This window comes from Streptomyces sp. DF42 (assembly GCF_058267695.1).
In genome coordinates this window covers 2447059-2502622 of record NZ_CM177859.1, presented here as the reverse complement: position 1 = coordinate 2502622, position 55564 = coordinate 2447059, and the positions used below count along the sequence as shown (strand labels likewise).

The 55564-nt window shown below is 71.4% G+C and carries 52 protein-coding genes and 3 pseudogenes (2 of these 55 running past the window's edge); 35 read left to right on the top strand and 20 right to left on the bottom strand.

Features of this window, described 5'->3' with window-relative positions; genetic code table 11:
- The 6 genes from hisH to ACYUED_RS11435 form a co-directional block, all read left to right on the top strand.
- Positions 1–348, top strand: partial view of an imidazole glycerol phosphate synthase subunit HisH gene (gene hisH, locus ACYUED_RS11460; RefSeq protein WP_491292175.1) — the 3' portion only. It extends 300 nt beyond the left edge of the window; only the last 348 of its 648 coding nucleotides appear in the window; the start codon falls outside the window, past its left edge; the stop codon is at positions 346–348.
- A 3-nt stretch (positions 349–351) separates the two neighbouring features.
- Complete coding sequence (priA, locus tag ACYUED_RS11455; protein ID WP_266679150.1) at positions 352–1077, top strand: bifunctional 1-(5-phosphoribosyl)-5-((5-phosphoribosylamino)methylideneamino)imidazole-4-carboxamide isomerase/phosphoribosylanthranilate isomerase PriA; 726 nt, start codon at positions 352–354, stop codon at positions 1075–1077.
- Positions 1074–1469 (top strand): RidA family protein, encoded by a 396-nt coding sequence (locus tag ACYUED_RS11450; RefSeq protein ID WP_491292174.1) that lies wholly within the window; start codon positions 1074–1076, stop codon positions 1467–1469. The genes priA and ACYUED_RS11450 overlap by 4 nt, the downstream gene beginning before the upstream one ends.
- Positions 1466–2221, top strand: a complete 756-nt coding sequence (gene hisF, locus ACYUED_RS11445) for an imidazole glycerol phosphate synthase subunit HisF (protein ID WP_491292173.1) — start codon at positions 1466–1468, stop codon at positions 2219–2221. The genes ACYUED_RS11450 and hisF overlap by 4 nt, the downstream gene beginning before the upstream one ends.
- 122 nt (positions 2222–2343) lie before the next feature.
- A complete protein-coding gene (locus ACYUED_RS11440; protein ID WP_491292172.1) occupies positions 2344–2934 on the top strand; it encodes an ArsR/SmtB family transcription factor in 591 nt (196 codons plus the stop codon).
- A gap of 70 nt (positions 2935–3004) precedes the next feature.
- Entirely contained in the window at positions 3005–4255 is a 1251-nt protein-coding gene (locus ACYUED_RS11435; RefSeq protein WP_491292171.1) for an MFS transporter, read from the top strand.
- 356 nt (positions 4256–4611) lie between these two features.
- Here the strand turns inward: ACYUED_RS11435 and ACYUED_RS11430 are convergent, their stop codons facing one another.
- Positions 4612–5247 carry a TIGR03085 family metal-binding protein gene (locus ACYUED_RS11430; protein ID WP_491292170.1) on the bottom strand — a complete coding sequence of 212 codons (636 nt, stop codon included), beginning with the start codon at positions 5245–5247 and terminating at the stop codon, positions 4612–4614.
- Between the two features lie 84 nt (positions 5248–5331).
- Between ACYUED_RS11430 and hisI the strand changes: the two genes are divergently transcribed.
- The 11 genes from hisI to lgt all read left to right on the top strand — a co-directional run bounded on the left by hisI (position 5332) and on the right by lgt (position 14125).
- Positions 5332–5724: a phosphoribosyl-AMP cyclohydrolase gene (gene hisI / locus ACYUED_RS11425; RefSeq protein ID WP_266512605.1), complete on the top strand. Its 393-nt coding sequence runs from the start codon at positions 5332–5334 to the stop codon at positions 5722–5724.
- 11 nt (positions 5725–5735) lie between these two features.
- Positions 5736–7223: an anthranilate synthase component I gene (locus tag ACYUED_RS11420; protein ID WP_491292169.1), complete on the top strand. Its 1488-nt coding sequence runs from the start codon at positions 5736–5738 to the stop codon at positions 7221–7223.
- An 83-nt stretch (positions 7224–7306) separates the two neighbouring features.
- Positions 7307–7948 (top strand): TIGR02234 family membrane protein, encoded by a 642-nt coding sequence (locus tag ACYUED_RS11415; RefSeq protein ID WP_491292168.1) that lies wholly within the window; start codon positions 7307–7309, stop codon positions 7946–7948.
- A gap of 122 nt (positions 7949–8070) precedes the next feature.
- Positions 8071–8325, top strand: coding sequence for an HGxxPAAW family protein (locus ACYUED_RS11410; protein ID WP_491292167.1), 255 nt, complete (start codon positions 8071–8073; stop codon positions 8323–8325).
- A gap of 75 nt (positions 8326–8400) precedes the next feature.
- Positions 8401–8850 (top strand): DUF2752 domain-containing protein, encoded by a 450-nt coding sequence (locus ACYUED_RS11405; protein WP_491292166.1) that lies wholly within the window; start codon positions 8401–8403, stop codon positions 8848–8850.
- 145 nt (positions 8851–8995) lie between these two features.
- Positions 8996–9805, top strand: coding sequence for an indole-3-glycerol phosphate synthase TrpC (gene trpC / locus ACYUED_RS11400; protein WP_491292165.1), 810 nt, complete (start codon positions 8996–8998; stop codon positions 9803–9805).
- Positions 9806–9826: 21 nt separating this feature from the next.
- Positions 9827–9994 carry a tryptophan biosynthesis modulator TrpM gene (gene trpM / locus ACYUED_RS11395; protein ID WP_189947481.1) on the top strand — a complete coding sequence of 56 codons (168 nt, stop codon included), beginning with the start codon at positions 9827–9829 and terminating at the stop codon, positions 9992–9994.
- 105 nt (positions 9995–10099) lie between these two features.
- Positions 10100–11383 carry a tryptophan synthase subunit beta gene (gene trpB, locus ACYUED_RS11390; RefSeq protein WP_491292163.1) on the top strand — a complete coding sequence of 428 codons (1284 nt, stop codon included), beginning with the start codon at positions 10100–10102 and terminating at the stop codon, positions 11381–11383.
- Positions 11380–12198: a tryptophan synthase subunit alpha gene (gene trpA, locus ACYUED_RS11385; protein ID WP_491292162.1), complete on the top strand. Its 819-nt coding sequence runs from the start codon at positions 11380–11382 to the stop codon at positions 12196–12198. Before trpB ends, trpA begins: the two co-directional genes overlap by 4 nt.
- Before the next feature lie 88 nt (positions 12199–12286).
- Positions 12287–13057 (top strand): DsbA family protein, encoded by a 771-nt coding sequence (locus tag ACYUED_RS11380; RefSeq protein WP_491292161.1) that lies wholly within the window; start codon positions 12287–12289, stop codon positions 13055–13057.
- Between the two features lie 84 nt (positions 13058–13141).
- A complete protein-coding gene (lgt, locus tag ACYUED_RS11375; RefSeq protein WP_491292160.1) occupies positions 13142–14125 on the top strand; it encodes a prolipoprotein diacylglyceryl transferase in 984 nt (327 codons plus the stop codon).
- A gap of 58 nt (positions 14126–14183) precedes the next feature.
- On the opposite strand, the gene ACYUED_RS11370 is transcribed toward lgt, so the two are convergent.
- From ACYUED_RS11370 to ACYUED_RS11340, 7 genes are read right to left on the bottom strand one after another with little or no spacing between them, the layout of a single operon-like run.
- The gene (locus tag ACYUED_RS11370; RefSeq protein WP_491292159.1) at positions 14184–15020 is read right to left on the bottom strand and encodes an HpcH/HpaI aldolase/citrate lyase family protein; all 837 of its coding nucleotides are present in this window, start codon (positions 15018–15020) and stop codon (positions 14184–14186) included.
- Positions 15017–16207, bottom strand: a complete 1191-nt coding sequence (locus ACYUED_RS11365) for a CaiB/BaiF CoA transferase family protein (RefSeq protein ID WP_491292157.1) — start codon at positions 16205–16207, stop codon at positions 15017–15019. Before ACYUED_RS11365 ends, ACYUED_RS11370 begins: the two co-directional genes overlap by 4 nt.
- On the bottom strand, positions 16204–17097 hold the full coding sequence (gene rbsK / locus ACYUED_RS11360; protein ID WP_491292156.1) for a ribokinase: 894 nt from the start codon (positions 17095–17097) through the stop codon (positions 16204–16206). The genes ACYUED_RS11365 and rbsK overlap by 4 nt, the downstream gene beginning before the upstream one ends.
- Positions 17094–18461 carry an ADP-ribosylglycohydrolase family protein gene (locus tag ACYUED_RS11355; protein ID WP_491292155.1) on the bottom strand — a complete coding sequence of 456 codons (1368 nt, stop codon included), beginning with the start codon at positions 18459–18461 and terminating at the stop codon, positions 17094–17096. The genes rbsK and ACYUED_RS11355 overlap by 4 nt, the downstream gene beginning before the upstream one ends.
- Positions 18449–19615, bottom strand: a complete 1167-nt coding sequence (locus tag ACYUED_RS11350) for an ADP-ribosylglycohydrolase family protein (protein ID WP_491292154.1) — start codon at positions 19613–19615, stop codon at positions 18449–18451. The genes ACYUED_RS11355 and ACYUED_RS11350 overlap by 13 nt, the downstream gene beginning before the upstream one ends.
- A 7-nt stretch (positions 19616–19622) precedes the next feature.
- The gene (locus ACYUED_RS11345; RefSeq protein ID WP_491292153.1) at positions 19623–21071 is read right to left on the bottom strand and encodes an ADP-ribosylglycohydrolase family protein; all 1449 of its coding nucleotides are present in this window, start codon (positions 21069–21071) and stop codon (positions 19623–19625) included.
- A complete protein-coding gene (locus ACYUED_RS11340; protein ID WP_491292152.1) occupies positions 21068–22159 on the bottom strand; it encodes an ADP-ribosylglycohydrolase family protein in 1092 nt (363 codons plus the stop codon). The genes ACYUED_RS11345 and ACYUED_RS11340 overlap by 4 nt, the downstream gene beginning before the upstream one ends.
- 294 nt (positions 22160–22453) lie before the next feature.
- Here ACYUED_RS11340 and ACYUED_RS11335 point away from each other — a divergent pair, with 294 nt between their 5' ends.
- From ACYUED_RS11335 to ACYUED_RS11325, 3 genes are all read left to right on the top strand, one after another.
- Entirely contained in the window at positions 22454–23185 is a 732-nt protein-coding gene (locus ACYUED_RS11335; RefSeq protein WP_491292151.1) for a VIT1/CCC1 transporter family protein, read from the top strand.
- Positions 23186–23555: 370 nt separating this feature from the next.
- The gene (gltB, locus tag ACYUED_RS11330; RefSeq protein ID WP_491292150.1) at positions 23556–28157 is read left to right on the top strand and encodes a glutamate synthase large subunit; all 4602 of its coding nucleotides are present in this window, start codon (positions 23556–23558) and stop codon (positions 28155–28157) included.
- On the top strand, positions 28150–29610 hold the full coding sequence (locus tag ACYUED_RS11325; RefSeq protein ID WP_491292149.1) for a glutamate synthase subunit beta: 1461 nt from the start codon (positions 28150–28152) through the stop codon (positions 29608–29610). The genes gltB and ACYUED_RS11325 overlap by 8 nt, the downstream gene beginning before the upstream one ends.
- A gap of 158 nt (positions 29611–29768) precedes the next feature.
- On the opposite strand, the gene ACYUED_RS11320 is transcribed toward ACYUED_RS11325, so the two are convergent.
- Positions 29769–30701, bottom strand: a complete 933-nt coding sequence (locus ACYUED_RS11320; protein WP_491292148.1) for a chitosanase — start codon at positions 30699–30701, stop codon at positions 29769–29771.
- Between the two features lie 36 nt (positions 30702–30737).
- The gene (locus tag ACYUED_RS11315) at positions 30738–31649 is read right to left on the bottom strand and encodes a rhomboid family intramembrane serine protease (RefSeq protein ID WP_491292147.1); all 912 of its coding nucleotides are present in this window, start codon (positions 31647–31649) and stop codon (positions 30738–30740) included.
- Between the two features lie 130 nt (positions 31650–31779).
- On the opposite strand from ACYUED_RS11315, the gene ACYUED_RS11310 reads away from it, so the two are divergent.
- Complete coding sequence (locus tag ACYUED_RS11310) at positions 31780–32328, top strand: HutD/Ves family protein (protein ID WP_491292146.1); 549 nt, start codon at positions 31780–31782, stop codon at positions 32326–32328.
- A 94-nt stretch (positions 32329–32422) separates the two neighbouring features.
- Positions 32423–34072, top strand: coding sequence for a cytochrome bc1 complex cytochrome b subunit (gene qcrB / locus ACYUED_RS11305; RefSeq protein WP_491292145.1), 1650 nt, complete (start codon positions 32423–32425; stop codon positions 34070–34072).
- Here qcrB and ACYUED_RS11300 read toward each other — a convergent pair.
- On the bottom strand, positions 34047–35054 hold the full coding sequence (locus ACYUED_RS11300) for an acyl-CoA dehydrogenase family protein (RefSeq protein ID WP_491292144.1): 1008 nt from the start codon (positions 35052–35054) through the stop codon (positions 34047–34049). The genes qcrB and ACYUED_RS11300 overlap by 26 nt on opposite strands.
- Positions 35054–36193, bottom strand: a complete 1140-nt coding sequence (locus ACYUED_RS11295; protein ID WP_491292143.1) for an acyl-CoA dehydrogenase family protein — start codon at positions 36191–36193, stop codon at positions 35054–35056. The genes ACYUED_RS11300 and ACYUED_RS11295 overlap by 1 nt, the downstream gene beginning before the upstream one ends.
- Before the next feature lie 48 nt (positions 36194–36241).
- On the opposite strand from ACYUED_RS11295, the gene ACYUED_RS11290 reads away from it, so the two are divergent.
- Genes ACYUED_RS11290 through ACYUED_RS11280 form a run of 3 tightly spaced genes read left to right on the top strand, consistent with a single transcriptional unit; the run spans position 36242 to position 38872 of the window.
- Positions 36242–37033 (top strand): SDR family oxidoreductase, encoded by a 792-nt coding sequence (locus ACYUED_RS11290; RefSeq protein ID WP_491292142.1) that lies wholly within the window; start codon positions 36242–36244, stop codon positions 37031–37033.
- Positions 37034–37059: 26 nt separating this feature from the next.
- Positions 37060–37671: a TetR/AcrR family transcriptional regulator gene (locus tag ACYUED_RS11285; RefSeq protein WP_491292141.1), complete on the top strand. Its 612-nt coding sequence runs from the start codon at positions 37060–37062 to the stop codon at positions 37669–37671.
- 43 nt (positions 37672–37714) lie between these two features.
- Positions 37715–38872: an acetyl-CoA C-acetyltransferase gene (locus ACYUED_RS11280; RefSeq protein ID WP_491292140.1), complete on the top strand. Its 1158-nt coding sequence runs from the start codon at positions 37715–37717 to the stop codon at positions 38870–38872.
- 203 nt (positions 38873–39075) lie between these two features.
- Here ACYUED_RS11280 and ACYUED_RS11275 read toward each other — a convergent pair whose 3' ends face one another.
- From ACYUED_RS11275 to ACYUED_RS11260, 4 genes are read right to left on the bottom strand one after another with little or no spacing between them, the layout of a single operon-like run.
- Positions 39076–40131 carry an NAD(P)H-dependent flavin oxidoreductase gene (locus ACYUED_RS11275; RefSeq protein ID WP_491294211.1) on the bottom strand — a complete coding sequence of 352 codons (1056 nt, stop codon included), beginning with the start codon at positions 40129–40131 and terminating at the stop codon, positions 39076–39078.
- Entirely contained in the window at positions 40131–40904 is a 774-nt protein-coding gene (locus ACYUED_RS11270; RefSeq protein WP_491292139.1) for a CoA-transferase subunit beta, read from the bottom strand. Before ACYUED_RS11270 ends, ACYUED_RS11275 begins: the two co-directional genes overlap by 1 nt.
- A complete protein-coding gene (locus ACYUED_RS11265; protein ID WP_491292138.1) occupies positions 40901–41737 on the bottom strand; it encodes a CoA transferase subunit A in 837 nt (278 codons plus the stop codon). The genes ACYUED_RS11270 and ACYUED_RS11265 overlap by 4 nt, the downstream gene beginning before the upstream one ends.
- Complete coding sequence (locus tag ACYUED_RS11260) at positions 41738–42496, bottom strand: enoyl-CoA hydratase family protein (protein ID WP_491292136.1); 759 nt, start codon at positions 42494–42496, stop codon at positions 41738–41740.
- A 100-nt stretch (positions 42497–42596) separates the two neighbouring features.
- Here ACYUED_RS11260 and ACYUED_RS11255 point away from each other — a divergent pair, with 100 nt between their 5' ends.
- Together ACYUED_RS11255 and ACYUED_RS11250 are read left to right on the top strand one after the other, a co-directional pair.
- Positions 42597–43355, top strand: a complete 759-nt coding sequence (locus ACYUED_RS11255; protein WP_491292135.1) for an SDR family oxidoreductase — start codon at positions 42597–42599, stop codon at positions 43353–43355.
- 1 nt (position 43356) lies between these two features.
- Complete coding sequence (locus ACYUED_RS11250; RefSeq protein WP_491292134.1) at positions 43357–44262, top strand: SDR family oxidoreductase; 906 nt, start codon at positions 43357–43359, stop codon at positions 44260–44262.
- An 86-nt stretch (positions 44263–44348) separates the two neighbouring features.
- Here ACYUED_RS11250 and ACYUED_RS11245 read toward each other — a convergent pair whose 3' ends face one another.
- Positions 44349–45248 carry a hypothetical protein gene (locus ACYUED_RS11245; protein ID WP_491292133.1) on the bottom strand — a complete coding sequence of 300 codons (900 nt, stop codon included), beginning with the start codon at positions 45246–45248 and terminating at the stop codon, positions 44349–44351.
- Between the two features lie 160 nt (positions 45249–45408).
- Between ACYUED_RS11245 and ACYUED_RS11240 the strand changes: the two are divergent.
- The 7 genes and pseudogenes from ACYUED_RS11240 to ACYUED_RS11210 all read left to right on the top strand — a co-directional run.
- Positions 45409–45717, top strand: a pseudogene (locus tag ACYUED_RS11240) (helix-turn-helix domain-containing protein); the annotation flags it as partial.
- A 102-nt stretch (positions 45718–45819) separates the two neighbouring features.
- Positions 45820–46170 carry a chorismate mutase gene (locus ACYUED_RS11235; RefSeq protein WP_491294210.1) on the top strand — a complete coding sequence of 117 codons (351 nt, stop codon included), beginning with the start codon at positions 45820–45822 and terminating at the stop codon, positions 46168–46170.
- Positions 46171–46309: 139 nt separating this feature from the next.
- Positions 46310–46861 (top strand): response regulator, encoded by a 552-nt coding sequence (locus ACYUED_RS11230; RefSeq protein ID WP_491292132.1) that lies wholly within the window; start codon positions 46310–46312, stop codon positions 46859–46861.
- Positions 46862–46942: 81 nt separating this feature from the next.
- Positions 46943–49474, top strand: a complete 2532-nt coding sequence (gene pepN, locus ACYUED_RS11225) for an aminopeptidase N (RefSeq protein ID WP_491292131.1) — start codon at positions 46943–46945, stop codon at positions 49472–49474.
- Positions 49475–49770: 296 nt separating this feature from the next.
- Positions 49771–51259 (top strand): annotated as a pseudogene (locus tag ACYUED_RS11220) (pyridoxal phosphate-dependent decarboxylase family protein).
- Positions 51256–52722 (top strand): lysine N(6)-hydroxylase/L-ornithine N(5)-oxygenase family protein, encoded by a 1467-nt coding sequence (locus ACYUED_RS11215; protein WP_491292130.1) that lies wholly within the window; start codon positions 51256–51258, stop codon positions 52720–52722. The pseudogene ACYUED_RS11220 and the gene ACYUED_RS11215 overlap by 4 nt, the downstream one beginning before the upstream one ends.
- Before the next feature lie 50 nt (positions 52723–52772).
- Positions 52773–52970, top strand: a complete 198-nt coding sequence (locus tag ACYUED_RS11210; protein ID WP_491292129.1) for a hypothetical protein — start codon at positions 52773–52775, stop codon at positions 52968–52970.
- On the opposite strand, the pseudogene ACYUED_RS11205 reads toward ACYUED_RS11210, so the two are convergent.
- A pseudogene (locus tag ACYUED_RS11205) lies at positions 52950–53297 on the bottom strand (IS200/IS605 family accessory protein TnpB-related protein); the annotation flags it as partial. The gene ACYUED_RS11210 and the pseudogene ACYUED_RS11205 overlap by 21 nt on opposite strands.
- Complete coding sequence (locus tag ACYUED_RS11200; protein ID WP_491292128.1) at positions 53275–53871, bottom strand: IS607 family transposase; 597 nt, start codon at positions 53869–53871, stop codon at positions 53275–53277. The pseudogene ACYUED_RS11205 and the gene ACYUED_RS11200, both read right to left, overlap by 23 nt.
- Positions 53872–53896: 25 nt before the next feature.
- Here ACYUED_RS11200 and ACYUED_RS11195 point away from each other — a divergent pair, with 25 nt between their 5' ends.
- Positions 53897–54919 carry a GDSL-type esterase/lipase family protein gene (locus ACYUED_RS11195; RefSeq protein ID WP_491292127.1) on the top strand — a complete coding sequence of 341 codons (1023 nt, stop codon included), beginning with the start codon at positions 53897–53899 and terminating at the stop codon, positions 54917–54919.
- A gap of 52 nt (positions 54920–54971) precedes the next feature.
- On the opposite strand, the gene ACYUED_RS11190 is transcribed toward ACYUED_RS11195, so the two are convergent.
- Positions 54972–55564: the 3' end of a bifunctional metallophosphatase/5'-nucleotidase gene (locus ACYUED_RS11190; RefSeq protein WP_491292126.1), read on the bottom strand. 1204 nt of this gene lie beyond the right edge of the window; only the last 593 of its 1797 coding nucleotides appear in the window; its start codon lies off the right edge, out of view; it ends in the stop codon at positions 54972–54974.

Sequence of the window (55564 nt, the reverse complement as noted above, 5' to 3'; positions counted from 1 at the left end):
GTGGAGACCGAGGGCCTCGACGAGTGGCCCGGCTCGGTCGAGCCGCTGCAGGCCGAGATCGTGCCCCACATGGGCTGGAACACCGTCGAGGCACCGGCCGACTCCGAGCTGTTCGCCGGCCTGGACGCGGACGCGCGCTTCTACTTCGTGCACTCCTACGCCGTTCACGACTGGTCCCTCGAAGTGCTCAACCCGGCGATGCGCGCCCCCAGGGTGACCTGGGCGACGCACGGCAAGCCGTTCGTGGCCGCCGTCGAGAACGGCGCCCTGTGGGCCACCCAGTTCCACCCCGAGAAGTCCGGCGACGCCGGAGCGCAGCTGCTCACCAACTGGATCGGAACCCTGTAGACCATGGCCAAGCTCGAACTCCTCCCCGCCGTCGACGTCCGCGACGGCCAGGCCGTCCGCCTCGTGCACGGCGAGTCCGGCACGGAGACCTCGTACGGCTCCCCCCTGGAGGCGGCCCTCGCCTGGCAGCGGTCGGGCGCCGAGTGGCTGCACCTGGTCGACCTGGACGCCGCGTTCGGCACGGGTGACAACCGTGCGCTGATCGCCGAGGTCGCGAAGGCGATGGACATCAAGGTGGAGCTGTCCGGCGGCATCCGCGACGACGACACCCTCGCCGCGGCCCTCGCCACCGGCTGCACCCGGGTGAACCTCGGCACCGCCGCCCTGGAGACCCCGGACTGGGTCGCCAAGGTCATCGCCGAGCACGGCGACAAGATCGCCGTCGGTCTCGACGTACGGGGCACCACGCTCCGTGGCCGCGGCTGGACCCGCGACGGCGGCGACCTCTTCGAGACGCTGGAGCGCCTCAACAAGGAGGGCTGCGCGCGGTACGTCGTCACGGACATCGCCAAGGACGGCACCCTCCAGGGCCCCAACCTGGAGCTGCTGAAGAGCGTCTGCGCGGCGACCGACCGCCCGGTCGTGGCGTCCGGCGGCGTGTCGTCCCTCGACGACCTCCGCGCGATCGCCGAGCTGGTACCCCTCGGTGTCGAGGGCTCCATCGTCGGGAAGGCCCTGTACGCGAAGGCGTTCACCCTGGAAGAGGCCTTGGAGGCGGTGGCCCAGTGAGTGATGTACGACGGGTGAGGACGGGCGCTCCCTGGGAGGACGCCTTCGGCTACTCCCGCGCGGTCGAGCTGCCGAACGGCCTGGTGCTGGTCTCCGGCTGCACGTCCATAGTGGATGGCGAGATCGCCGGAGGCGGCCCGTACGAGCAGGCGGTCAACGCCTTCAACGTCGCGCTGACGGCGCTCGGGCAGGTGGGCCTCGGCCGTGACGACGTGGTGCGCACGCGCATGTACATCACGCACGCCCGGGACGTGGAGGAGGTCGGGCGTGCTCACAAGGAGCTGTTCGACACCGTCCGGCCCGCCGCATCGATGATCATCGTCTCCGGTTTCGTGGATCCCAGCCTGGTCGTCGAGGTCGAGGTGGAGGCGTTCCGAGGGGGTTCCGCATGACCCTGGCGGTGCGAGTCATCCCCTGCCTGGACGTGGACAACGGCCGGGTCGTCAAGGGCGTCAACTTCCAGAACCTGCGCGACGCGGGCGACCCCGTCGAGATGGCCAAGGTGTACGACACCGAGGGCGCCGACGAGCTGACGTTCCTGGACATCACCGCCTCGTCGGGCAACCGCGAGACGACGTACGACGTGGTGCGCCGCACCGCCGAGCAGGTGTTCATCCCGCTGACCGTCGGCGGCGGTGTGCGCACGGCCGAGGACGTCGACAGGCTGCTGCGGGCGGGCGCCGACAAGGTCGGCGTCAACACCGCCGCGATCGCCCGTCCGGACCTGATCCGCGAGATCGCGGAGCGCTTCGGGCGGCAGGTGCTGGTCCTGTCGGTGGACGCGCGCAGGACCGAGAGCGGGTCCTTCGAGGTCACCACCCACGGCGGCCGCAAGGGCACCGGCATCGACGCCGTCGAGTGGGCCCACCGGGCCGCGGAGTTGGGCGCGGGAGAGATCCTGCTCAACTCCATGGACGCGGACGGTACGAAGGACGGCTACGACCTGGAGATGATCGCGGCGGTCCGCAGGCACGTGACCGTCCCGGTGATCGCCTCGGGAGGTGCCGGCAAGCTCGCGCACTTCCCGCCGGCCGTCGCGGCGGGCGCGGACGCGGTGCTGGCGGCGTCGGTGTTCCACTTCGGTGATCTGCGGATCGGGGAAGTGAAGCAGGAGCTGAAGGACGCGGGGCACCCCGTCCGCTGACACCGGCCTCGGAGACCGCCTTCGAAAGACAGCACCTTCCGAGATGGCACTCCGGCAGAAACGAAAGAGAAGTTGCGCAAAATAGATTGCGCAACTTTTCTTTCGTTTCTAGCGTGGACGGCATGCCTGAGAGGGAGAGAGACCGCCGGATCACGGACGTGGGCACGCTCAAGGCCCTCGCGCACCCCCTGCGGGCGCAGCTGTACCGACTGCTGATCATCGCGCGGGCGGCGACCGCCTCACAGCTCGCCGAGCAGGTCGACGAGGCCGTATCGCTCGTCAGCTACCACCTGCGCAAGCTGGCCGTGCACGGGCTCATCGAGGAGGCCGACGCGCGCGGCGGCGACGGGCGGGAGCGATGGTGGCAGCCCGCCTCGGACGGCGTGAGCGTCCACGACGAGGACTTCCGGGACGCCCCCGAGAAGGCCGCCGCGCACACCGCGGCCAGCCGCCTCTTCTTCGAGCAGCGCGCCGACATGTACCGACGCCACCTCGACGAGCGTGCCCACTGGGGCGACGCGTGGACGACGGCGTCCGACTCCTCCGAGTGGCTGCTGCGGCTCACCCCGGACGAACTGGCCGAGCTGGCCAAGGAGATGAACGACCTGGTCCGCCGCTACGAGGAGCACGGCCGCGCCGCCGTGGCCGCGGGCGACACCGAGGACCGCGAGAACGTCGCGGTGCACACGTACGGCTTCCCCTTCCGCGTCTGAGTCCGCTCCGCTCCGCGTCCGCTCTGAGTCCGCTCCGCGTCCGCTCCGCGTCTGAAAGGACCGGTTCGCTGTGACCAACACGCTCGTGCTCCGGGCCGGCCTGGACGACCGGCCGGCCCACCGCGACCCGAACGTCCTGCGCTGGCTGGGCGCCTACGCGTCGTCGATGGCCGGCGACGGCGTCTACTACGTCGCCCTGTCCTGGGCCGCCGTGCAGTCCGGTTCCGCCGCACAGGCCGGCCTGGTGATGTCGGTCGGCGCGCTGCCGCGCGCGGTGCTGATGCTGGGCGGGGGAGTGGTCGCCGACCGGTTCGGGCCGCGCCGGGTCGTCATCGGGAGTGACGCGGTGCGCTGCGCGGCCGTGCTCGCGGTGGCGGGGCTGCTCTTCCTCACCAGCCCGAGCCTGTGGGTGCTGGGGGTGCTCGCTCTGGTCTTCGGCACGGTGGACGCCGTGTTCGTACCCGCGGTGGGTGCGTTGCCCGCGCGCATCACCGAGCCGGGCCAGCTCGCCCGGGTCCAGGGCATGCGGGGCCTGGCGTACCGGTGCGCCGTCATCGTCGGCGCCCCGCTCGGCGGTCTCGGCGTGGCGCTGGGCGGCGCGGCGGCCGCGTTCGGGCTCGCCGGGCTGATGATCGCGGTGTCCGTGCCGCTGCTGGTCTGCCTACGGATGCGGGAGCTGCCGGCGGACGACACGGTGGCCGGGCGGGACCGGACCGCCTGGGCCGACCTGCTGGCCGGGCTGCGGTACATCCGCCGCCACCGCGTCCTGGCCCCGTTGGTGCTGACGATCGCCCTGGGGGACTTCGGGTTCGTCGGGCCGCTCAACGTGGGCTTGACCCTGCTCGCCGACGAGCGCGGCTGGGGGGCGTCCGGGATGGGGTGGGTCCTGGCCGGGTTCGGCGTGGGCGCGGGGCTCGTCTCGCTGCTGCTGGCCGTGCGGGGCCGGCTGCCGCATGCCGGGCAGGTGGCCGGGTACGCGATCCTGGCCGGGGCGGTCGCCATCGCCGCGCTGGCCTTCGTACCGGCTCTCCTCGCGGCCGTGGCCGTCGCGCTGGCCGTCGGACTGCTCGCCGGGCTCAGCGGCGCGATGTGCGGGGCCCTCCTGCAGACCCAGGCCGACCCCGCCTTCCTCGGCCGCGTCACCGCCGTCTCCAGCCTGGTCAGCCTCGGACTCGCCCCCCTCAGCATGCCGCTGTCCGCAGCCGCGATCGGCGCCTGGGGCGCCGGCCCGGTGTTCGTCGTGAGCGCCGTGGTGTGTGGGCTGGCCGGCGTGGTCGCGCTGGGGGTACGGGACCTGCGGCGCGCTGAGTTGCCGGGCTGATCTCGGCTGTTCGGTGGTGGCGGGTGCCCGGGGTGCCGATCAGATGGGTGCCTGGGATGCCGGTCCGGGCAGCGTGGTCCGTGTGGGATGGGTGCTGTGGTCGCGTGGGTTGTTCGGGAGGTGCGGAGCGCTGAGTTGCCGGGCTGATCTCGGGCGTTCGGTGGTGCGGGCGGCCTTGATCGCGGCGGCTCACGGGTGGGCGGGGCCGTCGTGGCGGGTGCCTGGGGTGCCGGTCCCGTCGGCGTGGGCAGCGTGGTCCGTGCGGGTCGCGTCGGATGTCCGGGACGTGTGGCGCGCCGAAGAGCGTGGCCGGCCTTCAGCTCTCGGCGCGCGTCACGTCGATCGATCGCGAGCCGTCAGATGCCCAGCTGCCTGGCCTCGTGCAGCTTCGCGACCGCGTCCTTGTCGCCGTCCAGTTCCACCGTGGCGGCGCTCTGCCGGCCGTAGGAGAACAGGAGCAGTTCGGACGGCTCGCCGGTCACCGTCACCACCGGTGTCCCGCGGTGGGCGACCGCCGTCTGCCCGTCCGGGCGGCGCAGCACCAGGCCCGTCGGGGCGCTGCGGCCCATCAGGCGGGCCGAGCGCTCCAGGCGGGACCACAGGGCGTCCTGGAAGACCTGGTCCAGCTCGCGCGGCGTCCAGTCCGGCTGCGCACGGCGGACGTCCTCCGTGTGGACGTAGAACTCCACCGTGTTCGACAGTTCGTCGAGCTGCTTGAGCTGGAAGGGCGAGAAGCGCGGCGGGCCCGTACGGATCAGCTGGATCAGCTCCTCGTAGGGCTTCGCGGTGAACTCGGCCATCACCCGCTCCAGGCGCGGCGCGAGCGGTTTGATCAGGATGCCGCCGGCGGCATCGGGGCGGCGCTCGCGCACCACCACGTGCGCGGCGAGATCACGGGTCTGCCAGTCCGTGCAGAGGGTCGGGGCGTCCGGGCCCTCGGCCTCCAACAGGTCGGCCAGGAGAAGTCGTTCACGCTTGGCGAAAGTCGACATGCCAGCCAGCCTACGACCCCCCGGGGGGTCCGCCCAGTGGACACCCCTCCGTCACTGTCAGTGGTGCGCGGCACAATGGCACCCATGAGCAGCACGCCCCGGCCCAGCAGCCTCGCCCCGGACCTCGCCGCGCGCCTCAAGCGCAGCGCCGACGGGCTAGTCCCAGCGATCGCCCAGCAGTACGACACCGGAGAGGTGCTCATGCTCGGCTGGATGGACGACGAGGCGCTGCACCGCACCCTCACCACCGGCCGCTGCACCTACTGGTCGCGCAGCCGCGGGGAGTACTGGGTCAAGGGCGACACCTCCGGCCACTTCCAGTGGGTCAAGTCCGTCGCGCTGGACTGCGACGCGGACACCGTGCTGGTCAAGGTCGACCAGGTGGGCGCCGCCTGCCACACCGGCGCGCGTACCTGCTTCGACGTCGACGTGCTCCTCAAGGACGCCGATTCCGGCGTACCGGCGCAGGATCAGTAAGGTCAGCCGCCATGGATCTCGAGATGTTCCGCAAGCTGGCCACCGACCGTCGTGTCATCCCGGTCACCCGCAAGCTCCTCGCCGACGGCGACACCCCGGTCGCGCTCTACCGCAAGCTCGCCGCCGAGCGCCCCGGCACCTTCCTGCTGGAGTCCGCGGAGAACGGCCGGACAGCGTTTCAGTGGTCCCGCTACTCCTTCGTGGGCGTGCGCTCCGCGGCCACCCTGACCGCGCAGGACGGCCAGGCCCACTGGGTCGGCACCCCGCCGGTCGGCGTTCCGCAGGACGGCGACCCGCTCGCCGCGCTGCGCGCCACCATCGAGGCCCTGCACACCCCGCACCAGGAGGGACTGCCGCCCTTCACCGGCGGCATGGTCGGCTACCTCGGCTACGACATCGTGCGCCGCCTGGAGAAGATCGGCCCGGGGGAGCGGGACGACCTCCGGCTGCCCGAGCTGACCATGCTGCTCACCAGCGACCTCGCCGTCATGGACCACTGGGAGGGCTCGGTCCTGCTGATCGCCAACGCGATCAACCACAACGACCTCGACACGGGCGTCGACGACGCGCACGCGGACGCGGTGGCCCGCCTGGACGCCATGGAGGCCGACCTCTCGCGTCCGGTCGCCCAGCCCCCGGCCGTCCTCCCGCCCTCGGAACTCCCCGAGTACACCGCACTCTGGGGCGGCCCCGACTTCCAGGCGGCCGTCGAGGACGTCAAGGAGCGCATCCGCGCCGGGGAGGCCTTCCAGGTGGTCCCCTCCCAGCGCTTCGAAACACCGTGCACGGCAAGTGCGTTGGACGTCTACCGGGTCCTCAGGGCGACGAACCCCTCGCCGTACATGTACCTGTTCCGCTTCGACGGCTTCGACGTCGTGGGCTCGTCCCCCGAGGCCCTGGTGAAGGTCGAGGACGGACAGGCGATGGTCCACCCCATCGCCGGCACGCGGCATCGCGGGGCCACCCCGCAGGAGGACCAGGCCCTCGCCGACGAACTGCTCGCCGACCCGAAGGAGCGCGCCGAGCACCTCATGCTGGTCGACCTCGGCCGCAACGACCTCGGACGGGTCTGCGAACCCGGTTCGGTGGAGGTCGTCGACTTCATGTCCGTCGAGCGGTACTCGCACGTGATGCACATCGTCTCGACGGTCACCGGAAAGGTCGCCGACGGCCGCACGGCCTTCGACGTCCTGACGGCCTGCTTCCCGGCCGGCACCCTCTCCGGCGCCCCCAAGCCGCGCGCGATGCAGATCATCGACGAACTCGAGCCGTCCCGGCGCGGGTTGTACGGCGGCTGCGTCGGCTACCTCGACTTCGCCGGCGACTCCGACACCGCCATCGCCATCCGCACGGCCCTGCTCCGGGACGGCACGGCATACGTCCAGGCGGGCGCCGGTATCGTCGCCGACTCCGACCCGGTCGCCGAGGACCAGGAGTGCCGCAACAAGGCGGCGGCGGTCCTGCGCGCCGTCCACACGGCGAACAGACTGGGCGAATAGGGCGCATTCAGGGCACATTCCCGCGCGGTGGGGTGCTTCTCACGTGAACCCCGGGTGACGGTTCACCCGGGGTTCGGGCGATAGTGGAGTACGTGACTGCTGCTCCCCACCCCCGTTCCGAAGCCGACGGCCCCTCCCGGGCCGGGCGCCGGAGTCTCGCCCTTGCCCTGCTGTGCGGTGCGCTCGGCGCGGCCGTGGCGTTGCTGGCCACCCGTCAGCGCTGGTCCGAGGGGACAGCGACGGTGGCCGGCGCCCCCTTCTCCCTGGTCGCCAAGGGCAGTGACGTCACCGGCGTCCCCGCGGCGCTCGCCATAGTGGGCCTGGCCGCGCTCGTCGCCGTCTTCGCCGTCCGCAGGGCCGGACGGCTGCTGGTCTCGGCCCTGCTCGCGCTCTCCGGCGCCGGTACCGTCGCCGCCGCCCTGCTGGGCGTCTCCGACAGCTCCGCGCTGGACGAGAAGGCCGCGCAGGCCGCCGGCGACACCTCGGCCACCGTGCACGCCCTGAGCCACACCGCCTGGCCGTACGTCGCGGCCGCGGGCGGCGCCCTGCTCCTCGTCGCCGGCCTGCTCGCTCTGCGCTACGGCCGGCAGTGGCCCGCGATGTCCGGCCGCTACGAACGCGGTGGCGCCCCCAGAGCACGCCGCAGGGCCGCGGCCGTCGACCCCGACCGCCCCGAGGACATCTGGAAGGCACTCGACCGCGGCGAGGACCCCACCAGCGCGTAGGCACCACCTCTCGGGGCACCGACGCGCAAGGAGCGACCCCCGAGCAGCGCACGCGTGCGCGTGCGGGACAATGTCCGTTGAGCGTCCGGCTCACACACGTACACAGCAACGAGGAGCAAGTCATGGCGGGCAGCAGCCACGGTCACACCCCGGCCGCCTGGACCGGTGTCACGATCGCCTTCATCGGTTTCTGCGTCTCGGGTGCCTTCATGGTGATGGCCGAGCCCGTGGGCTTCTGGGCCGGCATGGTGATCGTGGTCGTCGGCGGCATCGTCGGCTGGATCATGAGCGCGATGGGCCTCGGCCAGGCGAAGGACGCACACGAGACGTTCCAGGACGCGCTGGCGCAGAGCCAGGCGGCGCACGCCAAGAGCTGAGCGCGTACGACTGATGAGGGGCGATCCGGTGCCGGATCGCCCCTCACGCGTGCGTGGCGTGCGATCGGGGGGACAATGCGAGGTGTGAACGCCGAGAGCCAGCCTGTGACGCCGTCCGGCGCTCCGCCGACGGTGGCGGCGAGACTGGCCGTCCCCGCCGGGGTGCTCGCGGCCGTCGCCGGGGCCTTCGCCTACGTGGGCACCGTGGACCCGAACCAGCCCGGCCACTACCCCGTCTGCCCGCTCTACCGGTTCACCGGCATCTACTGCCCCGGCTGCGGCGGCCTGCGCAGCGCCTACTCGTTCGTCCACGGGGACTTCCCGGCCGCACTCCAGGACAACGCCCTGGCCGTGATCGGCTATCTGGGCGTCGCCGCGCTGTGGACCGTATGGGTGGTGCGCTCGGCGCGCGGACGACCCATGCGCATCGACCTCGGGCGGGTGCACCTGTGGACGCTCGGGACGTTGCTGCTGGTCTTCACGGTTGTCCGGAACTCACCGTTCGGTGGCTGGCTGCATCCTTGATCAATGGGTGAAAGACCAGGTAGAGGGACCGGCGTCAACCGGATGTGAGGCCTAAGCCTTCCTCCGGATACCATCGCAGTGACCATCGGTTTTAACCGAAGGTCAACCGCTTGAACAGTCAACCGTCTGGAAGGGGGCCGCTCGCGTGAGTGTGCTCGACGAGATCATCGACGGAGTCCGTGCCGACCTCGCGGAGCGGCAGGCGCGCGTCAGCCTCGACGAGCTCAAGGAGCGCGCGGCGAAGGCTCCCGCTGCCAAGGACGGGCTGGCCGCACTGCGCGGTGACGGCGTCAAGGTCATCTGCGAGGTCAAGCGTTCCAGCCCCTCCAAGGGCGCGCTGGCCGCGATCGCCGACCCGGCCGGACTCGCCGCGGACTACGAGGCGGGCGGCGCGGCCGTCATCTCCGTCCTCACCGAGGAGCGCCGCTTCGGCGGCTCGCTGGCCGACCTGGAGGCGGTGCGCGCGCGGGTCGACATCCCGGTCCTGCGCAAGGACTTCATCGTCACCTCGTACCAGCTGTGGGAGGCCCGTGCGTACGGCGCCGACCTCGTGCTGCTCATCGTCGCCGCCCTCGACCAGCCGGCCCTGGAGTCGCTGATCGAGCGTGCCGTCTCCATCGGCCTCACTCCGCTCGTCGAGGTCCACGACGAGGACGAGGTCGAGCGCGCGGTCGACGCGGGTGCGAAGGTGATCGGCATCAACGCACGCAACCTCAAGACCCTGGAGGTCGACCGGGGCACCTTCGAGCGCGTCGCCCCCGAGATCCCCGCGCACATCGTCAAGATCGCCGAGTCCGGCGTCCGCGGCCCGCACGACCTCATCGCCTACGCCAACGCCGGCGCGGACGCCGTCCTGGTCGGCGAGTCCCTGGTCACCGGCCGCGACCCCAAGTCGGCGGTGTCGGACCTGGTGGCAGCGGGCGAGCACCCCGCACTCCGGCACGGCCGCAGCTGATCACCCGCTAGGCTTACCCCGATGACTCTCACCGTGACGACCGTGGACCGGTACGCCCGCCTCGCGCGCGGCTGCCGCCCCCGTGGCTGCCGCGCCCCGGCACGCCGCGTGCACGGTCGTAGGGTCAGGTACGTCATCGGAGACGAACCGGGGCAGGTAAACGGCCGCCGATGGCAGCGCGCCCTTTAGGGGCGCGGGGAACTGCGTGACAAGCCACAGACGGCCTTTCGCCGTCTGACGAGCCCCGCCCCCACGGCGATCAGGTATGTCCCAAACTCACCGTGAGGTTCAGTCATGCCCAGCGAGTTCTTCATCCCCGACCCCGAGGGTCAAGTCCCCAGTCCCGAAGGCTACTTCGGGGCATACGGCGGCAAGTTCATCCCGGAGGCCCTCGTCGCCGCCGTGGACGAGGTGGCCGTCGAGTACGACAAGGCCAAGCACGACCCCGAGTTCGCCCGCGAACTCGACGACCTGCTGGTGCACTACACCGGCCGCCCCAGCTCCCTGACCGAGGTGCCGAGGTTCGCCGAGCACGCCGGCGGTGCCCGGATCTTCCTGAAGCGGGAAGACCTCAACCACACCGGCTCCCACAAGATCAACAACGTGCTCGGCCAGGCGCTGCTCACCAGGCGCATGGGCAAGACCCGCGTGATCGCCGAGACCGGCGCCGGCCAGCACGGCGTCGCCACGGCGACCGCCTGTGCCCTCTTCGGCCTTGAGTGCACGATCTACATGGGCGAGATCGACACCCGGCGCCAGGCCCTGAACGTGGCCCGCATGCGCATGCTCGGCGCCGAGGTCATCGCCGTGAAGTCCGGCAGCCGTACGCTCAAGGACGCCATCAACGAGGCCTTCCGCGACTGGGTCGCCAACGTCGACCGCACCCACTACCTCTTCGGTACGGTCGCCGGCCCGCACCCCTTCCCGGCCATGGTCCGCGACTTCCACCGCGTCATCGGCGTGGAGGCCAGGCGTCAGATCCTGGAGCGCGCCGGCCGCCTCCCGGACGCGGCCGTCGCGTGCGTCGGCGGCGGTTCGAACGCCATCGGGCTCTTCCACGCCTTCATCCCGGACGCCGCCGTACGCCTCATCGGCTGCGAGCCCGCCGGTCACGGCGTCGAGACCGGCGAGCACGCGGCCACGCTGACCGCGGGCGAGCCCGGCATCCTGCACGGCTCCCGCTCCTACGTCCTGCAGGACGACGAGGGCCAGATCACCGAGCCGTACTCGATCTCGGCCGGTCTGGACTACCCGGGCATCGGCCCGGAGCACTCCTACCTCAAGGACAGCGGCCGCGGCGAGTACCGCGCGGTCACCGACGACGCGGCCATGCAGGCCCTGCGCCTGCTCTCGCGCACCGAGGGCATCATCCCGGCGATCGAGAGCGCACACGCCCTGGCGGGTGCGCTGGAGGTCGGCAGGGAGCTGGGCAAGGACGGCCTGATCGTCGTCAACCTGTCCGGCCGCGGCGACAAGGACATGGACACGGCCGCCCGTTACTTCGGCCTGTACGACACCGACGCCGAGGTCGCGGCCGACGCCGCCGACCTCGCCGAGATCGAGGGGGACGCCAAGTGAGCGGGAACATCCAGCTGCTGACGGACACCCTCGCGGGTGCCAAGGCCGAGGGACGCTCCGCCCTCATCGCCTACCTCCCGGCCGGGTTCCCGACCGTGGACGGCGGCATCGAGGCGATCAAGGCCGTCCTCGACGGCGGGGCGGACGTCGTGGAGGTCGGTCTGCCGCACAGCGACCCCGTCCTCGACGGCCCGGTCATCCAGACCGCCGACGACATCGCCCTGCGCGGCGGCGTCAAGATCGCGGACGTCATGCGCACGGTCAAGGAGGCCCACGAGGCCACCGGCAAGCCGATCCTCGTCATGACGTACTGGAACCCCATCGACCGCTACGGCGTCGAGCGCTTCACCGCCGAGCTCGCCGAGGCGGGCGGCGCGGGCTGCATCCTGCCCGACCTGCCGGTGCAGGAGTCGGCGCTGTGGAGGGAGCACGCCGTCAAGCACGGCCTCGCCACGGTCTTCGTGGTCGCGCCCAGCAGCCAGGACGCGCGACTCGCCCAGATCACCGCGGCGGGCAGCGGCTTCGTGTACGCCGCCTCGCTGATGGGCGTCACCGGTACCCGCGAGTCGGTGGGCGCGCAGGCCCAGGACCTGGTGGAGCGCACCCGGGCCGCCGGCGGGGACCTGCCCGTGTGCGTCGGCCTCGGCGTCTCCGACGCCAGGCAGGCCGCCGAGGTCGCGGGCTTCGCCGACGGCGTGATCGTCGGCTCGGCCTTCGTGAAGCGGATGCTGGACGCGCCGGACGACGCGGCCGGCGTCGAGGCCGTCCGCTCGCTCGCCGGTGAGCTGGCCAAGGGCGTGCGCGGGCAGGCGTAGCCGAGCAGTTGATGTCACGCGGGTCCTCCGAACGGGTGGATCCGGGACCGGGGAGGCGCAATGCGCCTCCCCGGTTCGTTCTGGGGGTGTGAGCGAGAAGAACCGTGAGGGAAAGCGCGCCGCCCGGGATCGGCTGGCGGTCGAGCGTGAGAAGCAGAAGACCTCGGACAAGCGACGGCGGACGCTGATCATCGGTGCGAGCGTCGCCTGCGTGCTGGGACTGGCCGCGGTGATCGGCGTGCTCGCCGCGAACGCGGGCAAGGACGACAAGGCCTCGGGCCCGGCCGTGGCGCCCTCCGGGGCGCAGGGCAAGGACAGTCTCGCGATTCCGGTGGGCAAGGACGGCGCCAAGTCGACGCTCACGGTCTGGGAGGACTTCCGCTGCCCGGCCTGCCAGGCCTTCGAGGCGGCGTATCGGCCCACGATCCACGAGCTGACCGACTCCGGCCTGCTCAGAGTCGAGTACCACCTGGTCAGGCTGATCGACGGCAACCTCGGCGGCACCGGCTCCCTCCGCGCGGGCAATGCCGCCGCCTGCGCGCAGGACGCCGGAAAGTTCTCCGCCTACCACGACGTGCTCTACGACAACCAGCCCAAGGAGACCGTCGACACCTTCGGCAACAACGGCAGGCTGATCGACCTGGCGGGCAAGGCCAAGGGCCTCGACACGGCGGCCTTCCGCCAGTGCGTCAACGACGGCAGGCACGACAGCTGGATCGACAAGTCGAACGCCGCCTTCAAGTCCGGTGGATTCTCCGGGACGCCGACCGTGCTGCTCGGGGGCAAGGACATCTACCAGGACCGGACGATGACACCGGCCAAGCTGAAGCAGATGGTGCAGGAGGCGAAGAAGGGGTAAGGCGGGTTCACACCCGCCCGTTATGGAGCCGTAGCCGGGCCGCCTGCCGTAGGCCCGGTCCGGCACGGTAGCGTCGACCCTGCCATGGAAGAACTTGCCTACATTCCGAGCCCGTCGCACGGGGTGCTGTATCTCGGCCCCATTCCGCTGCGTGGCTACGCGTTCTGCATCATCATCGGCGTCTTCGTCGCGGTCTGGCTCGGCAACAAGCGCTGGATCGCCCGCGGCGGGCGGGCCGGCACGGTGGCCGACATCGCTGTCTGGGCGGTGCCGTTCGGCCTCGTCGGCGGCCGGCTCTACCACGTGATCACGGACTACGAGCTGTACTTCAGCGAGGGCCGTGACTGGGTGGACGCCTTCAAGGTGTGGCAGGGCGGTCTCGGCATCTGGGGCGCGATCGCGCTCGGTGCGGTGGGCGCCTGGATCGGCTGCCGTCGTCGCGGCATCCCTCTGCCCGCCTACGCGGACGCCATCGCGCCCGGCATCGCCCTCGCCCAGGCCATCGGCCGCTGGGGCAACTGGTTCAACCAGGAGCTGTACGGCAAGGCGACGAACGTCCCCTGGGCGCTGCACATCACGTCCTCGGAGGACGGCCGAGTGCCCGGGTACTACCACCCGACGTTCCTCTACGAGTCCCTGTGGTGCATCGGTGTCGCCCTGCTGGTCATCTGGGCCGACCGCCGCTTCAAGCTGGGACACGGGCGGGTCTTCGCGCTGTACGTCGCCGCGTACTGCGTGGGCCGGGCGTGGATCGAGTACATGCGTGTCGACGACGCCCACCACATCCTGGGTCTGCGGCTGAACGACTGGACCGCGCTGATCGTGTTCCTGCTCGCGGTGGTGTACATCGTGGTGTCGTCCAAGAAGCGGCCGGGCCGGGAGACCGAGGTCGAGCCGGCCGCCGCGGAGGACGAGGCCGGCGGCGAGGCCGTCGAGAAGGACGGGGCGGATTCCTCGGAGCCGAAGACGGACGTGAAGAACCCCGCCGACGACGCCGACGACGTCGAAGAACCCGATGACGCCGAGGAAGAGACGAAGGACGGCGCCGAGTCGGCCAAGAAGAGCTGACCGGTCGTCCGTTGGTCGATCGTCACGGCTGAGGGCGCCCGCGAAACCGCGGGCGCCCTCAGCCGTGGTTACGGCGGGCCAGGGACAGCGTGCGTTGCGCTGCCGCCACCACCGCCGCGTCGATGAACCGTCCGTCCGGAAGGGCCTGGGCGCCCTGTTGCGCCGTGGCCGCCTTGACGATCGTCTCGGCCTCCTCGACCTCTCTCGCCGTGGGCAGATAGGCCCGTTCGATGATGGGGAGCTGGCGCGGGTGGATGGCCGCGCGGCCGAGGAAGCCGAGGGCGCGGCCGCGGGCGCAGGAGGCCGCCAGGCCCTCCAGGTCGCGGATGTCCGGGTGGACCGACTGGGGGGACGGGGGCAGGCCCGCCGCCCGTGCGGCGCCCACGACGCGGGAGCGGGACCAGTCGAGACCCGCGTCCTCGCGTACGCCCAGGTCGGCCCGTAGGTCCGATTCGCCGAGGGCGATGCCGCGGAGGCAGGGGTGGGCGGACGCGATGGCGTAGGCGTGCTCGACGGCCAGTGCGGATTCCAGGAGCGCGTACAGGGCGGGAGCGCCTCCGGCGGCCGGAGCGGACCGTTCCGCGGTGCGGATGATCTGCTCCGGAGCCGTCACCTTCGGCAGCCGCAGACCCGCGAGCCCGGGAAGCGCCGCCACCGCCTCCAGGTCCCGCGGAGCCAGCGGGCCGTCCAGGGAGTTCACACGGACGTGGACCGGGATCGGCTGCGGATGGGAGAGGAGTTCGGCGGTGGCCGCGCGGGCGTACGCCTTGCGGTCCGGGGCGACCGCGTCCTCCAGGTCGATCACGACGACGTCGGCGCCGGCCGCCAGCGCCTTGGCGACGACATACGGGCGGTCGCCGGGGGCGTAGAGCCAGGTGAGCGGGGGCGTGGTCATACGGCCCCCTCCTCGCGCAGGGACGTCAGCTCGGCCGGGGTCAGGCCGAGCGCGGTCAGGATCCGGTCCGTGTCCGCACCGTGCGGGCGGCCCGCCCAGCGGATCGCGCCGGGGGTGGCGGAGAGCCGGAAGAGGACGTTCTGCATGCGCAGGGGACCCAGGTCGGGGTCGTCGACGGTCGTGATCGTGTCCAGGGCCGCGTACTGGGGGTCCGTCATCACATCCCGTACATCCTGGATCGGGGCCACCGCCGCCTCCGCCTTCTCGAAGGCGGCCAGGACTTCGGTGCGGGTGCGCTCGGCGATCCAGGAGCCGACCGCCTCGTCCAGGACGTCGGCGTGCCGGGCGCGGTCGGCGCCCGTCGCGAACCACGGTTCGTCGATCAGCTCCGGGCGGCCCACCAGGTGCATCACGCGTTCCGCGATCGACTGCGCGGAGGTCGAGACGGCGACCCAGGCGCCGTCGGCGGTGAGGTAGGTGCCGCGCGGGGCGTTGTTCTGGGAGCGGTTGCCCGTGCGCGGCTGGACGTGGCCGAGCTGGTCGTACCAGATCGGCTGGGGGCCGAGGGCGGTCAGGATCGGCTCGATGATCGCCATGTCGACGACCTGGCCCTCTCCGGTGCGGTCCCGGGCGGCGAGCGCGGTCATGACGGCGTACGCCGTGGCCAGGCCCGCGATGGAGTCGGCGAGGCCGAAGGGCGGGAGCGTCGGAGGTGCGTCCGGTTCGCCGGTGATCGCCGCGAAGCCGCTCATCGCCTCGGCCAGGGTGCCGAAGCCGGGGCGGTGCGCGTAGGGGCCGAACTGGCCGAAGGCTGTGACCCGGGCGAGGACCAGGCGAGGGTTGGCCGCGGACAGCTCCGCCCAGCTCAGGTCCCACTTCTCCAGCGTGCCGGGGCGGAAGTTCTCGATGACGACGTCCGCGGTGCCCGCGAGGCGCAGGAGGGTGGCACGGCCGCCCGGCTTGGAGAGGTCGAGGGTGATGGTCTGCTTGTTGCGGCCGAGGAGCTTCCACCACAGGCCGACGCCGTCCTTCGACGGGCCGTGGCCGCGGGAGGGGTCCGGCTTGGCCGGGTGTTCCACCTTGATGACCTCGGCGCCGAAGTCGCCGAGCATCGTGGCGGCGAGCGGCCCGGCGAAGAGGGTGGCGAGGTCGAGGACGCGCAGGCCGGTGAGCGGGGCCTGGTTCATGACGTGAACCGCGTCTCGATCTCGGGGCGGTACGGCATCGACGCCGACGCGCCGGGGCGCTGCACGGAGAGCGCCGCGGCCGCTCCCGCCCAGGCCAGTGCCTCAGCCATCGGCCGCCCCTCGCCGAGGGCCACGGCGAGCGCCCCGACGAACGTGTCGCCCGCACCTGTCGAGTCCACGGCCGTGACCCGGGGCGCCGGGACGGTGAGCGGGTCGCTGCCTCGGGCCGCGTACAGGCTGCCCGCCGAGCCGAGGGTGACGACCACCTCCGGCACCTGGTCGAGCAGGGACGCGGCCGCGCTGCGCGGGTCGGTGAGGCCGGTCAGCGTCGCTGCCTCGTGCTCGTTGGGCACCAACAGGTCGGTGGCGGCCATGAGTTCGGGCGGCAGTGGCCGGGCGGGGGCCGGGGTGAGGATCGTACGGACGCCGTGGGCGCGGGCGGTGCGCGCGCCCGCCACCACCGCGGCCAGGGGGATCTCCAGCTGGAGGAGCAGGGCTTCGGCGGAGGCGATGAGGTCTTCGTCGCCGGGGAGGAGGTGGTCGACGGTGCCGTTGGCGCCGGGGATCACGACGATGGCGTTGCCGCCTTCGCCGTCCACGACGATGTGGGCGGTGCCGGAGGGGGCCTCGACGGTGCGGAGGTGGTCCGTGTTGACGCCCGAGTGGTCGAGCGTGGAGCGCAGTCGGGTGCCGAAGGCGTCGTTTCCTACCGCGCCGATCATCGAGACGGTGGCGCCCGCGCGGGCTGCGGCGATCGCCTGGTTGGCGCCCTTGCCACCGGGGATCGTACGGAACGCCCGTCCCGTGACGGTCTCGCCGAGCTGCGGGGCCTTCTCGACGTAGGCGACTAGGTCCATGTTCGTGCTGCCCAGTACGACGATGTGGGTCATGGGCGGGATGCCTCCCGGTGGGTGAGATGGGCCAGGGCGTCGAAGCCGATGCCGTTGAAGTCGCCGACGGAGGTGGTCAGCCGGTTTTTCAGGGGGGTCGTCCAGCGGTCGGGAAGGGCGGAGGGGGAGCCGGCGAGGAGGGCGGCGATGCCGCCGGCGGTGGCGCCGTTGGAGTCGGTGTCCCAGCCCCCGGACACGGCACGGCAGATGGAGCCGGGGAAGTCGCCGTCCGCGTGGGTGAGGGCGGCGGCGAGGAGGGCTGTGTTGGGGACGGCGTGGACCCAGTGGTGGGTGGCGCCGTGGGCGGTGTGGAGTTCGTCGACGACGGTGTCGAAGTCGGTGTGCTCCTCGGCGAGGCGGACGGCGTGACGGACGGCCCCGGCCAGGCGGGAGCCGGGTGGGATCACCGTCAGTCCGGTGCGGAGGCAGCCGTGGACGTCCTGGTCACCGGTCGCCGCGGTGGCGATGGTGGCGGCCGTGAACATCGCCGCGTAGACGCCGTTCGCGGTGTGGGTGAGGGTGGCGTCCCGGTGGGCCTGCTGGGCCGCGGCCGCCGGGTCGCCGGGGTTGGTCCAGCCGTGGACGTCGGCACGGATGAGGGCGCCGATCCACTCGCGGAACGGGTTGCGGTGGCGGGCTGTGCGGGGCGGTTCCAGGCCGAGGAGGAGATTGCGGTAGGCGACGCGTTCGGCGGTGAACGTGCGGCCCGCCGGGAGTTCGGACAGCCACAGCTCCGCCACGTCGGTGGTGCTGAACCCTCTGCCGTGACGCTGGAGCAGCAGCAGGTTGAGGAGCGGGTAGTTGAGGTCGTCGTCCTCGGGCATGCCGTCGATGTTCTCCGCCAGGGAGGTCGTCGCGGAGCGGCGGTTCCAGGGGTATCGCGAGGCGAGGTCCTCGGGGACTCCGCGGGCCGTGAAGTAGGTGTGCAAAGGCCAGTTGCCGGTGGACCGGGCCAGTTCGCGGATGCCCTCCAGGGGGAGTTTCTCCACGGGTTTGCCCAGGAGGCATCCCACGGCGCGGCCGAGCCAGGCGGCTTCGAGGCGGGAGGGTGAAGGGGGCGTGGTCGAAGTGGGGGCCGTCGCGGGCCAGTTGGGGCACAGGGCCTTGATCTTCCGCAGATCCGTCGGCTCACACTCGCCCAAGGTGCTCGGCAGGTCCGCCAGTTCGTCCAGCAGGTCCTTCGCCAGCAGCCGAAGATAGCGCGTGGCCGGTTCCGGGGACGCGCCGGCACGCAGGGGCGCCTGCGTGCCGCCCGCGGCTCTCCATCTCGCCGCGATCGCCGACGGCTCACGGCCGTCCAGGGCCGCCTGTCTCAGCTCGTGGCCGATCAGGTCCTCGGGCTGCACCCAGGTCAGTCGGAGCATCTCAGGCCCCCGATCTCGGTGAACGCCGCCTCGTGGGCCCTGCGGCGCTTGACGTCCCGTTCGAAGATCTCCCGCGTCACCCGCGCGAGCGTCGCCGCCGGCTCCCACAGATCCAGACGGCTCGCCTCCGCCACCGTCTTCGACCAGTCCTCGGGGATCTGGGACCCCAGAGCCCCGGCGAGCGCGCCCGCCATCGTCGCGATCGAGTCGCAGTCGCGGCCGTAGTTCACCGCGCCCAGGACCGCGTGCCGGTAGTCGCCGCGAGAGAGCACCAACATGCCCAGGGCGACGGGGAGTTCCTCGATCGAATGGAGGCGGGACGGGCGGCGGGCCCCGAGGGAGGGGGAGCGGTAGTCCGGGCCCACCGTGTCGAACGGGGCCACCGCCTCACGGAGGGGAATCAGCGCGGACTCGAAGTCCGAGTGGCGCAAGGCCACTTCGCAGACCCGCTCGATCGCCGTGCGGGTGCCGTCCTTCGCCAGCAGGAGCGCGGCGGTGACGACCGAGTCGGGTGTCGCTCCGGGGGCCGTGGCCGCTGCCACCGCGGCCGCGAAGACGCCCGCCGCCTCGCGGCCGTACGACGACTGGTGGGCGCCCGCGATGTCGATCGCCTCGGCGTAGGCGGCTGTCGGGGCGGCCGCGTTCACCAGCCCGACCGGGGCCATGTACATCGCCGCACCGCAGTTGACGATGTTGCCGACGCCCGCCTCGCGCGGGTCGACATGGCCGTAGTGGAGCCGAGCCACCAGCCATTTCTCCGCGAGGAAGACGCGGTGCAGGGGGAGGGTCTCCGTCTCCAGCTCCGGGATCCAGCGCGGTTTCGTCATCAGGTCCGGGACCAGGTGCTCCGCGATCGCGTAGGCGTCCAGGTGGTCGCGGACCTGCGCGTACACCCGGACCAGCGCATGCGTCAGCAAGGTGTCGTCGGTGACGTGGCCGTCGCCCTTGTGGTACGGCGCGATGGGGCGCGCCGTGCGCCAGTCGTCGCCGTTCCAGGGGCCGACGATGCCGTGGACACGGCCGCCGTGGCGCTGCAGGATCTGGTCGGGGGAGTAGCCCTCGACGGGGCCGCCGAGCGCGTCGCCCACCGCCGCGCCCACGAGCGCTCCGGTGATCCGGTCGTCGAGGCTGTTTTCTGCCTGTTTGGGCGTCATGGCCGAATCATCCTCCTGGTGGGGTCGGTTGCGTGGCTTCCAGGAGTTCGGCGAGTTCCACCAGGTCGGTGCCGGTGAGGCGGGGGAGCGCGCAGCCGGAGAGGGTGCGGCAGGCCTCCCGCCAGGACGGCGGGATCGAGTCGCCGCCGCCCAGCGCGCCGGTCAGGGCGCCCGCGAGGGCCGGGGCCGAGTCGGCGACGCGGGACAGACAGGCCGCGGCCGGCACCGCTTCCGCGATCCTTCCGCCCGAGGCGGTGGCCAGGGCGAGGGCGACCGGGACGGTTTCGGCGGCGGCGATGCCGTAGCTGTAGACGTGGTCGACGATCTGGTGTTCCAGGAGAGGGATCAGGGTGAAGGCCGTCTCGGCGTCGGCGGCCAGCTTGAGGGCGTGGCGGGCGTTGCGGCCGATCTCCGTGGCCTCGGGGAGTTCGGTGAGGGCTGCGGCCACGCAGGTCCCGACGTCCGCGCCCGCCAGTGCCAGTGCCAGTGCCGCCGCCATCGCCCGGGCACCGCGCACTCCGTCGCCGTCCTGGGTGTAGCGGGCGTCGAACTCGGCGAGGTCGGCGGCGAGTCGGGGGGCGCCGGGGTGGGCCACGGCGAGCACACAGGCCCGTACGCAGGCCGCGTCGTCGAAGTAGTGGGGGTTGTCGTGGCCGGTGGCGGGCGGGCGCAGGCCGGTGGCGAGGTTGCCGAGGCCGGCGCGGACGGAGATACGGGCGCGCAGGGGGAGGACGGCGGACTCGACCTCAGGGGCGCGGTTCGCCGCCGCGGCGACCTCGCTGGCCACGGCGTTCCAGGTGAGGTCGATGGCGGCGCGGGCGCGGCGTTGTCGGCTCAGGTCGCCGAGGACGGTGTCGTCCCCGGCCCGCAGGAGGGCCTCCGCGGCGAAGGCCGCCCACTCGGCGTCGTCCGAGGGGCCGAGCCTCAGTGGCTCGGGGGACTGGTTCAGGGCGATGGGGACGGGGAGGGTGGTGGTGGCGTTCTGTTCGGCGAAGGTGTCGAGTTCGCGGGTGAGGCGGCGGGTCCACTCCGGCATACGGGCGGCTCGGTGGCGGGCGGCGGGCCAGCCGGCGGCGTCGCCCGCGGCCAGGCCGAGCAGGAGGCCCTCGATGCGGCGGCCCTGCGGCGGCGGCGTGGCGTGAACGGCCTCGGCTGCGCCTTGGCCCTTTTCGTTCCCGCCCGCACCACCCGTGCGACTTTCGTCGTCGGGTGCGGGTGGCGCCTGAGGGGGGTTCTCGACGTCGGCGGTTGCGGCTTTCCCTTGTGGGGGGTGCTTGGTGCCGGCGGCTGTGCGGTGGATCGAGGTGTTCCTGCCGGCGCTGCCTGTGCGACGTTCGTCGTCGGGTGCGGGTGGCGCCTGTGGTGGGGGCTCGACCTCGGCGGCCATGGGGTCGTTCGGCTTCGCCATGGCCGTGCCGGTCGACGTCCCCTCGTTCAACGGGCCCGGCGGTCTCACGGGCGTGCCTCCGCCTCGCCGCTCGCGGCGAGGGTGAGGGCGGTCGGGTCCGGTAGTTCCCGTACGACCGTCTCCGCGTCGCGCTTCTCGCCCTCGCCCGTCACCAGCAGGTCCGCGACATCGAGCACGTGGTGGCCCGCCATCGCCGGCAGGCAGCTGCCCCGCGCCGGTCCGATCGCCGCCGCCCACTCCGCCGGGATCGCGGAGACTCCTTGGGTCGCGCCCGCCAGAGCGCCCGCCACCGCGGCCGTCGTGTCGGCGTCCCGGCCCATGTTCACCGCGGTGAGCACGGCCTGCCTGAAGTCGCCGTCGGCCGCCGCGTACGCCCCGAAGGCCAGCGCGACCGCCTCCGGAGCGAGGTCGGTCCACGGGTAGCCGCCGATGACGACCGCCGAGCGGACCGCTCTTTCGCCGCGGTGGGCCACGGTCACGGCCCGGCGCAGCGAGCGGGCCGTCCACGAGTCGTCCGGGATCACGGCCAGCGCGGAGGCCACGACCGCGATCGGCGGCGCCCCCGCCATCGCCGCCGCCACCCCCGCCGCGACCGCCTGGCCGCCGTAGATGCCCTCGCCGTCGTGGCTCACCGATCCGTCGACGGCCGCGAGCCGGGCCGCCTCGGCGGGGCGGCCCGCGGCGAAGACGCCGAAGGGGGCCGCGCGCATGGCCAGGCCGTCGCTCCAGGCGTGGCGGTGCTGGGCGGAGATGGGGACGGCGAGGCCGCGGCGGAGGTTCTCCAGGGTGCCGCGTTCGCTGAAGCCGGCCCCCCGGAACGGGCCCTCCGCGCGGTCCGCGATCCACTCGTGCCAGGCCGCCTCCACATGGGCCGGGGTGAGGGCCGAGCCGTGGCGGGCCAGGAGCAGGCCGGAGAAGATCGCGTACTCCGTGTCGTCCGTGCCCGCAGGCTGGTCGGTCACGTAGCCCGTGATGCGGCCCCAGCGGGCGCGGATCTCGGACGGCTTCATGTTCTCCGCGGGGGCGCCGAGGGCGTCCCCGACGGCCAGGCCGAGCAGTGCGCCGCGTGCCCGCTCGCGGAGGTCGGCGGCGTTCCCGGGTGACGGGACAGAAGGAATGCAGGCGATCGATGCCATACGCGGCTTCTCCTCCGAGGGTTCCGGGCGGCTCGTTGGCGGGCCTCTCAGGGCGCGGAACCCTTTGCGGATGTGTCCCACCGGAGGGGTTTCGCAGAGCCGGACAGCACTCAGCATCACCCGGTCGACATGTGTGCGGCCCCATACACGGATGAGCGCCACGGGGTAAAACCGCAGGTTAGCCGAGCCTTTCCTTGCTGGCGGTGGTGGAATTCGTGGCGTAGCTTTGCCGTTGTCGAGGAGTAGAACTTGTCCAAAGTTAGCTTTGGCTTAGCTTCCTGGGGGACCCCCGCAATGGCGATCATCGAGACCGAGGCCGCGCTGCACGTGGCGCACCGGGACAACCACACGCACCGGGATGTGAACGGCGGCTGGCTGCGCCCCGCCGTCTTCGGCGCGATGGACGGCCTGGTCTCCAACCTCGCCCTGATGACGGGTGTCGCGGGCGGGGCCGTGGGTCAGCAGACCATCGTGCTGACCGGGCTCGCGGGCCTCGCCGCCGGCGCCTTCTCCATGGCGGCCGGCGAGTACACGTCCGTGGCCTCGCAGCGTGAGCTCGTCGAGGCCGAGCTGGACGTGGAGCGCGCGGAGCTGAGGAAGCACCCCCAGGACGAGGAAGCCGAGCTCGCGGCGCTGTACGAGGCCCGCGGGGTCGAGCCCGAGCTGGCCCGCGAGGTCGCCCGCCAGCTGTCGACGGACCCCGAGCAGGCCCTGGAGATACACGCCCGCGAGGAACTCGGCATCGACCCCGGCGATCTGCCGTCGCCGCTGGTCGCCGCCGTGTCCTCCTTCGGATCCTTCGCGCTGGGCGCACTGCTGCCCGTGCTGCCGTATCTGCTCGGTGCCACCGTGCTGTGGCCGGCTCTGCTGCTCGCCTTCTTCGGGCTGTTCGCCTGCGGTGCGGTGGTGGCCAGGGTGACGGCGCGGACCTGGTGGTTCAGCGGGCTCAGGCAGCTCGCTCTCGGTGGAGCGGCGGCCGGTGTGACGTACGCCCTGGGCATCCTGTTCGGGACGGCCGTAGGATAGGGCGGCTACAAGTTATGCGTTGGGCCGCATAAGTAGCCGTTACTCACTGGTTTCGAATGCTTAACCACTGGGCATGAGCCGTAAGCGCTGTGGGCAATGAGGCTTGCCGCGCACCTGCGGGGTGGCGAAGACGCTCCCCCCGCGCACGGGCCGTCGGACATCGATCTGTTCGCATCGGTCCCCATAGCTTCCACCGTCGGTCGCGGTATCCCACCGCGATCCCTCGGTGTCCGCATGTTGGAACGAGATATCCCGGTTCCCGAGATCCGCTCCATCATGTAACCTGCACGAAATTTTGCACTCAAGCAGAGGGCCAACGTCGTCCCTCGGCAATCTGCATATGCCATATGAGACGACGACGGGAGAGCCGATGCGTACGCCGCGCCAGCCGTCCCAGCATTCCGCGAATGGCCAGAACTGGTCCTTCATGGATGCTCGCCCTGCTGCGCAGGGTATGTACGACCCCCGCAACGAACACGACGCGTGCGGCGTCGGCTTCGTGGCCACCCTCACCGGCGAGGCGTCCCACACCTTGGTCGAGCAGGCCTTGACGGTGCTGCGGAACCTCGAGCACCGCGGCGCCACCGGCTCCGAGCCCGACTCCGGCGACGGCGCCGGCATCCTCTCCCAGGTTCCCGACGCCTTCTTCCGTGAGGTGGCCGGATTCGAACTGCCGGAGGCGGGTGGATACGCCGTCGGTATCGCCTTCCTGCCCGAGGACGGCACCCAGGACGCCGTCTCGCAGATCGAGACGATCGCCGGCGAGGAGGGCCTCACGGTTCTCGGCTGGCGCGAGGTTCCGGTCGCCCCGGAACTGCTCGGTGCCACGGCCCGTTCGACGATGCCCGCCTTCCGGCAGATCTTCGTCACGGACGGCCTGAGCAAGGACATCGACCTCGACCGCAAGGCCTTCGTGCTGCGCAAGCGCGCCGAGCGTGAGGCCGGTGTCTACTTCCCGTCCCTCTCGGCCCGCACCATTGTCTACAAGGGCATGCTGACCACCGGTCAGCTGGAGCCCTTCTTCCCGGACCTGTCCGACCGCCGCTTCGGCTCGGCCGTCGCCCTGGTCCACTCGCGCTTCTCCACGAACACCTTCCCGTCGTGGCCGCTCGCGCACCCGTACCGCTTCGTCGCGCACAACGGCGAGATCAACACCGTCAAGGGCAACCGCAACTGGATGGTCGCCCGCGAGTCGCAGCTGGTCTCGGACCTGTTCGGGGACAAGGGCCTGGAGCGGGTCTTCCCGATCTGTACGCCGGACGCCTCCGACTCCGCGTCCTTCGACGAGGTGCTCGAACTCCTGCACCTGGGCGGCCGTTCACTGCCGCACTCCGTGCTGATGATGATCCCGGAGGCGTGGGAGAACCACGACTCCATGGACCCGGCCCGCCGTGCCTTCTACAACTTCCACTCCACGATGATGGAGCCCTGGGACGGCCCGGCCTGCGTCACCTTCACCGACGGCAAGCAGGTCGGCGCGGTCCTCGACCGCAACGGCCTTCGCCCCGGCCGCTACTGGGTCACCGACGACGGCCTCGTCGTCCTCGGCTCCGAGGTCGGCGTCCTCGACATCGACCCGTCCAAGGTCGTGCGCAAGGGCCGGCTGCAGCCCGGCCGGATGTTCCTCGTCGACACCGTCGAGCACCGCATCATCGAGGACGACGAGATCAAGGCCGGCCTCGCCGCCGAGCAGCCGTACGCCGAGTGGCTGGAGGCCGGGGAGATCGAGCTCTCGGACCTGCCCGAGCGCGAGCACATCGTGCACACGCACGCCTCGGTCACCCGCCGTCAGCAGACCTTCGGTTACACCGAGGAGGAGCTGCGCGTCATCCTGGCGCCGATGGCCAAGGCCGGTGCCGAGCCGATCGGTTCGATGGGCACGGACTCGCCGATCGCCGCGCTGAGCGAGCGCCCGCGACTGCTCTTCGACTACTTCACCCAGCTGTTCGCGCAGGTCACCAACCCGCCGCTGGACGCCATCCGCGAGGAACTCGTCACCTCGCTGCGCTCGTCGCTGGGCCCCGCGAGCAACCTGCTGGAGCCGAGCGCCGCCTCGTGTCGCTCGGTGACCCTGCCCTTCCCGGTCATCGACAACGACGAGCTGGCCAAGCTCATCCACATCAACGCCGACGGCGACATGCCCGGCTTCAAGGCCGCGACGCTCTCCGGCCTGTACCGGGTCTCCGGCGGCGGCGACTCCCTCGCCGCGCGCATCGACGAGATCTGCGCCGAGGCCGACGCCGCCATCGGCAACGGCGCCCGGCTGATCGTCCTGTCGGACCGCCACTCCGACGCCGAGCACGCGCCGATCCCGTCGCTGCTGCTCACCGCGGCCGTCCACCACCACCTCATCCGCACCAAGCAGCGCACCCACGTGGGCCTGCTGGTCGAGGCCGGCGACGTCCGCGAGGTCCACCACGTCGCACTGCTCATCGGCTTCGGCGCCGCGGCCGTGAACCCGTACCTGGCGATGGAGTCCGTCGAGGACCTGGTCCGCGCGGGCACCTTCCTCTCGGACATAGAGGCCGAGCAGGCCATCCGCAACCTGATCTACGCCCTCGGCAAGGGCGTCCTGAAGGTCATGTCCAAGATGGGCATCTCGACGGTCGCCTCCTACCGAGGCGCCCAGGTCTTCGAGGCCGTCGGTCTCGACGACACCTTCGTCGGGAAGTACTTCAACGGCACGGCCACCAAGATCGGCGGCGTCGGCATCGACGTCATCGCCAAGGAGGTCGCCGCCCGCCACGCGAAGGCGTACCCGGCCTCGGGCATCGCGCCCGCGCACCGCGCCCTCGACATAGGCGGCGAGTACCAGTGGCGCCGCGAGGGCGAGCCGCACCTGTTCGACCCGGAGACGGTCTTCCGCCTGCAGCACTCCACGCGCACCGGGCGCTACGACGTCTTCAAGCAGTACACGAACCGTGTGAACGAGCAGTCCGAGCGGCTCATGACGCTCCGCGGGCTCTTCGGCTTCAAGTCCGACAGGCAGCCGATCTCCATCGACGAGGTCGAGCCGGTCTCCGAGATCGTCAAGCGGTTCTCGACCGGTGCCATGTCGTACGGCTCCATCTCGCGCGAGGCGCACGAGACCCTCGCCATCGCCATGAACCAGCTGGGCGCCAAGTCCAACACCGGTGAGGGCGGCGAGGACCCGGACCGTCTCTACGACCCGGCTCGCCGGTCCGCCATCAAGCAGGTCGCCTCCGGCCGCTTCGGCGTGACCTCCGAGTACCTGGTCAACGCGGACGACATCCAGATCAAGATGGCGCAGGGTGCCAAGCCCGGCGAGGGCGGCCAGCTGCCCGGCCACAAGGTGTACCCCTGGGTCGCCAAGACCCGGCACAGCACCCCTGGCGTGGGTCTGATCTCCCCGCCGCCGCACCACGACATCTACTCCATCGAGGACCTGGCGCAGCTGATCCACGACCTCAAGAACGCGAACCCGCAGGCGCGGATTCACGTCAAGCTGGTCTCCGAGGTCGGTGTCGGCACGGTCGCGGCGGGTGTGTCCAAGGCGCACGCGGACGTCGTCCTCATCTCGGGTCACGACGGTGGCACGGGTGCCTCCCCGCTGACCTCGCTGAAGCACGCGGGCGGTCCCTGGGAGCTCGGCCTCGCCGAGACCCAGCAGACGCTGCTGCTCAACGGCCTGCGCGACCGCATCGTCGTACAGACCGACGGTCAGCTGAAGACCGGCCGTGACGTCGTCATCGCCGCGCTGCTGGGCGCCGAGGAGTTCGGTTTCGCGACCGCGCCGCTCGTCGTCTCCGGCTGCGTCATGATGCGCGTCTGCCACCTGGACACCTGCCCGGTCGGCATCGCCACCCAGAACCCGACCCTCAGGGACCGGTTCGCCGGCAAGGCCGAGTACATCGTCAACTTCTTCCAGTACATCGCCGAAGAGGTCCGCGAGATCCTCGCCGAGCTGGGCTTCCGCACCATCGAGGAGGCCGTCGGCCACGCCGAGACGCTCGACGTCACGCGTGCCGTCGACCACTGGAAGGCGCAGGGCCTCAACCTGGAACCGCTGTTCCACGTGCCGGCGCTGGCCGAGGGCGCGGTGCGCCACCGGGTCATCGAGCAGGACCACGGCCTGGAGAAGGCGCTCGACAACGAGCTGATCAAGCTCTCCGCCGACGCCCTGGCCGCGTCCAGCGCGATCGACGCCCAGCCGGTGCGCGCCCAGGTCGCGATCCGCAACATCAACCGCACGGTCGGCACCATGCTCGGCCACGAGGTGACGAAGAAGTTCGGTGGTGCGGGCCTGCCCGACGACACCATCGACATCACCTTCACGGGTTCGGCGGGCCAGTCCTTCGGTGCCTTCCTTCCGCGCGGTGTCACGCTGCGCCTGGAGGGCGACGCCAACGACTACGTCGGCAAGGGCCTCTCCGGCGGCCGCGTCGTCGTCCGCCCGGACCGGGGCGCCGACCACCTCGCCGAGTACTCGACGATCGCGGGCAACACCATCGCCTACGGCGCGACGGGCGGCGAGCTGTTCCTGCGCGGTCGTACGGGCGAGCGGTTCTGTGTCCGCAACTCCGGCGCGACGGTCGTCTCGGAGGGCGTGGGCGACCACGGCTGCGAGTACATGACCGGCGGTCACGCGGTGGTCCTCGGTGAGACGGGCCGCAACTTCGCGGCCGGCATGTCGGGCGGTATCGCGTACGTCATCGACCTGGACGTCGACAACGTCAACGTCGGCAACGCCGGCGCGGTCGAGGCCCTCGACGACACCGACAAGCAGTGGCTGCACGACGTGGTCCGCCGCCACCAGGAGGAGACGGCCTCCACGGTCGCCGAGAAGCTGCTCGCCGAGTGGGACACCCCTGGAGGAGGGGCCGACCGCTTCAGCAAGATCATCCCCAGCACGTACAAGGCAGTGCTCGCCGCCAAGGACGCCGCCGAGCGAGACGGTCTGTCCGAGACCGAGATCACCGAGAAGATGATGGAGGCGGCGATCAATGGCTGACCCGAAGGGCTTTCTGAACCACGGCCGTGAGGTCGCCAGGTCCCGCCCCGTCGACGAGCGCCTGAAGGACTGGAACGAGGTCTACGTCCCCGGCTCGCTGCTGCCGATCATCAGCAAGCAGGCCAGCCGGTGCATGGACTGCGGCATCCCGTTCTGCCACAACGGCTGTCCGCTCGGAAACCTCATCCCCGAGTGGAACGACTACGCCTACCGCGAGGACTGGGGCGCCGCCTCCGAGCGCCTGCACGCGACGAACAACTTCCCGGAGTTCACGGGCCGCCTGTGCCCCGCTCCGTGCGAGTCGGCGTGTGTGCTCGGCATCAACCAGCCGGCCGTCACCATCAAGAACGTCGAGGTCTCGATCATCGACAAGGCGTGGGAGACCGGTGACGTCGCCCCGCAGATCCCCGAGCGCCTCTCCGGCAAGACGGTCGCGGTCATCGGCTCGGGCCCGGCGGGCCTGGCCGCCGCCCAGCAGCTGACCCGGGCCGGCCACACCGTCGCCGTCTACGAGCGCGCGGACCGCATCGGAGGCCTTCTCCGGTACGGCATCCCCGAGTTCAAGATGGAGAAGCGGCACATCAACCGCCGTATCGAGCAGATGCGCGCGGAGGGCACCCGCTTCCGTACGGGCATCGAGATCGGCCGCGACCTCAAGGCGACCGATCTGAAGAAGCGGTACGACGCCGTCGTCATCGCCGCCGGTGCGACGACCGCCCGTGATCTCCCGGTCCCCGGCCGCGAGCTCAAGGGCGTCTACCAGGCGATGGAGTACCTGCCCCTGTCCAACAAGGTCCAGGAGGGCGACTACGTCACCGCCCCGGTCTCGGCCGAGGGCAAGCACGTCGTGGTCATCGGCGGCGGCGACACCGGCGCGGACTGCGTGGGCACCGCCCACCGCCAGGGCGCGGCCTCGGTGACGCAGCTGGAGATCATGCCGCGCCCGGGCGAGGAGCGGAACCCGGGCCAGCCGTGGCCGACGTTCCCGATGCTCTACAAGGTCACCTCCGCGCACGAGGAGGGCGGCGAGCGGGTCTACTCCGTCTCCACCACCCACTTCGAGGGCGACGAGGACGGCAACGTCCAGTGGCTGCACCTCTCCGAGGTCGAGTTCATCGACGGCAAGCTGACCCCGAAGCCGGGCACGGAGCGCAAGATCCCCGCCCAGCTGGTCACGCTGGCGATGGGCTTCACGGGCACCGACCGCGACAACGGCCTGGTCGAGCAGTTCGGCCTGGACCTCGACGAGCGCGGCAACATCGCCCGCGACGCCGACTTCCGGACCAGCGTCCCCGGCGTCTTCGTCGCAGGTGACGCGGGCCGCGGCCAGTCCCTCATCGTGTGGGCGATCGCGGAGGGCCGTTCGGCCGCCCGCGGCACCGACCGCTTCCTGACCGGAGCCAGCGACCTGCCGGCCCCGATCCGCCCGACGGACCGTTCCCTGATGGTCTGACGGTCCCTCATATACGTCCCGTACAAAGGCGTACGGGCGGGTTTCTGGGGGACACCCCCAGGCCCCCCACGCACGGCGCTTGCCCTGTCCCCGACCGGACGATGGGCAGGCGCCGTCGCATGTCCGGATGAGGCCGGGGGCCGGGTTGCCGGGTGCCCCTACGGCACCTTGTACGTCTCCCCGTACACCTGCCACGTCAGCGGCGTCTTCAGGTCGAGGTTCCCGTCGTACAGGAACCGTCGCTGGGCGGTGTCGACGCGGGAGGTGTCGATGTCGGGCCGCTTCGTCCTCATGGCGTTGACGCGGATGTCCAGGAAGATGTCCAGGTAGTTCTTCTCCGAGCCGCCCCGCGACGGGGTGTCCGCCTCCCGCATCGCGCGTTCACGCAGGCCGTAGAAGCTGGTCGAGCCCGTGCCGGGGCCGTGGAAGACCATGGCGTCGTAGTAGATGAACTGGCCCAGTGTGCCGAGGCCGTCGAGTTTGGCGAGGCGGACCGCCGGGCCGAAGTAGACGCGGTCGCGTTCCTCGTCCTGGGCCTTGCGGAAGGCGGGCAGCTCGGCCTCGGCCTTCCAGGCGGCCGGGAAGCCCGGGTCCAGGCCCTCGTGGGAGTCCGTGCCGTCGACCTTGTGCAGGGCGGGGAGGTAGCGGGCGAGGCCGTTGCCGGGGTGGGCCTTGGTGTAGCGCTCGACCAGGGTGAGCAGGTCGTGGGTGCCGGTGCAGAAACCGACCGTGCCGGCCGTGTACCCCTGGCCGTCGCCGATGTCCTCCACGTAGCCGTAGGCGCTGCGCCAGTCGAGGGTCGAGTTCTCGGCGCTGGCCACGAGTTCCTGTGCCAGTTCCCTCTCGGCGGGGGCGGCGAGGCCGGCGGGCGGGTCGGCGATCACCTGGTCGTCCTCCGACTTCTCCCGCTCGGCCCGGCGCTTGGCGTGCTTGGCGTCCGCGGCGGCGTGCGGCGCGGCGGAGCGGGACGGGGAGGGGGAGGCGGAGGTCTTCGACGCGCCGTCGGGGGAGTGCGCGGGCGTGAAGACGTAGACCCCCGCCGTGATGACGACGGGGAGAGCCGCGAACACGAGACAACCGGCACGCTTCATGGCGCACACACTACGTGCACATATTTCATGGGTCGATCACATGGCCAGTTCGGCGGCCTTCGCCATCGCCAGGACCACCAGCAGTACCAGCAGGGCGAGACAGGCGCCGGCCTGGACCGGAGTGCGGCGCCGGTCCCGGGGCGCGTACGCGTACGCCACCGTCACCACGGCGCCCGCCAGCAGGCCGCCGAGGTGGCCCTGCCAGGACGTGAGGCCCGCGGAGATCAGCAGCCACACCAGCAGGCCCGCCATGAAGCGGTTGACCTGGCTCATGTCGGCGCCGAGGCGGCGGGCCATGACGTAGTACGCCGCCCCGAGCCCGAAGATCGCGCCGGACGCGCCGAGCGTGGGGGTGTCGGGCGCGATCAGCAGGACGAGAACCGAGCCGCCGAGCGCGGACAGCAGGTAGAGCGTGAGGTAGCGGACCCGGCCCAGTTGGGACTCCACCACCCGGCCGATGTTCCACAGCGACACCATGTTCATCACGATGTGCAGGATCCCGAACGTCCCCTCGGCGACCGGCAGATGCAGGAACGCGCCGGTCAGCAGGCGGTACCACTCGCCGTCCACGATGCCCTCGGTGTGGTAGTCCGAGGGGTGGTTCGCCAGCCACTGGTAGTGACCCCCGTCGGGTCCGACCAGCCCCCGGCCCAGCATCTCGAACCGGTCCACGACCGCCGGACGCACCAACTCGGCCAGGTACACGAGCACGTTGAGCCCGATCAGGGCGTACGTCACCACGGGTGCGCCCGTGATCCGGCCACCGAACGCCGTGCGCGCCTGCCGCACCGACCGCGCGCCCTCCTTCACGCACTCCGGGCACTGGTGGCCGACGGCCGCCTCCCGCATGCAGTCCGGGCAGATGTACCGGTCGCAGCGGGTGCAGCGGACGTGGGACTCCGCTTTGGGATGGCGATAGCAGGTGGTGACGGCGGACTCGGACTCCACGTACGGCTCCAGCGGAAAAGGGTGGTCAGAGGGCGGGTGGGCCGGTGGGGTCGGCGGCGAACAAAATAGCGAATGCAGGTGAACGGTGGGAGCCTGGTTCCATGATTGTGATCTTTCGGCGGGTCGTCCGGTGACCCTCCTGTTCCCAGCCGCCGAACGGACCGCCGTGCCCTGGAAGAACGGCGGCGGCATCACCCGCGAGATCGCCGTCCGGCCCGACGGCGCGGGCATGGACGACTTCGACTGGCGGGTGAGCCTGGCCGAGGTCGGCGCGGACGGGCCCTTCTCCGCCTTCCCCGACGTCGACCGCACGCTGACCGTCGTGGAGGGCGCGGGCATGGACCTCACGGTCGGCGGCGAGCGACGGCTCGTCGATGCCCGTCACGTACCGCAGGACTTCCGGGGCGACGTCCCGACCGACTGCCGCCTGCTGCGCGGCCCCGTGGTGAACCTCAACGTCATGTGGCGCCGAAGCGGTGGCCGGACGGCCCCGACGGTGGCCGTCGTCAGCGGGCGCCTCCCGCTGGCCGGGGACACCCTGGTCGTCGTGCTCGACGGCACCGCGGAGGTGGCCGGCCGGAGCCTCGCGCGGTACGACGCCGTGCTGCTGACCGGCGAGGACGCGGTGCTGCACGCAGGAGGCCGTACGGCGGTGATCGGGGTCGGCGGGCGGGGCTGAGGCGAGGGAGTCACTCGCGTGGCCGTCGGTACCGTTGGCTTGGCCGTCCCACCATGTCACCCTGAGGATGATCCGACGGGGAGGCGACGAACCCATGGACGGCGCACGATCGGGGAACGAGGCGGCGGCTTCCGCGCGCAGGGAGCCGGAAGGCAAGGGCGAGAAGCTCGCGAACTGGGCCGACGGGCGGCTGGGGCTCTTCGGCCTGGCCAGGGCCAACATGCGCAAGGTCTTCCCCGACCACTGGTCCTTCATGCTGGGGGAGGTCTGCCTCTACAGCTTCCTCATCCTGATCCTCACCGGCATCTATCTCACCCTGTTCTTCGAACCGAGCGGCGTCGAGGTGATCTACCACGGCTCGTACGTCCCGCTCAACGGCGTCTCGATGACCCGGGCCTACGAGTCCACACTCGACATCAGCTTCGACGTGCGCGGCGGGCTGCTGATCCGGCAGATCCACCACTGGGCCGCGCTGGTCTTCGTCACGGGCATGCTCGTGCACATGATGCGGGTGTTCTTCACCGGCGCGTTCCGCAAGCCGCGTGAGATCAACTGGCTGTTCGGCTGGACCCTGCTGATGCTCGGCATCATCACCGGCCTGACCGGCTACTCGCTCCCCGACGACCTGCTGTCCGGCACCGGCATCCGCTTCGCCGACGGCGCGATCCTGTCGATCCCCATCGTCGGGACGTATCTGTCGATGTTCCTGTTCGGCGGCGAGTTCCCGGGGCACGACATCATCTCGCGGCTCTTCCCGATCCATGTCCTGCTGCTGCCGGGGATCATGCTGGGCCTGGTGGTCGCCCATCTGATCCTGGTCTTCTACCACAAGCACACGCAGTACCCGGGGCCCGGACGCGACCAGAAGTCCGTGGTCGGCATGCCCTTCCTGCCGGTCTACATGGCGAAGGCGGGCGGTTTCTTCTTCCTCGTCTTCGGTGTGCTGGCGGTCATGGGCGGCATCGCCAGCATCAACCCCGTGTGGGCCTTCGGACCCTACCGTCCGGACCTGGTGACCACCGGCGCCCAGCCCGACTGGTATCTCGGCTTCTCCGAGGGCCTGATCCGGGTGATGCCGGGATGGGAGCTCAACTTCTGGGGCCACACCCTCGAACCGGGCGTCTTCATCCCCTTCTCGCTGTTCCCGCTGATCCTGCTCGCCCTCGGCCTGTACCCCTTCGTCGAGGCCTGGGTCACCGGCGACAAGCGTGAGCACCACATCCTGGACCGGCCGCGCAACGCCCCCGTCCGCACCGGCCTGGGCGTCGCCTGGCTGAGCCTGTACGTGGTGCTGCTGATCGGCGGCGGCAACGACATCGTGGCCACACATCTGCATCTCTCCATCAACGCGATCACCTGGTTCGTGCGGATCTCCTTCTTCGTGATGCCGGTGGTCGCGTTCCTCGTCACCAAGCGGGTCTGCATGGGGCTGCAGCGCCGGGACCGGGACAAGGTGCTGCACGGCAGGGAGAGCGGCACCATCCGGCGGCTGCCGCACGGCGAGTTCGTCGAGGTGCACGAACCCCTCGAACAGGACCAGCTGTTCACCCTCACCCAGCACGAGCAGAACGCGCCCTACGAGGTCGGCCCGCTCGTGGACGCCAACGGCGTGCGCCGGCAGGTCAAGCCGGGCCAACGGGTACGGGCCCGGCTGGCCAGGGCCATGTTCGGGTCCGATTCGCACATCCCGAAACCGACGGCGGAGGAGTACCGGGAGCTCACCAGCGGCGATCACCACCACTGAGGACCAGGGCCCGGCACTCCCGGGGTCCGCCCCACGCGGTGCGCAGGGCGCGCGCCTTGGTCAGCCACAGGGACAGGTCGTACTCCGCCGTGTAGCCGATCGCGCCGTGCAGCTGCAGGGCCGCGCGGGCGGTGGTGTACGCCGCCTCGCATGCCGTGACCTTGGCGGCGGCGATGTCGGCCGCAGTCATCGTCAGGGCGGCGCCGAACAGCACGGCGCGCGCGAACTCCAACGCGATCTTCGCATCGGCCAGCCGGTGCTTGACCGCCTGGAACGAACCTACGGGGACGCCGAACTGGCTGCGCTGCCCGACGTGGAGGACGGTCCGATCCAGCAGCGCCAGCCCGACACCGAGGGCCTGCGCGGCGGTGGCGAGGCGCCCCCGGGCCAGGGCGTGGGCGGCGGCTCCGGGGACCTGCGGACCCGATGCGAGGAGCTTCCCGCCGGGCGGGAGGGGGAACAACCGGCGGGCGGGATCGAGGGAGCGGCGGACTTCGGCCGCTCGGACCGGGGGCGCGAGGTACAGGCCGGTGGTTCCCGACGGCCCGGTCAGCGGTACCGGCCCGGTCAGCCGTACGTCCGCCATGTCCGCGTCCAGGGCGTACGGCCCCGGCGCCAGCGTCGCCGTCGACTCGCCGGAGGCCAGCGTGGGCAGGAGGCGTTCGGCCGGGCCGGGGTCGTCCAGTCCGGTGAGCAGCGCCGCCGCGGCGACCGTCTCCACCAGCGGGCCTGGCACGGCGTGCCGCCCCAACTCGACGAAGGCGACGACGAGTTCGACGGGCCCGGCGCCCAGCCCGCCGCACTCCTCGGGGACCGTCAGCGCGAACACGCCCGCGTCGGCGATGCGGGACCACAGTGCGCGGCCGCTCCCGTGCTCGCCGCGACTCCAGTCCCGTACGACCGAGGGAGTGCCGGCGGCCGTCAGCATCGCGTCCAGCGAGTCGGCGAACGCCCGCTGCCCGGCATCGAGGACGAAGCGCATCAGCGGCGTCCCTTCGGCAGGCCGAGGAGGCGCTCGGCGACGATGTCGCGCTGGATCTCGTTCGTGCCCGCGTAGATCGGGCCGGCGAGGGAGAAGACATAGCCCTGGGCCCAGTCGGAGTCCGCCGACTCGCCCTCGTCGCCGAGGAGATCGAGCGCGGTCTCGTGCAGCGCGATGTCGTACTCGGACCAGAAGACCTTGTTCAGGCTGGACTCCGGGCCGAGGGAGGCGCCCTGAAGGAAACGGGAAGCGGCCGCGTACGTGAAGAGCTGGTACGCCCGGGCGCCGATCAGGGCGTCCGCCACCCGGTCATGGGCGGACGGCGGGCTTCCCTGCCGCCGCCACAGTCCGCTCAGCCGGTCCGCGGCTGCCAGGAAACGGCCGGGGGAGCGGAGCATCAGACCCCGTTCGTTGCCCGCCGCCGACATCGCGATGCGCCAGCCCTCGCCGGGCTCACCGATCACGTCGCGGTCCGGCACGAACACCTCGTCCAGGAACAGCTCGGCGAACGCCGGCTTCCCGTCGAGCCGGCCGATCGGGCGCACCGTGACACCGGGCGCGCGCAGGTCGAACATCAGGTACGTCAGCCCCTGATGGGGTTTCGGCGCCTTGCGGTCGCTGCGGAACAGTCCGAAGGCGCGGTCCGCGAAGGCCGCCCGCGACGACCACGTCTTCTGCCCGCTCAACCGCCAGCCGCCGTCCGTGCGCACCGCCTTCGACCGCAGGGACGCCAGGTCCGAGCCCGCCTCAGGCTCCGACCACGCCTGCGCCCAGACCACCTCGCCGGTCGCCATGGGGGGCAGTACGCGCGCTCGCTGCTCCTCGGTGCCGTGGTCGAAGAGGGTGGGGGCGAGCAGACTGATCCCGTTCTGGCCGACCCGGCCCGGGGCGCCCGCCGCCCAGTACTCCTCCTCGAAGGCCAGCCAGCCGATCAGGCCGGTCTCCCTCCCGCCGTACCGTGCCGGCCAGTTGACGACCGACCAGCGCTCCGCGGCCAGTTCGGCCTCCCACGCGCGATGCGCCGCGAATCCCTCCGCGGTCTCCAGGGACGGCAGGGGGGAGCCCGGCACATGGGCCGCGAGCCAGGTCCGGGCCTCGGCTCGGAAGGCCTTCTCTTCCTCTGCGAACGCGAGATCCATCGGCCGCCATCCTTCCCTAACAAGTGTTTGGTAGGTTAGCGTGGCGCTATGACAGTCGTCGAGAGCCCTGTGTACGAGCCGGGGCACGGGCTGCTGAAGGGGCGCACGGCCGTCATCACCGCGGCTGCCGGAGCGGGCATCGGCGGCGCGAGCGCGCGACGCTTCCTGGAGGAGGGAGCGCGTGTGCTGATCAGCGACGCGCACCCGCGGCGGCTGAAGGAGCACGCGGCCGAACTGGCCGGCGAGTTCGGGCCGTCCTCAGTTGCGGCCCTGCCGTGCGACGTCACCGACCAGGGGCAGGTGGAAGCCCTGTTCGAGGCTGCCGTGAGGGAGCACGGGCGGCTTGACATCGTCGTCAACAACGCGGGCCTGGGCGGCACGTCGGACCTCGTGGACATGAGCGACGAGCAGTGGTCGAAGGTGCTGGACGTGACCTTGACGGGGACGTTCCGGTGCACCCGCGCGGCCCTGCGCGTCTTCCGTGAGGAGGGGAGCGGCGGCGTGATCGTCAACAACGCCTCCGTCGTCGGCTGGCGTGCCCAGGCGGGACAGGCGCACTACGCCGCCGCCAAGGCGGGGGTGATGGCACTGACCCGGTGCGCGGCGCTGGAGGCGACGGCCTACGGGGTGCGGGTCAACGCCGTGTCGCCGAGCCTCGCCATGCATCCGCACCTGGTGAAGGTGACCACTCCCGAACTGCTGGAGGAGTTGACCGCGCGCGAGGCCTTCGGGCGGTACGCGGAGCCCTGGGAGGTGGCCAACGTGATCGTGTTTCTGGCGTCCGGATACTCCTCGTACATGACCGGAGAGGTCGTCTCCGTCAGCAGCCGGCACCCCTGAGGACCGGAGCGGATGACAATGGACCCGTGCCGACCAAGAAGAAGCCCCAGGTGACCGCGGCCCCCGCCCGACGCCGTGAACTCCTCGACACCGCCGCCGAGGTCTTCGCCGAGCAGGGCTACAACGCCACCACCGTACGCAAGATCGCGGACCACGCAGGCATGCTCGCGGGCAGCCTCTACTACCACTTCGACTCCAAGGAATCGATGCTGGAGGAGATCCTGCGCACCTTCCTCGACGAGCTCTGGAGCGGCTACGACACCGTCCTGGAGGCCGAGTCGGGACCGCGGGAAACCCTGGAGGCCCTGGTCATCGAGTCGTTCCGGGAGATCGACCGGCACCGCGCCGCCGTCGCGATCTACCAGAAGGAGAGCAAGCAGCTTCTCGCTCAGGAGCGGTTCGTGTTCCTCGCCGAGTCGCAGCGCAAGTTCGAGAAGGCGTGGCTGTCCACGCTGGAGCGCGGGGTCGCCGCCCGAGTCTTCCGGGCCGACCTCGACGTCCGGCTCACTTACCGGTTCGTGCGCGACACCGTGTGGGTGGCCGCGTCCTGGTACCGGCCCGGCGGGCAGCACAGCCCGGAGGAGATCGCCCGGCAGTACCTCTCGATGGTGCTGGACGGGATCGCCGTACGCGCATAGCCCTTTCACGTTCCACGTGCCCCTTTTCCGTGAGGGAGTCGTCATGGCCGAGGCCTACATCGTCGAAGCGGTCCGCACGCCCGTCGGGCGGCGCCGGGGAGGGCTGAGCGGGGTGCATCCAGCCGACCTCGGTGCCCATGTGCTGAAGGAGCTGATGGCCCGCTCGGGCGTGGACCCGGCCGCCGTCGAGGATGTCGTTCTCGGCTGTCTGGACGCGGTGGGGCCGCAGGCCGGGGACATCGCGCGGACCTGCTGGCTGGCGGCCGGACTGCCCGAGGAGGTGCCGGGCGTGACCGTCGACCGGCAGTGCGGGTCCTCGCAGCAGGCCGTGCACTTCGCGGCGCAGGCCGTGCTGTCCGGCACGCAGGACCTGGTGGTCGCGGGCGGTGTGCAGAACATGTCGCAGATCCCCATCGCCTTCGCGACCCGCCAGGCCGCCGAGCCGCTGGGTTTCACACAGGGTCCCTTCGCGGGCAGCGAGGGCTGGCGGGCACGGTACGGGGACCGGCCGGTGAACCAGTTCGCCGGAGCCGAGATGATCGCCTCGAAGTGGGGCATCAGCCGCCAGGACCAGGAGGAGTTCGCGCTCCGGTCGCACCAGCGGGCGCTCCGGGCCATCGACGAGGGCCGCTTCGAGCGGGAGACCGTCGCCCACGGCTCGGTCGCCGTCGACGAGGGACCCCGCCGGGACACCTCCCTGGCGAAGATGGCCGCACTCAAGCCGGTCCTCGACGGCGGCACCGTCACCGCCGCCTGCTCCTCCCAGGTCTCCGACGGCGCGGCGGCCATGCTGCTCGCCTCCGAGCGCGCGGTGCGCGAGCACGGGCTCACGCCACGCGCGCGTGTGCACCATCTCTCCGTGCGCGGTGAGGACCCCATCCGCATGCTGTCCGCACCGATACCGGCCACCGCCCACGCCCTGAAGAAGACCGGCCTGACGATCGACGACATCGACCTGGTCGAGATCAACGAAGCCTTCGCCCCGGTCGTCCTGGCCTGGCTGAAGGAGACCGGCGCCGACCCGGAGAAGGTCAACGTCAACGGCGGCGCCATCGCCCTCGGCCACCCCCTCGGCGCGACCGGCGTCAAGCTGATGACGACCCTGCTGCACGAGTTGGAACGCACCGGCGGCCGCTTCGGCCTGCAGACCATGTGCGAGGGGGGCGGCCAGGCCAATGTGACGATCATTGAACGGGTCTGACCGGGGGCAGGGGCCGGTGGCCGGTGGTCGGTCCCCGGGTGCGGGTGACGGGTGCGGGCGACGGGTGGCAGCCGACCGCCAGCGGGTGACAGCTGACGGGCGAGGGGTGACAGCCGACGCCGACAGCCGACAGCCGACAGCCGACGAATGACCGCCGACCGTCGGCGGGGCGACCACCCCACGGGCGACGGGCGCGTGTGGAATCAGCGGCTGAGGGAGAAGCCCAGCGTCTGTGCGGTTTTCGTGGCCTGGGCCATTACCCCTTCCACCAGCTCCGCGCACGACGGCAGATCCTCGATCACCCCCGCGACCTGGCCCGACGCCATCACCCCGAGGTCCGTGCGGCCGTCCACCATCGCCGACTTCAGCAGCATCGGGGTGTTCGCGGCGAGAAGGACCTGGCTCCAGGACAGGTCCTTCCCATGCTTCAGGGCGAGACCGTCACGGACCAGCCGCGGCCAGGTGAGCCCGGACAGCTTCCGGAAGGCCGCCGCCCGGCGAACGGCGTGGAACAGGGCCCGCGCGTGACCGGAGTTCTCCAGGGAGGACACCAGGTCCGTACGCAGCATCCGGTGCGGCAGCCCGTCGACCGCCGTCGTCACCGTCACGTCCTTCACCATCGCGGCCAGATACCTCGCCTTCACCGCGTCCGGCACCGTCGAGTCCGAGGTCAGCAGGAACCGCGTGCCCATCGCGACCCCCGCCGCCCCGTACGCCAGCGCCGCGACCAGCCCCCGCCCGTCGAAGAAGCCGCCCGCCGCCACGACCGGTATCCGCACCGCGTCCACCACCTGCGGCAGCAGGACGGTCGTCGCGACCTCGCCGGTGTGCCCGCCCCCCTCACCGCCCTGCACGATCACGGCGTCCGCGCCCCACGCCGCGACCTTCTCGGCGTGCCTGCGGGCACCGATGGAGGGGATGACGACGACGCCCGCCTCCTTCAGCTCCGCGATCAGCTCGGCGGACGGGGCGAGCGCGAAGGAGGCCACCCGCACGCCCTCCTCGATCAGGATCCGCACCCGGTCGCCGGCGTCCGAGGCGTCCGCCCGCAGATTCACCCCGAACGGCGCGTCCGTACGGGACCTGACCTCCCTTATCGCCTCGCGCAGCCGGTCGACGGGCATGGTCGCGGAGGCCAGGATGCCCAGCGCGCCCGCGTTCGCCGACGCCGAGACCAGGCGCGGGCCCGCCACCCAGCCCATGCCCGTCTGCACGATCGGGTACCGGACCCCGACCAGCCGGGTGAGCGCCGTCTCCATCACGCATCGACCTCCCTGCCACGGGTGCCGGCCGGGTCGATGACCTCGCGGATGAGCCGGAGTTCCTCGGGGGTCGGTTCACGGGGCGGCGGTATGTCGTCCGGGACCGTCAGCTCGAAGGCGGTGGCCTCCCTGACCTGGTCCGGCGAGACACCCGGATGCAGCGAGGCGAGCCGCATCGAGCGGTCGCCGGTGTCGAAGTCGAAGACGCCCAGGTCGGAGACGACACGCGGGATGCGGTGGAAGCGGGCCGTGTCAGGATGCGCGGCCGCATGGTCGTATCCGACTCCGCAGATCATGTCGACCTTCTCGACGAAGACCCGCCGGGAGTGTCTCGGCACCCAGTAACTGGTCGGATTGTTGAGGGTGTTGACCGGGGCGCCCCGCACCCCGAGCAGTTGCCGCCTGGGCCTCTCCCAGTCGCCGATGCACGAGATGTTCTGGTTGCCGAACCGGTCGATCTGGCTCGCGCCCATCATCACGTGCCGCCGGCCGCCGGTGACCAGGGCCAGATGCTGCCGGTAGGGGAGCCAGCCCTCGACGGTGCCGTCCAGGCCGACCAGCAGTGCCTCGCCGTCGGTGAGCAGCAGGTCGGGCGCGAAGGTGCGCTTGGCGAGCCGTGCGCCGATCGACGGGATCACACCCATCGGGCTCGCCAGGATCTCGCCCGCGTCGCGCCAGGCCTCGGCGCAGGCGATCACGCAGTACTCGGCACGCGTGGGTGCGGGAAGAGGGGCGCCGCCGGCAAGAGGGGTGCCGGTGGTGTCGCTCATGTCTCCTCCCCGGCGGCCGACCGGTACGCCTGCTCGTCCCCCGCGAGGAAGCGCGCGGCGAACTCCGGCCAGGGCGTGGACGCATACCGTTTCTGGAAGGCCTCGTCCCGGCCGTAGTCGGGTGCGCAGGACGTGAAGTGCGCGCCGTTCGGTGCCTCGACGACACCGGTCACCGTGTGACGCTTGACGAGCAGCGTCTGCGGTGCGGCCTCCTTCGTCAACTCGGCCGTGTCGACGATTCGTTCGCACGAGAGGTAGGCCGTGTCCGCCGCCTCGCAGAACAGGTCGTCGAAGTACGGGTCCGGGCCCAGATACTGCCCGTTGCCCAGCCGGTCGGCGCGGTTGACGTGCACCAGGGCCGCGTCCAGTCGCAGGGCGGGCATCGCCACGAACGTCTCCCCGTCCTCGTACGGCGAAGTGACCGTCCTCAGGCCCGGGGCGACCCGCATCACGTCCGAGCCGATGCCGGCCCGCACCGGCAGGAACGGCAGCCGGTTCGCGGCCGCGTGCAGTCCCCACATGAACATCGCCTCGTCGATCTCCGTGAGTTCGAAGGCGCCCCGCTCGCGGGCCGCGCGGTAGTGCGGTTCCAGCGGGATCGAGTCGAGGGTGACGAAGGCCGTCACCAGCTTCCGCAGCCGGCCGGCCGCCGCCAGCATGCCGACGTCCGGGCCGCCGTACGAGACGACCGTGAGGTCGGTGACGTCCGACCGCAGCAGCGCTCTCACCAGGGCCATCGGCTTGCGCCGCGATCCCCAGCCGCCGATGCCGAGGGTCATGCCGCTCTCCAGACGGGAGACGACCTGCTCGGCGGTCATCGTCTTGTCACTCATCTACCCACCCTCCTTCCCGAACGTGTCCCTGACCCGGTCGGCCACCCCGACCGCGCTCGCCTCGAACGTGAACCCCTGTTCGAAGCGGTAGCTGCGGCGCACGTCGACCGGGTCGATGCCGTTGATGGCGGCCTTGGCCAGGCGCAGCAGCTCCCCGTCCTTGGCGGCTATCTCGCGCGCCAATTCCAGTGCGGCGGTGTGCAGTTCCTCGCGCGGCACCACGCGCCACACCGAGCCGTGTGCGTGCAGCTCGGCCGCGGTCGCGGTGCGCGAGGTGTAGTACAGCGCGCGCATCAGGTGCTGCGGGACCAGACGGGCCAGATGCGTCGCCGCGCCCAGGGCGCCCCGGTCCAGCTCCGGCAGGCCGAAGACGGCGTCCTCGCTCGCCACGATCACGTCCGCGTTCCCCACCAGTCCGATGCCGCCGCCCAGGCAGAAGCCCTGCACCGCCGCCACCACCGGCACCGCGCACTCGTACACCGCCGCGAACGCCTCGAAGCAGCCGCGGTTGGCGCCGACCAGTGCGCTCGGTCCTTGTGCCTGTATCTCCTTGATGTCCACGCCCGCGTTGAACCCCCGCCCCGGTGCGGTCAGCACCACGCACCGCACCTGCGGGTCGCGGCCCGCCGTGCGCACGGCGTCGGCCAGGGCGAACCAGCCGTCCACCGGCAGCGCGTTCACCGGCGGGAAGTCGACCGTCACGACCGCGATTCCCTCTTTCTCGGGCCCCTTTTCCGGTGACGAGGTGGAGACACCCATGCGCGCATCAGCTACCTTTCCAACCAACGCCTTTCCACCAAACATTTGTTAGGTGTGAGGCTTCGAAGCTAGCAGCCGTCGGATCGGAGCGGGAAGGCCTGTGGATAACTTGCGCCGGCCGCAGCTGAGCGGCAGGACCGTCGTCGTCACCGGCGGCACTCGCGGCGTCGGGGCCGGGATCGCGAAGGCCTTCGTCGAGGCCGGCGCGCGAGTCGTCGCCTGTGCCCGCAGACCGCCCGAAGCGCCCGCCGAGGGTGTCGAGTTCGCCCCGGTGGACCTGCGCGATCCGCCCTCCGTACGCGCCTTCTTCGACGCGCTGCCCCGACTCGACGTCCTCGTCAACAACGCGGGCGGCGGCCCCTACCGGCGGCTGGCCGACGCGGACGCCGAACGGCACGCGCGCGTACTCGAACTGAACCTCGTCGCTCCGCTGACGGCCTCCCTCGCCGCGTACGAGCACCTCAGACGGGCCGGGGGCACCGTCGTGATGGTCGGCAGCGTCAGCGGCAGCCGCCCCTCGCCCGGTTCGGCGGCGTACGGGGCGGCCAAGGCGGGCCTGGAGAACCTCGCCCGGTCAATGGCCGTGGAGTGGGCGCCCCGGGTCCGCGTGAACACCCTCGTCGTCGGCATGGTCCGCACCGAGCTGGCCCACCTCCACTACGGCGACGAGGACGCCGTCGAGGCGGTCTCCCGCACGGTGCCGCTCGGCCGCCTCGCCACGCCCGCCGACGTCGGCGCGGCCGCCGTCTTCCTCGCCTCCGACGCGGCCGCCTACATCAGCGGGGCGAGCCTGCTGGTGCACGGGGGCGGGGAGCGGCCGGCGTTCCTGGACGCGGCAACCGCCAACAAGGAGACGTGAGATGAGCGGAATCTGCGACGGCCGGGTCGTGGTCGTCACCGGCGCCGGCCGTGGGCTCGGGCGCGCACACGCGCTCGCGTTCGCGGCGCAGGGCGCGCGGCTGGTGGTCAACGACCTGGGCGTCGGGCTGGACGGGACACCCGGCCCCGACAGCCCGGCCGGCCGGGTCGTGGACGAGATCCGCGCGGCGGGCGGCGAGGCGGTCGCCCACGGCGGCGACATCGCCACCACCGACGGCGCGTCCTCCCTGATCACCACGGCCCTCAAGACGTACGGCCGGCTCGACACCCTCGTCAACAACGCCGGCTACCTGCGCGACCGGATGCTCGTCAACCTCGACGAGGACGACTGGGACGCCGTTGTGCGTGTCCACCTGAGAGGCCACTTCCTGCCGCTGAAGCACGCCGCAGCGCACTGGCGGGCGCAGGCCGGGGCAGGACGCATGCCGACGGCCCGGATCGTCAACACCAGCAGCGGAGCCGGGCTGCTGGGATCGGTCGGGCAGGGAAACTACAGCGCCGCGAAGGCCGGCATCGTCGGGCTCACGCTGGTCGCCGCGGCCGAACTCGCCCGCTACGGCGTCCAGGTCAACGCGATCGCGCCCGCGGCCCGGACGCGGATGACGGAAGGCGCCTTCGCCGACAGGATGACGGCGCCCGTGTCCGGCTTCGACGCGATGGCCCCCGAGAACGTGTCACCGCTCGTCGTCTGGCTGGGCTCCGCCGCAAGCACCGGTGTGAGCGGACGGGTCTTCGAAACCGAGGGCGGCCGGATCACCGTCATGGAGGGCTGGCGGCCGGGGCCGAGCGCCGACAAGGAAGCGCGGTGGACCCCGGCGGAGGCAGGGGAGGCCGCACTGAAACTGCTCGCGCAGGCCGAGGCGCCAGGAGCGGTGTACGGGGCGTGAGGAGGCGGCGGGCGGCCGCGCCTGAAGGGTGACCCGCCCCCGCCTGCCCTACCCCTTCCGCCTGAAGTGCCGGACCCCGGACCTGGCTACGTGTCGCACTCCAGCACCGTCCTGCACAGCGCACACCGCGCGCGGACACGCCCCCGTACCGGCACCCTGATGCGCTGATGGCACGTGGGGCAGGGGAACGACACCCGCAGGGGGCCGCGGCCGTCGGGAGTGAAGGTGTACGGGGTTCCCGGGCGGGCGGACGCCGGGGCATGGGTGTCCTGGGCCTGGCGCCGGTCGCGGGCGTAGCGGCGGCGGCCCGCCCAGCCGGCCGCCGTCAGCGGGGGCTGCTGTTCGTCGTGGCGGGCCTGTGCCATGCCGCGGGTGTAGGCCTCGTAGGCCTGCGGGCTGGTGAACCAGATGGACGGGTCCTCGTCGAAGATCAGCGCACGCTTCGCCAGGACGTAACCGAATTCCTCGGGTGTCAGATAGCCGAGCTTCTGGGAGGACGCCGAGTCCTCCCGGTAGGCGTCCAGCAGCAGCCAGCCCGCCCCCAGGTATGTCGTCGCCGTGTCCGTGAGGATCTCGTTGTCACGGGTGCCCGGGAAGGACAGGCCCAGGCGGTGCAGATAGACATGCATGACCTCGTGGGCCAGGGCGGCGCCGATGTCGCGGCGGTGGGTGCGGAAACGGTCGTTCAGTTCGACGAAGTACTCGGGGCCCGCGGCGAGTTCGACGTTCGCCGCGTGCTGCATCTCGCGAAAGCCGACGATCATGCGGGCGTCCGGAAGGCGGTAGTGCCGGACGAGCTCGCGGGCCACCCGCTGCGCACCCAGATAGAGATCGTCCGTGTCGCCGAACGCCACGTCGGCGGGCGCCACGCTGCTCGAGAACGTGTGGATGGTGTCGTACGACAACCGCCTGTAGAGCGCGGTGATGGCGGCCCGCACCGTCTCCAGGTGTGGGTAGCCGTGCTCGACCGGTCCGCCGTTCGCCACGCCTGAACCCCCAAGACGCCCTGAACCCGATCCCACTCTACGGGGACGCGAGCGGATTTCCCCCTGGCCGGGATCCGGGACAAGCCGGGCGCCTGGCTCCGTACACGCAGGCGCCCAGACTCTCGACGGCCGGACAAGATGCTCTCGACGGCCGGACAGGATGCTCTCGACGGGACAGACGAGTCAGACGGGTCAGACGGGTCAGACGGGTCACACGGATCGCAGGGTGACCGTCCCCGTTCCGGCCGCGGCCGACTCCAACTCCAGCAGCCACACCTCGTTGTCCCCCTCCCGCGGATGTACCCCACCTGGATGCGGTTCTTCACGCCCGGACATCCGCCTGGGCCGCGCCGAGGAACTCCTCGCCGCCACCGAACCGCCCGTCGCCGCCGTCGCCCGCCGCGTCGGCTACGACGATCCGGCCTATTTCTCCCGGCCGTTCACCCGCCGCGTCGGCAAGCCCCCCGTCCGCCTCCGCGCGCAGCAGTACCACGCCGTCCCCGGCGGCTGGAGCGACCAGGTCCCCGACCCCGATGATCGAACCCTCGCCCGCCACGTAGGGTGGGTGCCCATGACCACCAGCAACACCGGCACCGGTGACGTGGACCCCGCCGTCCGCGCCGAACTCGCCCGGCTGCGCGACAGCATCGACAACATCGACGCGGCCGTCGTCCACATGCTCGCCGAGCGGTTCAAGGCCACCCAGCAGGTCGGCCACCTCAAGGCCGCACACCGGCTGCCGCCCGCCGACCCGGGCCGCGAGGCCCGCCAGATCGAGCGACTGCGCTCTCTCGCCGAGAGCGCCAAGCTGGACCCGGCGTTCGCTGAGAAGTTCCTGAACTTCATCATCGCGGAAGTGATCCGCCACCACGAACGCATCGCGGGCGATGCGGTGAACGGCTCCGCGCAGGCGGCCAATTGACCTCGTTGGACACCACAAAGGGCGTGACAGGAAGGCCCGCAGGGGGCATGCTGCGCTGTGCACTCCTTGTCAGCTGACGAGCACGCCACGTCAGCACCTCGACATAAGCTGGTTGTCCACGCGGGAGGGACGACGGGCCATGCCGGAAGCCAAGATCCTCATCGTGGACGACCACGAGGACACCCTGTACGCCCTGGAAAGCGCCCTGGCCCCGCTGGGCTATCTGCTGGGCTGCGCCACCAACGGCGACGAGGCCCTCAAGCAGGTGCTCCGCGGGCAGGTCGGCCTGCTCCTGCTGGACGTCCGCATGCCCGGCGTCAGCGGCCTGGACGTGGTCCGCTACATGCGCCGCGTGGAACAGACCCAGCACATACCGGTCATCCTGCTCACCGGCTTCGGCGTCGACCACGTACTGACCACCGCGGCCTTCGGACTCGGCGTCGCCGACCTCGTCATGAAACCCATCGACCCCTGGGCACTGCGCACCAAGGTCCGCTACCTGTACGACGCCCACCGCCGCTACCTCGACCTGGCGCAGGAGGTCCGCGACCTGCGGGCCCTGGTCAAGGACCACGCCGGGGCCGAGGAGCACGCCCCCCGCACGCCCGCCCTGCCCCACCCCGACACCCGCGTCCTGCTCCAGCGCGCGAACGAGACACTGGGCGGGGAGCTCGAAGGGGACCGCACATAGGGGACCGCTCACACGGGCGCGTACCCGCGCGTACCGATCCGCCCCTGTGCCTTGTCAGCGCCATCGGGCAGCATTGCCTGCATGTCCGTACTGACGCGCGACGAAGCGCAGACCCGTGCCAAGCTCCTCGACGTCCACCGCTACACGGTCGACCTCGATCTGACCACCGGCGACGAGACCTTCGACTCCCGGACCGTCATCCGCTTCACCACGCGCACGGACGCCGGCACCTTCGTCGAGCTCAAGCCCGCACAGCTGCGCTCCGTCACCCTCGACGGACAGCCCCTCGACCCGCAGACCCTGGACGGCAACAGGCTGCCCCTGAAGAACCTCACCGCCGGCGAGCACGAGCTGCGCATCGAGGCCGCCATGCGCTACTCCCGCACCGGCGAGGGCATGCACCGCTTCACCGACCCCACCGACGGCGAGACCTACCTCTACACGCAGCTGTTCATGGAGGACGTCCAGCGCGTCTTCGCCGCCTTCGACCAGCCCGACCTCAAGGCCGTCTTCGAGCTGACCGTCAAGGCCCCCGAAGCCTGGACCGTCCTCGCCAACAGCACCACCGAACACCTCGGCGAGGGCCACTGGCAGGCCGCTCCCACCCCCCTGATCCCCACCTACCTCGTCGCAGTCGCCGCAGGCCCCTGGCACTCCGTGCGCACCGAGCACCGCGACCTGCCCTTCGGCCTGCACTGCCGCCGCTCCCTGGCCCCCTACCTCGACGCGGACGCCGACGAACTCCTCGAGATCACCCGGCAGTGCTACGACCGGTACCACGAGAAGTTCGAGGAGCCCTACCCCTTCGACTCCTACGACCAGGCGTTCGTGCCCGAGTTCAACGCCGGCGCCATGGAGAACCCGGGCCTGGTCACCTTCCGCGACGAGTTCGTCTACCGCTCCGCCGTCACCGACACCGAACGCCAGACCCGCGCCATGGTCATCGCCCACGAAATGGCCCACATGTGGTTCGGCGACCTCGTCACCCTGCGCTGGTGGGACGACATCTGGCTGAACGAGTCCTTCGCCGAATACATGGGCTACCAGACCCTCAACGAAGTCAGCCCTGGGGGGTCTGGGGGGGAACCCCCCAGATGGAGGGGCACCGACACCTGGACCGACTTCGGTGTCGCCCGCAAGGCCTGGGGCTACGACGCCGACCAGCGCCCGTCCACTCACCCCGTAGCCCCCGAGAACGTCGACGACACGGCCTCCGCCCTCCTCAACTTCGACGGCATCTCCTACGCCAAGGGCGCCTCCGCACTACGCCAACTCGTCGCCTGGCTCGGCGAGAAGGACTTCCTCGCCGGCATCAACACCCACTTCGCGCGCCACAAGTTCGCCAACGCCACCCTCGCCGACTTCATCGACTCCCTCGCCTCCGCCACCGAGCGCGACGTGCACGCCTGGGCCGACGCCTGGCTGCGCACCACCGGCGTCGACACGCTCGGCGCGAAGGTCACCCCCGGCGACGAGGGCACCTGCACCCTGCGGGTCGAGCACACCGGCAGCCGCCCGCACCGCATCGCCGTCGGCCTCTACGACCAGGACATCGCCGACGAGGGCCGCCACCTCACCCTGCGCGAACGCCTCGACCTCGACGTCCCGCAGACCACACCCCAGCCCCTGGGCAAGCGCCCCGCCCTCCTCCTCCTGAACGACGGCGACCTCACCTACGCCAAGATCCGCTTCGACCCCGAGTCCTTCGAAGCGGTCCGCACCAGCCTCTCCGGCCTCCCCGACCCCCTCACCCGGGCCGTCGTCTGGAACGCCCTGCGGGACGCGGTCCGCGACGGCCAACTCCCGCCCACCGCCTACCTCGACACGGCCCGCACCCACCTCCCGCACGAGACCGACCTCGCCCTCGTCCAGGGCGCCCTCGCCTTCGCCGCCACCCACATCGTCGACCGCTACCTCACCCCCGAGCAGCGCCCCGCCGCCCTGGCCACCCTCTCCTCCCTGTGCCGCGACCTCATCCGCCGCACCGAGGACGGCGACAACCCCGGCCTGCGCCTGATCGCCGTACGCCACATCATCGACGTCGCCGCCCACCCCGACACCATCGCCGCCTGGCTCGCCGACGGCACCGTCCCCGGCGGCCCGGAGCTGGACCCCGAACTACGCTGGAGGGTCCTCGCCCGGCTCGCCGTCCTCGGCGCCACCGACGAGGCAGCCATCGCCGCCGAACTGGACCGCGACCCCTCCGCCACCGGCCAGGAGGGCGCCGCCCGATGCCGCGCCGCACTGCCCCACGAGCAGGCCAAGGCGCAGGCCTGGGAGGCCATGTTCGGAGGCGACGACCTCTCCAACTACCTCTTCGTCGCCACCGCCCAGGGCTTCTGGCAGCCCGAACAGGCCGACCTGGTACGGCAGTACGTGCCGCGCTACTACGACGACGCCGTGACCGTCGCCGCCCGCCGCGGCCCCGCCATCGCCGACGCCGCCGGCCGCTGGGCCTTCCCGGTGCACGCCGTCGACCCGGAGACACTCCGCCTGGGCGAGGCCTGCCTGAGCGACGCCGACCCCATCCCGTCCCTGCGCCGCAAACTGGCCGACCAACTCGACGACCTGGGACGGGCGTTGCGGGTGAGGGAGGTGAGGGGAGAGGGATAGGGCGAGCACGGGGGAGGGCGCCGGCTGTGGTTGCGTACTCGGAGCGGCACCCTGGTCAGCGCCGGTCCGCACCAGCCGGCCCGTCCGGCGTCTGAGGACGAGGCCGTTCAGGCCGAACGCGGGCCCCCAGGGGCGCAACCCCCGGTCACCGGCACCACCAACACCCTCCCCGCCCAAGCCCCGCACAGACACCACAGGGACACCCTTTCGGGTTCCGATCGTTGAACTTTTCGGGCACGCGCACACATCCGCGTACAAGCTGGAACTCCCTCTGCCTGCGCGCCCGGGAGGAACCCATGAGCACACCGAGCCTCGCCTCGGGCCCCGAAGGCCCCCGCGCCCTGCGACCCCTCCTCGACACCGTGCTCGACGCCCTGGCCGAGGGCACACGCGCCCGCCGCGGACCCCTGCCCGCCGGCGGACCGGACGCGGTGGCCGCTCGGGTCCGGGCCGCCACCGGCGACGTACTGCCGCAGGACGGCGACCCGAACGCCCTGCGCGCCCTGGTGCACGCCCTCGCCGAGGGCGCCGCCGACCCGGCCGACCCCCTGTGCGCAGCCCACCTGCACTGCCCGCCCCTCGCCGTCGCCACCGCCGCGGACCTCGCCGCAAGTGCCCTCAACCCGTCCCTCGACTCCTGGGACCAAGCACCGGCCGCCTCCGAACTCGAAGCCCTCGTCACCCGCGCACTGGCCAGGGAGGCCGGCGCCTCCGACGCCCTCGTCACCACCGGCGGCACCGAATCGAACCAACTCGCCCTCATCCTGGCGCGCGAGGCACACGGCGCCGGCGTCCGCCTCGTCTGCGGCGCCAACGCCCACCACTCACTGCCCCGCGCCGCCTGGCTCCTCGGCCTGCCCGACCCCGTGATCGTCCCCGCCCCCGCCGGCACCCTCGACCCCGCCGCCCTCGACGAGGCCCTCACCGCCCTCCGCGGCCCCCACGGCTCCGTCGTGGTAGCGGCCACCGCGGGCACCACCGACGCCGGGCTCATCGACCCTCTCCCCGAGATCGCCGCCCTGTGCACCGCCCACCACGCCCGCCTGCACATCGACGCCGCCTACGGCGGAGGCCTCCTCTTCAGCGACCGCCACCGCGCAAAGCTCGCCGGCCTCGACCGAGCCCACACCATCACACTCGACCTGCACAAACTCGGCTGGCAACCGGTCGCCGCGGGCATCCTCGCGGTCCGCCACCCCCGCGACCTCGCCGCCCTCACACAACACGCCGACTACCTCAACGCCGACGACGACACCGCGGCCGGTCTCCCCGACCTCCTCGGCCGCTCCGTGCGCACCTCCCGCCGCCCCGACGTCCTCAAGATCGCCGTCACCCTCAAGACCCTCGGCCGCACCGGACTCGGCGCCCTCGTCGACCAAGTCTGCGACCGCGCCCAGGAGTTCGCCGCCCTCGTCCACGAGCACCCCGGCTTCGAACTCCACGACGGGCCCACCATCAGCACGGTCCTGTTCCGGCCCGCACACACCACCGACGAGCGCCGTCGCCGCCGTACGCCGCGAACTCCTCCACCAGGGCCGCGCCGTCCTCGGCCGGGCCCGCCTCGACGGCCGCCTCTGGCTCAAGGCCACCCTCCTCAACCCCCACACCCGCCCCGACGACCTGGCCACCCTCCTCACCCTCGTCGAAAAGGCCACCGAAGAACCCGCCGGACAGGCCACCGAAGAACCCGCCGAGCAGGCCGCCCACGAACCTGCCGAACAGGCCGCCCAAGAACCTGCCGGAGACCCCGCCGAAAGACTCGCGGAAGGAAACACCCCCCGATGAGCACCACCCCCCACGCGCAGCCCCAGCCTCACCCCCCACACCGCGAGCCCGACGCACCCCGCGACCTGGTCGGCATCGGCATCGGCCCCTTCAACCTCTCGCTCGCCGCCCTCGCCCACCCCCTCACCGAACTCGACACCGCCTTCTACGAACAGCGCCCCTCCTTCGACTGGCACTCCGGCCTCCTCATCGGCGGAGCCCGCATCCAAGTCCCCTTCCTCGCCGACCTGGTGACACTCGCCGACCCCGCCAGCCCCTGGACCTTCCTCAACCACCTCAAGGCCCGCGACCGCCTCTTCCCCTTCTACTTCGCCGAGCGCTTCCACATCCAACGCGCCGAATACGACGCCTACTGCCGCTGGGTCGCCGACAGCCTCCCCGGACTCCACTTCGGCCACCAGGTCGACGCCGTCCGCTGGAACCCCGAACGCGACCTCTTCGAAGTCGACTTCACCCAGCTCGACACCGACGGAGAAGCCGAAGCGCTCGGCCGTACCTACACCAGGAACATCGTCCTCGGCATCGGCACCGAGCCCTACGTCCCCGAACCCCTCAAACCGCTCGTCGAAGCACCCGCCGTCCCCGTCGTCCACGCGGCCGACTACCTCACCCACCGCGACACCCTCCTCGCCGCCGACCACGTCACCGTCATCGGCTCGGGACAGTCAGGCGCCGAGATCTTCCTCGACCTGCTCCGCGCCCGCCCCGCAGGCCGCGAAAAACTCCACTGGCTCGGCCGCACCGAGGCCTTCGCCCCCATGGAGTACTCCAAGCTCGGCCTCGAACACTTCACCCCCGACTACACCCGCTACTTCCAGGCCCTCCCCGAAGACGTCCGCGACCGCCTCGTCACCAGCCAGTGGCAGCTCCACAAGGGCATCGACACCGACACCATCACCGCCATCCACGACGAGCTCTACGACCGCACCCTGCACGGCGGCTGGCCCGACGTCGTCCTCACCCCCGGCGTCCAAGTCCGCACCGCGGGCCGCATCGCCACCAGCAAGGTCGAACTCCACCTGGAACACCTGCAACAGGACACCCGCTCCCGGCTCACCACCGACGCCGTAGTCCTCGCCACCGGCTACCGCGAACGCCCCCTCGACCGCATCCTCGCCGGCCTCGACCCCTACCTGCGCCGCGACAGCCGCTCACGCCCCCGCATCGACGAACACTTCCGCCTCGCCCTCGACCCCTCCGTCAGCGGCTCCGACTGCCACATCTACGTGCAGAACGCCGAACGCCACACCCACGGCGTCGGCACCCCCGACCTGGGCCTCGCCGCCTGGCGCAGCGCCACCATCCTCAACTCCCTCACAGGCAAAGAGCCTTACCCCCTCCCCACCCGAACCGCCTTCACCACCTTCGGACTCGACCAACAGCCTCAGCCACGCATCCCGCACGCACGACACGCCCAGGTGCTCACACCGCTCGTCGACGGAACGCACGAACACCGAAGGTGAAAAGCCGGACCGCCGGGAAGAACCCCGACGGCCCGGGCGTTGGCCCCGCCATGACCACCACCTGGATCGCAGCCCACCGCGCCGCCGTCATCAACCCCCACGAGAACTTCCACCTCTTCGAACCCCGCTCCTTCACCGACCAGACCATCAGGCAGTCCCTGCGACTGGCCGGAGGAGGTGAAGCGCTGAGAGTCCGGCTCAGCAACCGCTACGGCAAGGAACCGTTCCTAAACAGTGTCCAGGAGTGACATTTGCTGCCAGCTCCTGGAACTGCGCGCATCCCGAACGGTGTTGGATGCGCTGGTCTCCCGCGTTCGCTGTGTCCCCGTCCGGCTGCGTGCATCGTGTGCACGCTCCGTGACGGGTGGGCGGGTTCCCTCATGCCCTCGTGCGCCTGGTCCGGCCTGGGCGGTCCGATGCCCCACAGCATCGCTCTGGTGCTGCGGGGGCGGTGCCGTCCGTCGCCGGATCGGGTGCCCGAGGGCGCGCCTGCCGATCGCGACGCTCGCGGCGTCGTGCCGGGACATCTTGCGAGTCTTGCCGGCCAGGGGCTTACGCCAATGCTGGTCGCCCCACATCGCCGGCCGCCGCTTCGAGAGCCTTCCTCGCCCGGTTCTTCGCCGACCGACGGCCGTACAGGCGGGCGCAGAACGACGTCAGTACCTCCACCATGTCCCGGACCAGGTCGTCTTCGACTTCGCCGTCATCGAGGACGACGAGTCGGCGGCCAGTCGCGGACAGGGCGGCCTCGATCAGCTCCACGTTCATCCGCCCGAGGCGGTCCTTGTGCTCGACCACGACCGTGGTCACCGCCGGATCGGCCAGCAGCCGCTTCACCTTCGCGCGGCAGCCGTTCATACCCGAGGCGATCTCGGACTCGATCCGCACAACCTTCTGTCCCGCCTCCGCCGCCCATGCCGACAGGCGAGCGGTCTGCCGCTCCAGGTCCGGCTTCCGATCGTGCGAGGAAACGCGGGCATACAGACCTACACCACCGGTCACCGAGGGTGAGGCGTTCGCTTCGATGTTCACCAGGATCGTGCGCGGCCCCACCCGGCGCGCGGGCACCGGCAAGGCGCCCTCACGAAACCAGCGATACGCCGTATGCGGGTTCACCCCCTGCGCCCGCGCCCACTCCGTCAGGTTCATATGCTGATAACGCCACCACTCCCTCATGGTTACGCACACTCAACAACCTTCCGCTGCCAGCAGTTGGCAACCCCTGGAACTCGGCGGCGCCCACCTCGCCGTACGCACCATCCGCAGCCGCATCGACCCCACCAGCGACACACCCCTGCGCTTCTCGGGCGCAGAAACAGTCACCCTGCCCGTCGGCGAGGAAATCGTCAGCGACCCGGTCGAACTGCCCGTGAGCGCAGGGGAAGAACTCACCATCAGCCTCTACCTGCCGGGCGACACAGGCCTCACCACCTACACGGCCACCCCCTACGACATCGGACACGCCGTCAACGGCAACCACCTCTCCGCCGAACTCCTCGACGAATCCGAGGAGTTGCCCCTCGGCCACCTCCTCACAGGCGTCGACGTCCTCGCCCCCGAAGCCACCCGCATCGCCGTGGCCTTCGGCGACTCCTGGATCGAAGGCGCGGCCACCACCCCCGGCACCGACAACAGCTTCCCCGCCCAGCTCGGCCGCCGCCTCGACCACGGCTGGATCGTCAACCAGGGCATCTCCGGCAACCGCCTGCTCACCGACGAGATCGGCGACCACCTGCTGTCCCGCATCGACCACGACGTCCTCGACGTACCCGGCGTCAGCCACGTCCTCGTCCACATCGGCCTCAACGACCTCGGCCTGCCCGGCGCCATCGCGGACCCCGAACCCGGCCAACTCCCCACCGCCGACGACGTGATCACCGGCCTCACCACCCTGGCCGACCGCCTGCACGCCGCCGGCCTCACCGTCATCGGCAGCACCATCGGCCCCTACGCCGGCACCATCTACCCCGGCTACGACACCGGCGAGGGCCAGACCGTACGCCACCAGGTCAACACCTGGCTCCTCGGCGGCGACCACCCCTTCGACGCGGTCGCCGACATCGCCACCGCCGTCGCGGACCCCGGCCGACCCACCAGAATCCGCGACGAGTTCAACAGCGGCGACGGACTCCACGTCAACGACGCCGGCGCGAAAGCCATCGCCGACGCCATCGACGTAACCCTGCTCAACCTCTAGAAAACCGCCGACAGAAAACAGCCGACAGAAAACCGCCGCTGGAACACGGCCGTCAGAACACCGGCGTGCCGTCCCGGGTCAGCCTCCAGTCCGCCGACGCGAAGTCCCTCGGGTCCAGCACACCCTTCGCCGTCACCCACTCGGCGATCCGCGTCCGGATCTCCGTCGACTCCGACCACAGCTCCTTCGCCGACGCCACATGCGGGAACGCACCACCGCCATTGGCACGGTAGTTGTTCACCGCCAGCACGAACTGCTGTCCGTCGTCCAGAGCGGCCCCGCCGTAGGTGAGATTCCTGATCCGCGACCCGGCCGCCTGGGCGATGTCGATCTCATACCCGAGACCCGACACATAGTCGTAGTTGTAGTCCGGGCGTCCGTTCGCGTTCGTCAGCCTCTCCACGTCGACCGCGGCACCGGCCGCCGTCCGCACGAAATACTCCGCCGAGTACTCCAGGTACGCCCGCAGCTGCGCACCCGTCATCACCTTCGCGACCAGCGTGTTGTCGTACACATACAGAGACGACAGATCCCGGATCGTCACCTCGCCCGCCGGGATCTCCGACGTCCGCGAGAACGGCGACGCCTGCGCGATCACCGGCAGCGCCGCATACTCCGTCCCCGCCAGCGCCGCCTTCACCACAT

Excerpts from the sequence above, each read along its gene's own strand:
- priA (WP_266679150.1), top strand. The coding sequence starts at position 352 with ATGGCCAAGCTCGAACTCCTCCCCGCCGTCGACGTCCGCGACGGCCAG.
- hisF (WP_491292173.1), top strand. The coding sequence starts at position 1,466 with ATGACCCTGGCGGTGCGAGTCATCCCCTGCCTGGACGTGGACAACGGC.
- ACYUED_RS11440 (WP_491292172.1), top strand. The coding sequence starts at position 2,344 with ATGCCTGAGAGGGAGAGAGACCGCCGGATCACGGACGTGGGCACGCTC.
- ACYUED_RS11430 (WP_491292170.1), bottom strand. The coding sequence starts at position 5,247 with ATGTCGACTTTCGCCAAGCGTGAACGACTTCTCCTGGCCGACCTGTTG.
- hisI (WP_266512605.1), top strand. The coding sequence starts at position 5,332 with ATGAGCAGCACGCCCCGGCCCAGCAGCCTCGCCCCGGACCTCGCCGCG.
- ACYUED_RS11420 (WP_491292169.1), top strand. The coding sequence starts at position 5,736 with ATGGATCTCGAGATGTTCCGCAAGCTGGCCACCGACCGTCGTGTCATC.
- ACYUED_RS11410 (WP_491292167.1), top strand. The coding sequence starts at position 8,071 with ATGGCGGGCAGCAGCCACGGTCACACCCCGGCCGCCTGGACCGGTGTC.
- ACYUED_RS11405 (WP_491292166.1), top strand. The coding sequence starts at position 8,401 with ATGCGAGGTGTGAACGCCGAGAGCCAGCCTGTGACGCCGTCCGGCGCT.
- trpM (WP_189947481.1), top strand. The coding sequence starts at position 9,827 with ATGACTCTCACCGTGACGACCGTGGACCGGTACGCCCGCCTCGCGCGC.
- trpB (WP_491292163.1), top strand. The coding sequence starts at position 10,100 with ATGCCCAGCGAGTTCTTCATCCCCGACCCCGAGGGTCAAGTCCCCAGT.
- lgt (WP_491292160.1), top strand. The coding sequence starts at position 13,142 with ATGGAAGAACTTGCCTACATTCCGAGCCCGTCGCACGGGGTGCTGTAT.
- ACYUED_RS11370 (WP_491292159.1), bottom strand. The coding sequence starts at position 15,020 with ATGACCACGCCCCCGCTCACCTGGCTCTACGCCCCCGGCGACCGCCCG.
- ACYUED_RS11365 (WP_491292157.1), bottom strand. The coding sequence starts at position 16,207 with ATGAACCAGGCCCCGCTCACCGGCCTGCGCGTCCTCGACCTCGCCACC.
- rbsK (WP_491292156.1), bottom strand. The coding sequence starts at position 17,097 with ATGACCCACATCGTCGTACTGGGCAGCACGAACATGGACCTAGTCGCC.
- ACYUED_RS11355 (WP_491292155.1), bottom strand. The coding sequence starts at position 18,461 with ATGCTCCGACTGACCTGGGTGCAGCCCGAGGACCTGATCGGCCACGAG.
- ACYUED_RS11350 (WP_491292154.1), bottom strand. The coding sequence starts at position 19,615 with ATGACGCCCAAACAGGCAGAAAACAGCCTCGACGACCGGATCACCGGA.
- ACYUED_RS11340 (WP_491292152.1), bottom strand. The coding sequence starts at position 22,159 with ATGGCATCGATCGCCTGCATTCCTTCTGTCCCGTCACCCGGGAACGCC.
- ACYUED_RS11335 (WP_491292151.1), top strand. The coding sequence starts at position 22,454 with ATGGCGATCATCGAGACCGAGGCCGCGCTGCACGTGGCGCACCGGGAC.
- gltB (WP_491292150.1), top strand. The coding sequence starts at position 23,556 with ATGCGTACGCCGCGCCAGCCGTCCCAGCATTCCGCGAATGGCCAGAAC.
- ACYUED_RS11325 (WP_491292149.1), top strand. The coding sequence starts at position 28,150 with ATGGCTGACCCGAAGGGCTTTCTGAACCACGGCCGTGAGGTCGCCAGG.
- ACYUED_RS11320 (WP_491292148.1), bottom strand. The coding sequence starts at position 30,701 with ATGAAGCGTGCCGGTTGTCTCGTGTTCGCGGCTCTCCCCGTCGTCATC.
- qcrB (WP_491292145.1), top strand. The coding sequence starts at position 32,423 with ATGGACGGCGCACGATCGGGGAACGAGGCGGCGGCTTCCGCGCGCAGG.
- ACYUED_RS11300 (WP_491292144.1), bottom strand. The coding sequence starts at position 35,054 with ATGCGCTTCGTCCTCGATGCCGGGCAGCGGGCGTTCGCCGACTCGCTG.
- ACYUED_RS11295 (WP_491292143.1), bottom strand. The coding sequence starts at position 36,193 with ATGGATCTCGCGTTCGCAGAGGAAGAGAAGGCCTTCCGAGCCGAGGCC.
- ACYUED_RS11290 (WP_491292142.1), top strand. The coding sequence starts at position 36,242 with ATGACAGTCGTCGAGAGCCCTGTGTACGAGCCGGGGCACGGGCTGCTG.
- ACYUED_RS11280 (WP_491292140.1), top strand. The coding sequence starts at position 37,715 with ATGGCCGAGGCCTACATCGTCGAAGCGGTCCGCACGCCCGTCGGGCGG.
- ACYUED_RS11275 (WP_491294211.1), bottom strand. The coding sequence starts at position 40,131 with ATGGAGACGGCGCTCACCCGGCTGGTCGGGGTCCGGTACCCGATCGTG.
- ACYUED_RS11270 (WP_491292139.1), bottom strand. The coding sequence starts at position 40,904 with ATGAGCGACACCACCGGCACCCCTCTTGCCGGCGGCGCCCCTCTTCCC.
- ACYUED_RS11265 (WP_491292138.1), bottom strand. The coding sequence starts at position 41,737 with ATGAGTGACAAGACGATGACCGCCGAGCAGGTCGTCTCCCGTCTGGAG.
- ACYUED_RS11260 (WP_491292136.1), bottom strand. The coding sequence starts at position 42,496 with ATGGGTGTCTCCACCTCGTCACCGGAAAAGGGGCCCGAGAAAGAGGGA.
- ACYUED_RS11250 (WP_491292134.1), top strand. The coding sequence starts at position 43,357 with ATGAGCGGAATCTGCGACGGCCGGGTCGTGGTCGTCACCGGCGCCGGC.
- ACYUED_RS11235 (WP_491294210.1), top strand. The coding sequence starts at position 45,820 with ATGACCACCAGCAACACCGGCACCGGTGACGTGGACCCCGCCGTCCGC.
- ACYUED_RS11230 (WP_491292132.1), top strand. The coding sequence starts at position 46,310 with ATGCCGGAAGCCAAGATCCTCATCGTGGACGACCACGAGGACACCCTG.
- pepN (WP_491292131.1), top strand. The coding sequence starts at position 46,943 with ATGTCCGTACTGACGCGCGACGAAGCGCAGACCCGTGCCAAGCTCCTC.
- ACYUED_RS11215 (WP_491292130.1), top strand. The coding sequence starts at position 51,256 with ATGAGCACCACCCCCCACGCGCAGCCCCAGCCTCACCCCCCACACCGC.
- ACYUED_RS11210 (WP_491292129.1), top strand. The coding sequence starts at position 52,773 with ATGACCACCACCTGGATCGCAGCCCACCGCGCCGCCGTCATCAACCCC.
- ACYUED_RS11200 (WP_491292128.1), bottom strand. The coding sequence starts at position 53,871 with ATGAACCTGACGGAGTGGGCGCGGGCGCAGGGGGTGAACCCGCATACG.
- ACYUED_RS11195 (WP_491292127.1), top strand. The coding sequence starts at position 53,897 with ATGGTTACGCACACTCAACAACCTTCCGCTGCCAGCAGTTGGCAACCC.